The organism is Brevibacillus parabrevis, assembly GCF_003710905.1.
Taxonomy (GTDB): Bacteria; Bacillota; Bacilli; order Brevibacillales; family Brevibacillaceae; genus Brevibacillus; species Brevibacillus parabrevis.
In genome coordinates, this window is the sequence record NZ_RHHV01000006.1 from 173,015 (window position 1) to 230,685 (window position 57,671).

General features: G+C 54.5%; 49 protein-coding genes (2 of these 49 running past the window's edge). 10 read left to right on the forward strand and 39 right to left on the reverse strand.

What is annotated here, in order from left to right:
* Nucleotides 1–512: the 3' portion of a phosphotransferase gene (locus EDM60_RS07265; protein ID WP_122963365.1), read on the forward strand. Its footprint begins 493 nt before the window's first position; only the last 512 of its 1,005 coding nucleotides appear in the window; the start codon falls outside the window, past its left edge; its stop codon occupies nucleotides 510–512.
* A 196-nt stretch (nucleotides 513–708) separates the two neighbouring features.
* On the opposite strand, the gene EDM60_RS07270 is transcribed toward EDM60_RS07265, so the two are convergent.
* The 25 genes from EDM60_RS07270 to EDM60_RS07390 all read right to left on the reverse strand — a co-directional run bounded on the left by EDM60_RS07270 (nucleotide 709) and on the right by EDM60_RS07390 (nucleotide 31,511).
* Complete coding sequence (locus tag EDM60_RS07270) at nucleotides 709–900, reverse strand: hypothetical protein (protein WP_122963366.1); 192 nt, start codon at nucleotides 898–900, stop codon at nucleotides 709–711.
* 144 nt (nucleotides 901–1,044) lie between these two features.
* Nucleotides 1,045–1,656, reverse strand: a complete 612-nt coding sequence (locus EDM60_RS07275) for a DUF4304 domain-containing protein (RefSeq protein WP_122963367.1) — start codon at nucleotides 1,654–1,656, stop codon at nucleotides 1,045–1,047.
* 555 nt (nucleotides 1,657–2,211) lie between these two features.
* Nucleotides 2,212–2,556, reverse strand: coding sequence for a hypothetical protein (locus tag EDM60_RS07280; RefSeq protein ID WP_122963368.1), 345 nt, complete (start codon nucleotides 2,554–2,556; stop codon nucleotides 2,212–2,214).
* Nucleotides 2,557–2,589: 33 nt separating this feature from the next.
* Nucleotides 2,590–3,165, reverse strand: coding sequence for a hypothetical protein (locus tag EDM60_RS07285; protein WP_122963369.1), 576 nt, complete (start codon nucleotides 3,163–3,165; stop codon nucleotides 2,590–2,592).
* Nucleotides 3,166–3,281: 116 nt separating this feature from the next.
* Nucleotides 3,282–4,760, reverse strand: coding sequence for an Lsa family ABC-F type ribosomal protection protein (locus EDM60_RS07290; protein ID WP_122963370.1), 1,479 nt, complete (start codon nucleotides 4,758–4,760; stop codon nucleotides 3,282–3,284).
* Between the two features lie 339 nt (nucleotides 4,761–5,099).
* Nucleotides 5,100–6,473, reverse strand: coding sequence for an acetyl-CoA carboxylase biotin carboxylase subunit (gene accC / locus EDM60_RS07295; protein WP_122963371.1), 1,374 nt, complete (start codon nucleotides 6,471–6,473; stop codon nucleotides 5,100–5,102).
* A 14-nt stretch (nucleotides 6,474–6,487) separates the two neighbouring features.
* The gene (locus EDM60_RS07300; RefSeq protein ID WP_122963372.1) at nucleotides 6,488–6,955 is read right to left on the reverse strand and encodes an acetyl-CoA carboxylase biotin carboxyl carrier protein; all 468 of its coding nucleotides are present in this window, start codon (nucleotides 6,953–6,955) and stop codon (nucleotides 6,488–6,490) included.
* A 16-nt stretch (nucleotides 6,956–6,971) separates the two neighbouring features.
* Nucleotides 6,972–8,522: an acyl-CoA carboxylase subunit beta gene (locus EDM60_RS07305; RefSeq protein ID WP_122963373.1), complete on the reverse strand. Its 1,551-nt coding sequence runs from the start codon at nucleotides 8,520–8,522 to the stop codon at nucleotides 6,972–6,974.
* Nucleotides 8,523–8,543: 21 nt separating this feature from the next.
* On the reverse strand, nucleotides 8,544–9,590 hold the full coding sequence (gene meaB / locus EDM60_RS07310; RefSeq protein WP_122963374.1) for a methylmalonyl Co-A mutase-associated GTPase MeaB: 1,047 nt from the start codon (nucleotides 9,588–9,590) through the stop codon (nucleotides 8,544–8,546).
* On the reverse strand, nucleotides 9,587–11,773 hold the full coding sequence (gene scpA / locus EDM60_RS07315; protein WP_122963375.1) for a methylmalonyl-CoA mutase: 2,187 nt from the start codon (nucleotides 11,771–11,773) through the stop codon (nucleotides 9,587–9,589). The genes meaB and scpA overlap by 4 nt, the downstream gene beginning before the upstream one ends.
* Nucleotides 11,770–13,893 carry a methylmalonyl-CoA mutase family protein gene (locus tag EDM60_RS07320; RefSeq protein ID WP_122963376.1) on the reverse strand — a complete coding sequence of 708 codons (2,124 nt, stop codon included), beginning with the start codon at nucleotides 13,891–13,893 and terminating at the stop codon, nucleotides 11,770–11,772. The genes scpA and EDM60_RS07320 overlap by 4 nt, the downstream gene beginning before the upstream one ends.
* A 28-nt stretch (nucleotides 13,894–13,921) precedes the next feature.
* Nucleotides 13,922–14,455, reverse strand: a complete 534-nt coding sequence (gene accB / locus EDM60_RS07325; RefSeq protein ID WP_122963377.1) for an acetyl-CoA carboxylase biotin carboxyl carrier protein — start codon at nucleotides 14,453–14,455, stop codon at nucleotides 13,922–13,924.
* A gap of 237 nt (nucleotides 14,456–14,692) precedes the next feature.
* On the reverse strand, nucleotides 14,693–15,340 hold the full coding sequence (locus EDM60_RS07330; protein ID WP_167470249.1) for a TetR/AcrR family transcriptional regulator: 648 nt from the start codon (nucleotides 15,338–15,340) through the stop codon (nucleotides 14,693–14,695).
* A gap of 142 nt (nucleotides 15,341–15,482) precedes the next feature.
* The gene (locus tag EDM60_RS07335) at nucleotides 15,483–16,406 is read right to left on the reverse strand and encodes a M15 family metallopeptidase (RefSeq protein ID WP_122963379.1); all 924 of its coding nucleotides are present in this window, start codon (nucleotides 16,404–16,406) and stop codon (nucleotides 15,483–15,485) included.
* Nucleotides 16,407–16,579: 173 nt separating this feature from the next.
* Nucleotides 16,580–17,506 carry a bile acid:sodium symporter family protein gene (locus EDM60_RS07340; RefSeq protein WP_122963380.1) on the reverse strand — a complete coding sequence of 309 codons (927 nt, stop codon included), beginning with the start codon at nucleotides 17,504–17,506 and terminating at the stop codon, nucleotides 16,580–16,582.
* Nucleotides 17,507–17,745: 239 nt separating this feature from the next.
* Entirely contained in the window at nucleotides 17,746–19,317 is a 1,572-nt protein-coding gene (locus EDM60_RS07345) for a glutathione ABC transporter substrate-binding protein (RefSeq protein ID WP_233454087.1), read from the reverse strand.
* A 117-nt stretch (nucleotides 19,318–19,434) separates the two neighbouring features.
* The gene (gene msrA / locus EDM60_RS07350; protein ID WP_122963381.1) at nucleotides 19,435–20,412 is read right to left on the reverse strand and encodes a peptide-methionine (S)-S-oxide reductase MsrA; all 978 of its coding nucleotides are present in this window, start codon (nucleotides 20,410–20,412) and stop codon (nucleotides 19,435–19,437) included.
* 147 nt (nucleotides 20,413–20,559) lie between these two features.
* On the reverse strand, nucleotides 20,560–21,942 hold the full coding sequence (locus tag EDM60_RS07355; protein ID WP_122963382.1) for a M20/M25/M40 family metallo-hydrolase: 1,383 nt from the start codon (nucleotides 21,940–21,942) through the stop codon (nucleotides 20,560–20,562).
* Nucleotides 21,943–22,001: 59 nt separating this feature from the next.
* Nucleotides 22,002–24,026: a S9 family peptidase gene (locus EDM60_RS07360; RefSeq protein WP_122963383.1), complete on the reverse strand. Its 2,025-nt coding sequence runs from the start codon at nucleotides 24,024–24,026 to the stop codon at nucleotides 22,002–22,004.
* A 7-nt stretch (nucleotides 24,027–24,033) separates the two neighbouring features.
* Complete coding sequence (locus EDM60_RS07365; protein WP_174769205.1) at nucleotides 24,034–25,827, reverse strand: S9 family peptidase; 1,794 nt, start codon at nucleotides 25,825–25,827, stop codon at nucleotides 24,034–24,036.
* A gap of 133 nt (nucleotides 25,828–25,960) precedes the next feature.
* Nucleotides 25,961–27,598, reverse strand: coding sequence for a peptide ABC transporter substrate-binding protein (locus tag EDM60_RS07370; protein WP_122963384.1), 1,638 nt, complete (start codon nucleotides 27,596–27,598; stop codon nucleotides 25,961–25,963).
* Between the two features lie 36 nt (nucleotides 27,599–27,634).
* On the reverse strand, nucleotides 27,635–28,582 hold the full coding sequence (locus EDM60_RS07375; RefSeq protein ID WP_122963385.1) for an ABC transporter ATP-binding protein: 948 nt from the start codon (nucleotides 28,580–28,582) through the stop codon (nucleotides 27,635–27,637).
* Nucleotides 28,583–29,602: an ABC transporter ATP-binding protein gene (locus EDM60_RS07380; RefSeq protein ID WP_122963386.1), complete on the reverse strand. Its 1,020-nt coding sequence runs from the start codon at nucleotides 29,600–29,602 to the stop codon at nucleotides 28,583–28,585. It lies immediately after the preceding gene.
* Between the two features lie 28 nt (nucleotides 29,603–29,630).
* Nucleotides 29,631–30,575 (reverse strand): ABC transporter permease, encoded by a 945-nt coding sequence (locus tag EDM60_RS07385; RefSeq protein ID WP_063228298.1) that lies wholly within the window; start codon nucleotides 30,573–30,575, stop codon nucleotides 29,631–29,633.
* Nucleotides 30,576–30,578: 3 nt separating this feature from the next.
* Nucleotides 30,579–31,511: an ABC transporter permease gene (locus EDM60_RS07390; RefSeq protein WP_122963387.1), complete on the reverse strand. Its 933-nt coding sequence runs from the start codon at nucleotides 31,509–31,511 to the stop codon at nucleotides 30,579–30,581.
* A gap of 389 nt (nucleotides 31,512–31,900) precedes the next feature.
* Here EDM60_RS07390 and EDM60_RS07395 point away from each other — a divergent pair, with 389 nt between their 5' ends.
* The gene (locus tag EDM60_RS07395) at nucleotides 31,901–33,217 is read left to right on the forward strand and encodes a helix-turn-helix domain-containing protein (RefSeq protein ID WP_217364883.1); all 1,317 of its coding nucleotides are present in this window, start codon (nucleotides 31,901–31,903) and stop codon (nucleotides 33,215–33,217) included.
* 321 nt (nucleotides 33,218–33,538) lie between these two features.
* On the opposite strand, the gene EDM60_RS07400 is transcribed toward EDM60_RS07395, so the two are convergent.
* The 3 genes from EDM60_RS07400 to EDM60_RS07410 all read right to left on the reverse strand — a co-directional run bounded on the left by EDM60_RS07400 (nucleotide 33,539) and on the right by EDM60_RS07410 (nucleotide 37,839).
* Complete coding sequence (locus tag EDM60_RS07400; protein WP_122963388.1) at nucleotides 33,539–34,459, reverse strand: DMT family transporter; 921 nt, start codon at nucleotides 34,457–34,459, stop codon at nucleotides 33,539–33,541.
* Between the two features lie 103 nt (nucleotides 34,460–34,562).
* On the reverse strand, nucleotides 34,563–35,489 hold the full coding sequence (locus EDM60_RS07405) for an MsnO8 family LLM class oxidoreductase (RefSeq protein ID WP_122963389.1): 927 nt from the start codon (nucleotides 35,487–35,489) through the stop codon (nucleotides 34,563–34,565).
* A gap of 202 nt (nucleotides 35,490–35,691) precedes the next feature.
* Nucleotides 35,692–37,839 (reverse strand): acyltransferase family protein, encoded by a 2,148-nt coding sequence (locus EDM60_RS07410; RefSeq protein WP_122963390.1) that lies wholly within the window; start codon nucleotides 37,837–37,839, stop codon nucleotides 35,692–35,694.
* Nucleotides 37,840–38,429: 590 nt separating this feature from the next.
* Here EDM60_RS07410 and EDM60_RS28910 point away from each other — a divergent pair.
* The 3 genes from EDM60_RS28910 (at nucleotide 38,430) to EDM60_RS07430 (ending at nucleotide 42,151) form a co-directional block, all read left to right on the forward strand.
* Nucleotides 38,430–38,819: a hypothetical protein gene (locus EDM60_RS28910; protein WP_174769204.1), complete on the forward strand. Its 390-nt coding sequence runs from the start codon at nucleotides 38,430–38,432 to the stop codon at nucleotides 38,817–38,819.
* Nucleotides 38,820–39,142: 323 nt separating this feature from the next.
* Entirely contained in the window at nucleotides 39,143–40,330 is a 1,188-nt protein-coding gene (locus EDM60_RS07425) for a multidrug effflux MFS transporter (protein ID WP_122963392.1), read from the forward strand.
* A gap of 186 nt (nucleotides 40,331–40,516) precedes the next feature.
* Nucleotides 40,517–42,151: a multicopper oxidase family protein gene (locus EDM60_RS07430; protein ID WP_122963393.1), complete on the forward strand. Its 1,635-nt coding sequence runs from the start codon at nucleotides 40,517–40,519 to the stop codon at nucleotides 42,149–42,151.
* Between the two features lie 104 nt (nucleotides 42,152–42,255).
* Here EDM60_RS07430 and EDM60_RS07435 read toward each other — a convergent pair whose 3' ends face one another.
* Nucleotides 42,256–44,220: an ATP-dependent DNA helicase gene (locus EDM60_RS07435; protein ID WP_122963394.1), complete on the reverse strand. Its 1,965-nt coding sequence runs from the start codon at nucleotides 44,218–44,220 to the stop codon at nucleotides 42,256–42,258.
* A gap of 166 nt (nucleotides 44,221–44,386) precedes the next feature.
* On the opposite strand from EDM60_RS07435, the gene EDM60_RS07440 reads away from it, so the two are divergent.
* Nucleotides 44,387–44,746, forward strand: a complete 360-nt coding sequence (locus tag EDM60_RS07440) for a Lin0512 family protein (RefSeq protein ID WP_122963395.1) — start codon at nucleotides 44,387–44,389, stop codon at nucleotides 44,744–44,746.
* Here EDM60_RS07440 and EDM60_RS07445 read toward each other — a convergent pair.
* Together EDM60_RS07445 and pepF are read right to left on the reverse strand one after the other, a co-directional pair.
* On the reverse strand, nucleotides 44,743–45,075 hold the full coding sequence (locus EDM60_RS07445; RefSeq protein ID WP_122963396.1) for an MGMT family protein: 333 nt from the start codon (nucleotides 45,073–45,075) through the stop codon (nucleotides 44,743–44,745). The genes EDM60_RS07440 and EDM60_RS07445 overlap by 4 nt on opposite strands.
* A gap of 103 nt (nucleotides 45,076–45,178) precedes the next feature.
* Nucleotides 45,179–46,984 carry an oligoendopeptidase F gene (pepF, locus tag EDM60_RS07450; protein WP_122963397.1) on the reverse strand — a complete coding sequence of 602 codons (1,806 nt, stop codon included), beginning with the start codon at nucleotides 46,982–46,984 and terminating at the stop codon, nucleotides 45,179–45,181.
* Between the two features lie 238 nt (nucleotides 46,985–47,222).
* On the opposite strand from pepF, the gene EDM60_RS07455 reads away from it, so the two are divergent.
* On the forward strand, nucleotides 47,223–48,449 hold the full coding sequence (locus EDM60_RS07455; protein WP_122963398.1) for an aminopeptidase: 1,227 nt from the start codon (nucleotides 47,223–47,225) through the stop codon (nucleotides 48,447–48,449).
* 115 nt (nucleotides 48,450–48,564) lie between these two features.
* Here EDM60_RS07455 and cdaS read toward each other — a convergent pair whose 3' ends face one another.
* The 8 genes from cdaS to EDM60_RS07490 form a co-directional block, all read right to left on the reverse strand.
* Nucleotides 48,565–49,224 carry a sporulation-specific diadenylate cyclase CdaS gene (gene cdaS, locus EDM60_RS07460; protein WP_122963399.1) on the reverse strand — a complete coding sequence of 220 codons (660 nt, stop codon included), beginning with the start codon at nucleotides 49,222–49,224 and terminating at the stop codon, nucleotides 48,565–48,567.
* 75 nt (nucleotides 49,225–49,299) lie between these two features.
* Complete coding sequence (locus tag EDM60_RS07465) at nucleotides 49,300–50,061, reverse strand: LamB/YcsF family protein (protein WP_122963400.1); 762 nt, start codon at nucleotides 50,059–50,061, stop codon at nucleotides 49,300–49,302.
* Nucleotides 50,058–51,086, reverse strand: a complete 1,029-nt coding sequence (locus tag EDM60_RS07470) for a 5-oxoprolinase subunit C family protein (protein WP_122963401.1) — start codon at nucleotides 51,084–51,086, stop codon at nucleotides 50,058–50,060. The genes EDM60_RS07465 and EDM60_RS07470 overlap by 4 nt, the downstream gene beginning before the upstream one ends.
* A complete protein-coding gene (gene pxpB, locus EDM60_RS07475; RefSeq protein ID WP_122963402.1) occupies nucleotides 51,083–51,796 on the reverse strand; it encodes a 5-oxoprolinase subunit PxpB in 714 nt (237 codons plus the stop codon). Before pxpB ends, EDM60_RS07470 begins: the two co-directional genes overlap by 4 nt.
* Nucleotides 51,797–51,853: 57 nt before the next feature.
* Nucleotides 51,854–52,501, reverse strand: coding sequence for a pyroglutamyl-peptidase I (pcp, locus tag EDM60_RS07480; protein ID WP_122963403.1), 648 nt, complete (start codon nucleotides 52,499–52,501; stop codon nucleotides 51,854–51,856).
* Nucleotides 52,502–52,532: 31 nt separating this feature from the next.
* Nucleotides 52,533–53,306 (reverse strand): IclR family transcriptional regulator, encoded by a 774-nt coding sequence (locus EDM60_RS07485; protein ID WP_122963404.1) that lies wholly within the window; start codon nucleotides 53,304–53,306, stop codon nucleotides 52,533–52,535.
* Nucleotides 53,303–53,569: a hypothetical protein gene (locus tag EDM60_RS28375; RefSeq protein ID WP_141254143.1), complete on the reverse strand. Its 267-nt coding sequence runs from the start codon at nucleotides 53,567–53,569 to the stop codon at nucleotides 53,303–53,305. Before EDM60_RS28375 ends, EDM60_RS07485 begins: the two co-directional genes overlap by 4 nt.
* Before the next feature lie 9 nt (nucleotides 53,570–53,578).
* Nucleotides 53,579–54,463 carry a YitT family protein gene (locus EDM60_RS07490; RefSeq protein WP_122963648.1) on the reverse strand — a complete coding sequence of 295 codons (885 nt, stop codon included), beginning with the start codon at nucleotides 54,461–54,463 and terminating at the stop codon, nucleotides 53,579–53,581.
* Nucleotides 54,464–54,754: 291 nt separating this feature from the next.
* On the opposite strand from EDM60_RS07490, the gene EDM60_RS07495 reads away from it, so the two are divergent.
* The 3 genes from EDM60_RS07495 to EDM60_RS07505 all read left to right on the forward strand — a co-directional run.
* Nucleotides 54,755–55,798, forward strand: coding sequence for a DUF4855 domain-containing protein (locus tag EDM60_RS07495; protein WP_122963405.1), 1,044 nt, complete (start codon nucleotides 54,755–54,757; stop codon nucleotides 55,796–55,798).
* A 77-nt stretch (nucleotides 55,799–55,875) separates the two neighbouring features.
* Complete coding sequence (locus EDM60_RS07500) at nucleotides 55,876–57,480, forward strand: SWIM zinc finger family protein (RefSeq protein WP_122963406.1); 1,605 nt, start codon at nucleotides 55,876–55,878, stop codon at nucleotides 57,478–57,480.
* Nucleotides 57,477–57,671, forward strand: the beginning of a protein-coding gene (locus EDM60_RS07505; RefSeq protein ID WP_122963407.1) for a DEAD/DEAH box helicase. 2,673 nt of this gene lie beyond the right edge of the window; 195 of the gene's 2,868 nt are visible here — the first part of the coding sequence; the start codon lies at nucleotides 57,477–57,479; the stop codon falls past the right edge of the window. The genes EDM60_RS07500 and EDM60_RS07505 overlap by 4 nt, the downstream gene beginning before the upstream one ends.

The window sequence follows — 57,671 nt, forward strand, 5'->3', positions numbered from 1 at the left end:
CACAGCGACTGGCCCATTGGCACTCTGTTTGGCAAAATGTGCAGCATGCGGGGAAAACCGAGCTGCAAGGATTCGTAGAACAGCAAATCATCGCGACGGAAAAGCTTGAGTTGTCGCCTTTCGAAGCTTTGCACAGCGGATGGGCTCACCGCGATTTATGGGTGGACAACTTGCTGTTCGCTGCGGATCGCGTCACCGCCGTGCTCGACTTTGACCGGATGAAATACGACTACCCACAGCTCGATGTGGCGAGAGCGATCCTGTCTTGCGCGCTGGACGAGCAGCTTGACCCGGCGCTTGCGCGGGCATTCCTATCCGGCTACAAGGAAGTGCGCCCAGTGGAACATGGCTATTTGACGACTAGAATCCAGCTGTTGTGGTACTTGGAAAGCGTTTGGTGGATTACGGCAGACATGGATCGGCACAGTGCCCCGCCCGCCCGTTTTGCCAAAGAAATGATCTGGCTCGCTAAGCATCTCGACAGCTTGCCTGATTTGCTGGGCGATTTGTAGTTTACAGAATAAAATTACGGTTAACTAAATGCTGAAAGGAGCTAATTCTAGCAAGATTTTCCGGCGCTTTCAGTTCTTGTGATAAACAAAGAACCTCCATTTGGCGTGGAGGTTTCTTCGTCTTTTTGATGATGGTGTTTTGCCGGGCTTGTCTTAACAAGGACTGGTTTCCTACGGCGTTTTGCTGGCAGTGCCCTCAAGAGGAAGTAACAAACATTGTTGCAAATACCACTGTAATTAATGTTATCCCAAGGGAAATAAGACCCGTCGTTACTTGTTTTTTCTTCTCAGCAACACTTCCTTTCTTATACTGGCTTACTGCTCTGACAATACATATGGCCGTGAAAGATAAAGAAAAGATTAGAATGATGTTGGCCAACTGTTGCATATCTCTATCCTCCTTGTACACCCATAAGGGACAGATGCAAATGGCAAAGCTACCGGATAGTTCTCCCGGCAGCCCATGTTTTTGCTATCCTCTTCCCTTCATTCAGCTATCGTTCCCCGACAGGATCGTGCCTAGAGGTTCCCCCTACAGCTTCGTAAACTCCACTCCATACTGCTTAAATATCGCCTCATATTGCTTTTCAAATATCGTCCATCGCTGTTCTGCCCCATGCTTTTCCTGCAACGCCTGCAAATACTGTTTGGCCGCTGCTACATCATTCGTTTGCAACAGCAAATGAAAGCTCTCTTCGCCCAAATGCAAAAACGGGCCTGACGTGTAATAATCCACGATGGACCTGGCACTGGTCATCGTACGATAGAATTGAACAACTTGTTGCAATCCACTTAACAGCGTTTTGCGTACGTCATCCATTTTCGTATCAGCAGTGATGGCAAAGCGATCTGGAGCCACCTCGGCAATTTCCCTGATTCTTGCCCTGAAATGACAATCTGCTTCTTTCGGCTCAGTCAAAACGTCCTTCGCTTGGATCTGCGCCAGCTCCGCCGAATAAATGCCGCAGTTCACATAAAACATGAGATGATCAGCTGAATTGCCAGCGGATTTTTGGAAGTTGAGCATGTAAATGAGATTGTCTGTTATTTTGTAGAAATTCAAACTTTTCTTGACAAAGCCATGCTGCGCAAGGAACGGCTTCACGTCCTGCTTGATCATCTCGTTAAAAAGCTGTTGCAACATACTCCCCCCTGGAAGATACAATTTGTCCATATTATAGCATTTATTTGGCAGCTATCTCACGAAAGGTGCAGCGTATGCCCCTTTCGCCATTGCTTCGATTGGGGAAAGGTGGAAAAATCGGAATCTGAATCAGGAGAAAAACCGTTTAGTAACGGTGCTCCGCCTGTCCGTTCGGCAAAAAATGATCTGGCTGTGCTGATGCCGCAACATCTCGACAGCTTGGCCGACAAATGAGCAGATCGTTGTCTACAGAATGTTATTATGGTAAACAAAAATGATTTGCAGCTGCCCGCAATCCGTAAAGCGACGCCTGCACTCTTCAACGTATACAATCACTGCTCCATAAAAAAACAGCGGTCAACCTGGAGTATGCTGCTGTCATTCCTCCTTGTTGACCGCTGTTCGTTTCTATCACCTTATGGCTCGCCAATATTGTGTGTGCAAGAAGCTGTCTACGTGCACAAGAGGCTGCCTTCGTGTACAAGAAGCTATTTCCGTGCACAAGAAGCTGTCTCCGTGCACAAGAAGCTATCTCCACTTCCAAGACGCTACTACCTACTTGCCTTTTGAAAAAAGCACATCCCCCCGCCACTCAAAACTGAGCGGCGTCCCTTTCTTCTCCGGCTCCCACCCTTGCTGCACGGCTTCGGCGATGATCGCCTCCACATCGGAAGGCTTGATCGCTCGCCGCTCCTGTGCAAGCGGCGAATCGCCTGCCTGCTCCGTCGCCGCAGACATTACGGGCACGTCCGCCTTCATGTACACCCGGATCAACTGCCCGGCCTCCCCGGCGCTCTGAATCGTCACGACAAGCATTCCTTGCCCCGCTGAGCTGACGACCCAGCGGTACGTTTTTTGCTGAACCGTTATGCTCCGCGTTCCTTTTTTCGGTAAAGCCATCTACTCCTCCTGACTTTTCTCGCCCGTTACAGACTACGGGCTGTTTTCATGATGCATCTGCTCCTGCGACCGCTCGCCTGCAACCGGCAGCGCAAATGTCAGCGACTGAAACCAGGCGAAAACGATAATGAGCAGGAGCGCGCTGACCACCGGATGCCTTAGTTTGCCAAAGACGCTTGCCTCATTCGCTTGCTCCACTCCATGCCATCGCTCCATCAGCAACAGACACGCCGTATACAGCATCGCCAAGAAAAACAACAGCGGCTCTGCCTGCTCCAGCGTCATCATCTCGCCGAGCATCGCGCCCATCATGCCAGCCATCAACCCGGATAGCGTCCCTTCCACAATCGTCAGCACGGACAAGCGCAAGCCGAAGACGAATCCGGCAAAAGCGCCGCAAGTCATCCCCCACAGCGTGGAGCGGGACAGATTCCCCTGGAACAGCAGACCGAAAAGCAGACCTGTCAACAAGCCCACCAGCATGGCGACAGCCATCGCGCTCACCATTCCGTGCATCGGCTGGATGTGCGCCCTCCTTCGCCAGACCAAGCCGGTAAACCAGACGTACCCGATCAGTACGAACGCAAATATTTGCCAAACGGCGCTCATGATACCACCTCTACGTATATGTCCCTCCCTACACCGTATGTCCACGAGTGGCAAAACAGGACAAGAACGCGCGGCGAATCAAAGAGATAGCCGACAAACCGGGCACGCCTGACACGTCACAGCTCAACCACTTTCGTCGCGATGTTTTGGCAAAACTCCCGGTCATGCTCGACAAACAAAATCGTCGGCGCATGCTCCAAAAGCAGCTCCTCCAACTGCATGCGCGACAGCACATCGATAAAGTTCAACGGCTCATCCCAAACGTACAAATGCGCCCGCTCGGAAAGACTTTTCGCGATCAGCACCTTTTTCTTTTGCCCGCCGCTGAACGAAGCCATGTCTTTTTCGAATTGCGTCCGGGAAAAATCCAGCTTGCGCAAAATGGCTTTGAACAAGCTTTCGTCTATGTCGTTGCTTTTCGCATAGGCCGTCAAGCTGCCCTGCAAATGCGACGTATCCTGGGAGACGTAGGAGATTTTCAGCTGGCTTCCTTGGCGAAACGTTCCCGTGTAGCTCACGTCCTCGCCGCAAATCAGCTTGAGAATGCTCGATTTCCCCGAACCATTTTTCCCGGACAGAGCAATTCGCTCGCCTTGTGAAATAGAAAAGCGAACGCTGCCCGTCACCTGCTTATCTCCGTAGAAAATCGCCACATCTTCCAGTTCGATCAGGCGATCTTTATGATACGTCAGCGGAGAGATTTTCAGTGCTTCGCTCTGCTCCACATTTTTCAGCAGCTTCGCCTTGTCTTCGATAGCCGAATGCTGCCTTTGCTCGATCGATTTGGAGCGCTTCATCATTTTCGCTGCCTTGTGACCAATATAGCCTTTGTCGACCTTGGAGCCGGAATTGGTCGTACCGTTTTTCGTTTTTTCCACCTCATGCGACCAGCCGCTGGTGCGCTTCGCGGACTCGGACAGGCGTTTGATGTCTTTTTTCAGCCGCTCGTTTTCAGCCAGCTCAAAGTGATCCTGGCGCTGCTTGTTTTCCCACCAGGTCGAGAAGTTGCCTTTTTGAATCTCGATGTTGGTTTTGTTGATCGACAAAATATGGTCGACGCAATTGTCGAGGAAGGCGCGGTCATGAGACACGAGAATAAAGCCGTGCTTGGTCTGCAAATAGTCGCTGACCAGCTTCCTGCCTTCCATGTCCAGATGGTTCGTCGGCTCGTCAATGAGCAGGAAGCTGTTTTCCTTCAAAAACAAGGCGGCGAGAAGCACCTTGGTCTGTTCGCCGTTGGACAGCGTAGCAAACGGCCGATACAAAACTTCCTCGTCGATTTGCAAATAAGAGAACTCGCGCAAAAGCTCCCACTCCATATAGTCAGGGATTACTTCGCTAATGACATCCGCTGTGTTTTGCTGCTTGTTTTCAATCAGGTACGGAAAATATTCAAACGTCACCTGGGAAGAGATCGTTCCGCTGTACTCATGGCGACCGAGCAAAAGCTGGAGAAACGTCGTCTTTCCCCTTCCGTTTCGTCCGGTAAAGCCGAGCTTCCAGTCCGTATCAATCTGGAAGCTGACATTTTCAAAAATGTGATCAAAACTGCCGTCGTAGGCAAAAGTCAAATTCGTCACTTTGATGGTCGACATACAATCGTCCTCCTTGGAAAAAAATCAAAAAGAGCTGCAAGAAAGTTACTCTCTCGCAGCTCAAATACATATAACAAACCAAACCCCAGCAAGGAGTCAGATTGCATATACCGTTTGAGTGAACAGATGTCGTAACTTTCTTGCGTATAAGGAAATAAACATGCGAAATCCATCGCAATCGTTTTCCTTTACTAGCAAGAAAGCTTCCTACATCGGCTTCAACTCCAGTCATCAAAGTAACCTCATCTTACCATATCTGCTAACACCATTCAACCGCAAGCAGGGTTGACCACCACTAGAGTACGTTTCCCATTGCCAGCAAGCAACCATCCTCAGGCTTTACTTGCCGGAAACAGGCTCGCTTTCTTTCAGATCGAGCGGGTTTTTCTCCAAAAAGTTGGTAGCGAATTGGCCGGAGACAAAATCCGGATGCTCCAGCAATTTTTCGTGAAACGGCACAGTCGTGTGCACGCCTTCGATCACAAATTCGCGCAAGGCGCGCTTCATGCGGGCCAGCGCTTCCTCGCGGCTGCCACCCCACACAATCAGCTTGGCGACCATCGAATCGTAAAAAGGCGAGATGTCATAGCCCGGATAAACAGCGCTGTCCACGCGCACGCCGTAGCCGCCTGGAGGCAAGTAATTGGTCACTTTTCCCGGCGATGGCATGAAGTTTTTCGCAGGATTTTCCGCGTTGATCCGGCATTCGATGGCCCAGCCGTTGATCTTCACCTCATCCTGGGAAAAAGACAGCGGATTGCCCGCGGCAACCGAGATTTGCTCTTTGATCAGGTCGATCCCTGTAATCATTTCGGTGACCGGATGCTCTACCTGAATGCGCGTGTTCATTTCCATGAAGTAAAACTGCCCGTGACGATCGAGCAAAAATTCCACCGTACCTGCTCCGTGGTAAGAAACAGCTTTTGCCGCTGCCACGGCAGCTTGCCCCATCCGCTCGCGCAATTCCTGATCCAGCGCTGGCGATGGCGCTTCCTCCACCAGCTTTTGATGGCGGCGCTGAATCGAGCAATCCCGTTCGCCGAGGTGGACGACATTCCCGTGCTTGTCGCCCATGACCTGAATCTCTACGTGGCGCGGCTCCTCGACGTACTTTTCCAAATACACGCCCGCGTTGCCAAAAGCGGTTTCCGCTTCTTTTTGCGCCTGGCGAATCGCTTTTTCCAGTTCCTCGGCGTCATAAGCGACGCGCATGCCGCGACCGCCTCCCCCCGCCGTAGCTTTGACGATCACAGGGTAGCCGATTTCCCCGGCCACTTGCACTGCTTCCTCGATGTCGTCGATCAATCCGTCTGTTCCCGGAACGAGCGGGACATTGGCAGCACTCATCGTTGCTTTCGCGACGGCTTTGTCGCCCATTTTCGTAATCGCTTCGGGATCTGGCCCGATGAACGTGATGGAGCAATCTTGGCAAAGCTGGGCAAACGAAGCGTTTTCCGCCAAAAAGCCGTAGCCGGGATGAATCGCATCCACCCCTGTGAGCAAAGCGACCGTCATGATGCGGGGCATGTTCAAATAGCTCTCCCTGGACTCTTTCGGCCCGATGCAGTAAGCTTCATCCGCCAGCTCGACATGCAGCGCTTCGCGGTCAGCTTCCGAGTAGATCGCTACCGTAGCGATTCCCAACTCCTGGCACGCTCGAATAATGCGCACGGCGATTTCGCCGCGATTGGCAACCAATACTTTCCTGAACATAGGAACGCTCCTTCTTACTGTGGCTTGACAACAAGCAACGGTTTTCCGTAATCGACCAATTGACCATCCTGCACCAACATTTCGGCCACAACCCCATTCGCCGTGGAAACGATGTCCGAGGACAGTTGCAAAGCGTCGACCGTGCAGCGGCCGATCACATCATCTGCCTTGATCGTCTGCCCGACCTTCACCTGGGCGTAAAACAGTCCGACTGACGTGGACAGGACGAGCTGAGGTGTTTTTTCCGGCGCGGGAGTTTCCTGCTCCTTCTCGACGGCAAGTGTCGCTGTTTCAGTTGTGGCGGCGGCTTGCTGGTATCCTTGATCCACCTCGTCTGTCTGAACCGGAAGCGGCGTCGCGCTCACTGCCGCAGGCTCGCTTTTTTTGATGACGATTCGCTCTTTGCCCTTTTCCCATTCCAGCTCCTCGATGGACGACTGGTTGACCAGCTTGATCAATTCACGCAGTTCATGCAGCTTCATGCAAGATGCTCCCCTCTTACAATGGGATGTTCCCATGCTTTTTGTACGGACGGTCTTCCTGCTTGTTTCTGAGCATCTCCAACGCCTGGGCGACCTTCATCCGGGTTTCCCGCGGGTCGATGACGTCGTCGACCATGCCGAGGCTTGCCGCCACGTACGGATTAGCGAATTTCTCGCGGTAGAGCGCGATTTTTTCCGCGCGGGTTGCCGCCGGATTTTCGCTGCTCTCGATTTCTTTTGCGAAAATGACGTTCGCAGCACCTTCTGGGCCCATGACGGCAATTTCCGCATTTGGCCAGGCGTAGACGATATCTGCGCCAATCGACTTGGAATTGAGCGCCACGTATGCGCCGCCGTACGCTTTGCGCAAAATGACGGTAATTTTCGGCACGGTCGCTTCCGAGTACGCATACAAAATCTTCGCCCCGTGGCGGATGATTCCTCCGTGCTCCTGGTTGATCCCCGGGAAAAAGCCGGAGACATCCTCAAAGGTCAACAGCGGGATGTTGAAGCAATCGCAGAAGCGGATGAACCTGGCCAGCTTGTCGGAAGAATGAATGTCGAGTCCGCCCGCCATTACTTTCGGCTGGTTGGCGATGATCCCGACACTGTGGCCGTCGATCCGCGCCAGTCCGATGACGATGTTGCGGGCAAAATTCGGCTGCACTTCCATGAAGTCGCCGTGATCCACGATTTTCTCGATCACTTTGCGAACGTCATACACTTTCGTGCTCTCGGCCGGAACCAGCTCCAGCAGCTCTTCCTGCCATTCTGCGCCGCCCGCAGCTTCGAGGACAGGAGCGCGGTCGCGGTTGTTTTGCGGCAGGAAGCTGAGCAGCCTGCGCACTGATTCCAGCACCTCTTGCTCGGATTCGGCCGTAAAGTGGGCATTGCCGCTGACCGTGGAGTGGACGCGCGCGCCGCCCAAGTCTTCCGCGGAAATTTTCTCGCCGGTTACTGTCTCGATCACTTTTGGTCCGGTGATGAACATTTGGCTCGTCTTTTCGACCATAAACACGAAGTCGGTAATGGCCGGAGAGTAGACCGCTCCGCCCGCGCAAGGCCCCAAAATGACCGAGATTTGCGGGATCACCCCGGAGTAGATCGCATTGCGGTAAAAAATCGTGCCGTATCCGTCCAGCGAGCTGACGCCTTCCTGAATGCGTGCGCCGCCGGAGTCGTTCAATCCGATGAACGGAGCGCCGTTTTTCGCGGCCAAATCCATGACTTTGGCGATCTTCATGGCGTGCATCTCGCCGAGCGCACCGCCAAATACAGTGAAGTCCTGCGCGAACAAATAAACAGGGCGACCGTTGATTTTGCCGTATCCGGTTACGACGCCTTCGCCCGGCGCTTCCATCTGATCCAGTCCGAAATGCGTCGCTCTGTGCTCGACGAACGGATTCAGCTCCATGAACGTATCCGGGTCGAGCAACAGCTCGATCCGCTCGCGGGCAGTCAGCTTGCCGCGGTTATGCTGGGCATCAATCCGGGCGTCACCGCCGCCCAGCTCGATTTTGAATTTTCGCTCCATCAAGTCATCGATTTTTTTGTGCATGTCGCTCATTGTCCGACCTTCTTCCTCTCTCTATTTCATGATCGCTTTTTCGAAAATGGCTACAAGCTGTTGTACCGCGCTCGTCGGCGACAATTGTCCGCTCGTCACGGATTGCTCGATGGCCGGGAGCATCTTGGCTACTTGCGGATTGCCAAAAAACGTAGTGCGCAAGTAGTCTTGGGCCATGCTGTGCATCCAATCGAGCAGCTGCGCCTTGCGCCGGGCCTCGAAGCTGCCCGATAGTCCCGTCACATGGCGAAATGCGCCAACGACCTCCCATATGTCCGCGATGCCTTCTCCGGTCACCGCCGAGCACATGTACGCTTTCGTCTCCCAGCCGGATGTTGCTGGCTGCAAATAGTGCAGCACCCGGTTGTACTCGCCTTTGGCAATCAAAGCCCGCGTGCGGTTCTCCCCGTCCGCTTTGTTGATCAACAGCGCGTCGGCAATTTCCATGATCCCCTTTTTGATCCCTTGCAGCTCGTCGCCAGCTCCGGTCAGCATCAACAGCAGGAAGAAATCGACCATCGATCGGACGGTCGTCTCGCTCTGTCCGACGCCAACCGTCTCGACCAAAATGACATCGTAGCCAGCCGCTTCGCAAATCAGCATCGTTTCCCGCGTCTTCCGGTTGACCCCGCCCAGCGTCCCTCCGGTAGCGGACGGGCGGATGAACGCGTTCGGGTTGCGCGAGAGCAGCTCCATCCGCGTCTTGTCGCCGAGAATGCTCCCGCGCGTGACCGTACTGCTCGGATCGACCGCAAGCACAGCCACCCGATGGCCTTTTTCGCACAGCATCGTGCCAAATGCCTCGATAAACGTGCTTTTGCCTGCTCCCGGCACTCCCGACACCCCGATGCGAATCGATTGCCCGGTGTGGGGCAAAAGCTGGCGGATCACTTCCTGCGCCATGTCCATATGGGCGGCGGAATTGCTCTCGACCAGCGTGATGGCCTGGGCGAGCACGGTCCGGTTGTTTGCCCGCACGCCCTCGACGTACTGCTCGACAGAAAGGCGCGGGAGGCGGACTTTGGAAGAAAAGTTCAGGGATGTTTTGCCGTCTCCACCGCCGCTCATAGGCCGGCAGCCTCCAGTCGATGTACGATTTCCTGCAAAACGTGCTGGGCTGCTACCGGAATGACGGTTCCCGGACCGAAGATGGCGGCAGCGCCATGCTCGCGCAAAAAGGCGTAATCCTGCGGCGGAATGACCCCGCCGATGACGACGACGATATCTTCGCGGCCCAGCTTTTTCAGCTCCTCCACGAGTTGCGGCAGCAATGTCTTGTGTCCGGCAGCGAGCGAGCTGAAGCCGATCACATGCACGTCGTTTTCCACCGCTTGTTTTGCCGTTTCCTCCGGTGTCTGGAACAACGGCCCGATATCGACATCAAAGCCCAGGTCGGCAAAAGCGGTTGCGATGACTTTTGCTCCCCTGTCGTGCCCGTCCTGGCCCATCTTGGCGATCATGATGCGCGGACGCCGCCCTTCCCACTGCTCAAATTCATCCGCCATTTTGCGCACCGCTGCCACTTCATCCGCATCGGCGTACTCCGCACTGTAGACGCCGCTGATCGAGCGGATCACCGCTTTGTGCCGTCCGACCACTTTTTCATACGCATCCGAGATTTCGCCGAGCGACGCCCTTGCCCGCGCTGCTTCAATCGCCAGCGCCAGCAAATTGCCTTCACCCGTGCGCGCACATTCGGTGATAGCAGACAGGGCCGCCTGCACCCGCGCCTCGTCCCGATTTTCGCGAAGCTCTTGCAATCGGCGGATTTGCGCTTCGCGTACCGCTGTGTTGTCGACTTCGAGAATTTCCAGCGGGTCTTCCTTGTCCAGACGGTACTTGTTCACACCGATGATAGCTTCTTTCGCCGAATCGATATGCGCCTGGCGTCTGGCTGCCGCTTCCTCGATTTTCATTTTGGGCAATCCCGTCTCAATCGCTTTCGCCATGCCGCCCAAAGCTTCGATCTCCTCGATGTGCGCCCACGCTTTTTCCACGAGCTGCGCTGTCAGCGACTCGACGTAGTACGAGCCTGCCCACGGGTCCACGACCTTCGTAATCTGGGTTTCGTCCTGCAAAAACAACTGTGTGTTGCGGGCGATTCGCGCGGAAAAGTCGGTCGGAAGCGCAATCGCCTCATCGAGCGCATTCGTATGCAGCGACTGCGTATGTCCGAGCGCCGCCGCCATCGCTTCCACGCACGTCCGCACGACGTTGTTGTACGGGTCTTGCTCGGTCAGGCTCCAGCCGGATGTTTGCGAGTGCGTGCGCAACGCCATCGACTTTTCGTTTTTCGGGTTGAACTGCTTGATCAGGCTCGCCCAAATCAGGCGTGCCGCCCGCATTTTCGCTACCTCCATGAAGTAGTTCATGCCAATCGCCCAGAAAAACGACAGGCGCGGTGCGAAAGCGTCAATGTCAATGCCAGCCGCAAGCCCCGTTCGCACGTATTCCAAACCGTCCGCGAGCGTATACGCCAGCTCGATGTCCGCTGTCGCGCCTGCTTCTTGCAAATGGTAGCCGGAAATACTGATGCTGTTGAACTTGGGCATGTGCTTCGAGGTGTAGGCGAAGATGTCGGAAATAATTTTCATCGACGCCTCTGGCGGGTAAATGTACGTATTGCGCACCATGTATTCTTTCAAAATGTCGTTTTGAATCGTCCCGGTCAGCTCAGCCTGCGATACGCCCTGCTCCTCCGCCGCCACGATGTAAAAGGCCATGATCGGCAATACCGCTCCGTTCATCGTCATGGACACAGACATTTTATCCAGCGGAATCCCGTCGAACAAAATTTTCATGTCGAGAATCGAGTCTACAGCCACTCCCGCCTTGCCGACATCCCCGACTACGCGCGGGTGGTCGGAATCGTATCCGCGGTGCGTGGCGAGGTCAAAGGCAATCGACAGCCCTTTTTGTCCGGCAGCCAGGTTGCGGCGATAAAAGGCGTTGCTCTCCTCTGCCGTGGAAAATCCGGCATACTGGCGCACGGTCCACGGCTGGGTGACGTACATCGTCGGATACGGGCCGCGGAAATAAGGAGGCAGGCCCGGCATGTAGCCCAGATGCGTCATGTCTTGCACATCTTCTTTTGTATAAACAGGCTTGACGGGGATTTGCTCCATCGTCTGCCACAACTGCTGCTCCGCAAACTCAAACGCCTTTGCCCCGGCAGAAGCCTCCGCCGGAAACAGGTCGGAGATGTCCCGCCTGGACGAATACGGCATTTTGGAAAAATCAGGTCTCTTCATCGTGAGCTCACTCCTGTCCGCTCCTGAAGTTCTCGCAGCATCTGATAGCAATTGGAGCGCAGATGAATGCAATCATCCACTCCAGCCGCTTTGTACTGCGCCAGCTGCTCGGCATCCGGCAATCCAGCCAAAAGCACGGTCATATCCGGAGCCGCCTGCTTGATCGCCTGGGCGAGTGGCGGCACCAGCTCGGGATAGCTTGCATCGTCGGAGCAAATGACGGTAATCCGCGCTCCCGATGCGATTGCCGCTTGTGCCGCCTCTGCTGCCGAGCTGTACGCTGCTGTTCGCAGCGCTGCAAAACCGCCGACGGCAAAAAACTCTGCGGCAAAGTCCGCTCGCGCCTTATGCTTGGCGACAGGGCCAAGCGCCGCCAGAAACACGGATGGCCGCTGCCCTGTTTTCTTTGCATACGCTTCCGCTTGCTTGCGCAATGTTTCGAAAGCTTCAGCCGCCCGGTGAACGCGAAGCGGAGCAATCACAGTCGCTGCTTGCTTGCCTGCGGTCAGCGCCTTGGCAATATCGCCTACGGTCGCGCCGTCAAGCGCTGCTTTTGCCGCCGCTTCCACCCAATCAGCCGTATGTTGCGCCAGCTTTTCCAAAGCTTCTGCGGCATCAGCCGGATTTTTTTGGCTGCGGTATGTGCGCAATTCCGCGACTCGCTGCTTGTGAAGCGCTGGGTTGGCTGGACGCGTGAGCAGCTGCTCCGCAGGATTCGGATACATGTTGGTGCCGACGATGCGGCTTTTGCGCTCTTGGATGTCTTTTTGCTTGCGGGCCGCTGTCTGGGCAATCGTTTCTTGCACGAAGCCGGACTCCAAAGCACGAAGCAAGCCGCCCTGCTCCTCTACTTGCACGAACAGCTCCCACGCCTTTTTCGCCAATTCGTCCGTGAGCCACTCGACATACCAGGAGCCGCCAGCAGGGTCAGCGACTTTTGCCAGGTGCGCCTCCTGTTCCAAAATGATTTGCGTATTGCGTGCGATCCGGCGGGAAAACTCGTTGGCTGGACGAATCGCTTCGTCAAAAGCAGATACATGCAAGCTGTCGACGCCGCCAACAATCGCAGAAAACGCTTCCGTAGTTGCGCGCAGCATGTTGACGTACGGGTCGCAGACCGTTTTCGTCCAGGCTGCTGTGCGGGCGTGAATCGCTATTTTTTGCGCCTCGGCAGAACCGCCGTACGCGTCCACAATATTCGCCCACAGCATTTTCACGGCCCGAAGCTTGGCAATTTCCATGAACACATCGAAACTGACCGCGAAAGAAAACTGCATCCGGCCCGCCACTTCTTCAATCGTAAGGCCGCGGTCAAGCATCGCCTGAATATACTCGACGCCTGTTGCCAGCGAAAAAGCCAGCTCGGCCACAGCATGACCGCCGCTCTCGCAATACGGATTGCCCTGAACGAGAATCGTTTTGAGCTTGGGCGCATGCTGACTGGCCCAACTCGTCATTTTCGCCATCGCGGCAAAAGCAGTGTCAAGCGAGTGCGGAAGCTGTCCTTCCACGAGCAGCGGCGTCACCGGGTCTTGCCCGATGCATCCCCGCAAGTTTGCCGGACTGTGGCCGCTCGCCTTCATATGAGCGAACAGCAGGGAAAAGACTGGCAAACCCAATGCTCCCGACTGCACGAACAAAGGCAGCTCTTCCAAATTCAGTCCGCGCAAAGCTTCCCCCAGTTCTTCCAGCGCAAAAATGGACAAGCCGTCTTTACCGATGTCTTCCGGCAGTGCTTCATCTGGATCAAGCCCTGCGCGCACAGCGCGATCAAATACGATGTGCAGCGCCGTTTGCCCGCGAGCCAAATCTGTCAATGCCGCTTCATGAAACGATTTCGCGTCCGGGGCCGCCATTTCCTGGCAGACCTCCCAGCGCCCAGCCTGCTGATCCAGCGGACTTCTCGTTCCCCTGACAAAAGGAGCCCCGCCCGGCCCCCCTCGTCGTGGCAATGTTGCGACATCTTCCGCCCGATAGATCGGCTGGCGGATAATTCCTTCCTGTGTTTTGGTCAACAGCTTGGCATCGAAGGCAGCTCCCTTCAACGATTTTTCGGCCGCCTCCCGCCATTGCTCGTACGTCGGCACAGGAAATTGCGTAAACAGTGTATCTTTATTCACGGTCCAGACCTCCCCTCATTCGCCGATTCTACTCGGCAAGCTTCACCAAAAACAGCGGCTGGCCGTGGTCAACCAGTTGGCCGTTTTGTACCAGTATCGAAACGATTTCCCCTTTTACCTCTGCTTCAATCTCGTTGAACAGCTTCATGGCTTCCACGATACAGACAATGCTGGACGGCTCCACGCGATCGTGTACCGCTACATACGGTGGCGCATCCTCGGCAGAAGCCGCGTAAAAGGTCCCGACCATCGGGGAGGTGATTTTATGCAAGTTTTCCGTCTTTTCTGCGGGATGAGCTGTTGCCTCCTGCCGCTTTGTTGCTACAGGTTCTGTTTGGAGCGGTTGAGTTCCTGCTTTTTGCGGCAGGTTGACGACGGATGAAGCTGGCTTGGCAGTGACCGCTGGCAACGTCGGCGCAGTCACGGCAGCAACGCTTGCTGTTTGCCCGGCAGTCCGGCGTTTGATGCGCAAACGGGATTCGTCATCGCTGACATCGATAGACTCTATGTCTGTCTGCTCCAGCAGCTTGACCAGTTCTCTCAGTTCATAGATCGAAAACATACGTATTCCTCCCATGTCCCGACTCATTGTGGCTGATTTGCCAACGAACCGACTGGTTGGTCTGTGATGAATGCGCAAGACCGACCAGTTGGTCTTTTAAACATTATAGCAAATGTCTGAATCGTCGTACAGACCAACCAGTCAGTCTGAATGGTACATCGCTGACCGGACCGTGAAGCGACTATGCCTCTGCTCCCATTTTTAGCAATGACGAGTAGTCGCCTGATCCATATTCGTTTACAACAATTTGAACGGCGCTTCGGGCGAAGCCAGGAAAAAGCGGTTGAAGTCCGGATTTTTCATCGCTTCTGGCTTCAGGACGGAATGCAGAACCATGTCGGCGTAAATGTCCGCAATCTGCTCGATCGAATACGTCCCTGTTTTTTGATACCATTTGTAAATCCAGTTGACCATGCCGAAAATCGCCATGGAGACGATTGGCACAGGCAGCTCCGGCCGGAACTCGCCCGATTTGATCCCGTCGGAAATGACGGTAAACATGATTTGCTTGTAGCGGTCCCGCTTCGTTTCAATATCAGTGAAATACTCCGGGGTCAAAAACAGGCTTTCCTGATAAAAGATCGTGACCTGCGAGCGGTACAGATCGATCATCATCACAAACGATTTGACGATTGCTTGCAGGCGCTCGGTTGGCGTATCCCACTTCTCGTACGCTTCTTCCGCTTTTTCCAGCACGTACGTAATGAACTGGTCGTGAATGATGTAGAGCAGTTCATCCTTGGACTTGAAGTTGTGGTAAAAACCTCCCTTGGAGGTACCGCTTTCTTTGACGATCTGGTCGACGGTGACCCGGTGGTAGCCATGTGCTTCAAACAGGCGCATGGCCGTATCAATAATTCGTTCCCTGATTGATTTTTCGCTCATTATCTTCACCCGTGATCATTATAGCATAGAAATTCTTTTGCCGAAGGACGTTTGCATGCGCATATGTATTCGCGCTACAAGAAAAACGCCGACTCTTCCGTAGCGAAAAATCGGCGTCTCCTTTTTTCCGAAAAGCTTAGGTTTAGTTTGACTCAGTCTCATTGGCCGAGGCGGGAACCACACCTGAATACTCCTCCAGCGTGATGCCTTGCTCGCTGATTTGTTTGGCGATCTCCACGCCGACGTAGCGCAAGTGCCACGGCTCGTACATATAGCCTGTGATCGCTTCTTTTCCATCCGGATAGCGGATGATAAAGCCGTGTTCTGCCGCGTGCTCGGCAAGCCACAATGCTTCCTTCGTGCCGCCAAAGCAGCTCGTCGCCGCGCATTTGCCGTCTACGCCGGATACGTCGATCGCAAGCCCGGTTTCGTGTTCACTCGTACCTGGCACGGCGCTGTAAGTGCGCGCTTTTTCCACGCCGTCTTTTTGCACGTAGCGGTTGAACAGCGCTTTCTGGTAAGCGTGAGAGCGGTAGGCCGATACTCCTGCAAGCGCTACTCCGTCCGCTTTTGCCGCTGCAAACAATTCCTCCAGCGCAGCCGCCGCTTCCTTGCGCATTTTCCGCTTCTCGCTCTTTTCCGGGAGCAGGTACGGGACTTTCGGGAATACCAGGTCGTTTGGCGTATAGTTTTCGGGAAGCTTGCGCTGTTTGTTGACCAGGACCGCTACACTTTGCGGTTCAGCGACTACCTCGATATCCGCAAGCAGCTCTTCGTACTTGCCTGCCCCTTCGGCAGACGACTTTTTCGGCGGTTGGGCCTCTGGCTGCTTGGTTTCTTCCGGTTTCGTTTCTTCCGGCTTCACCGTCTCGGCTGGCTTGGTTTCCGGTTGTTTGGCTTCCTCGGCAGGTTTGGGCACTTCTGCTGGAGCAGGCTGGGTCGTCTCCTGCGACGGCTTTGCCTGTTCTTCGTTTGGCGCAGCCATGCTGCTGCATCCAGACAGCGCGAGAATCGCGGCTGTTACCAGTATGATGGAATGATTCGTACGATTGGCAAAACGTTTCATCATGACGTCCTTTCGAATCGGGCCCGGCTGTACAGTCAGCCCGCATGGGTGTTAGGTACTTATCCAGCATGGAAGTACGTAACCATTATGACATAAATCGGGCCTTTTTCGTTACAGGAACGTGCCATTTTGGCAAAAAATCAGCGCGCCTTTGCCGGGAGGATGCCAGTCGCCTACTCTTCTTTTTTGGCAAAATAGGTGGCGAGCACAGAGCCGGAAAGGTTGTGCCACACGCTGAAGATGGCGCTCGGCACCGCTGCGAGCGGATTGAAGTGAGCCGCCGCCAAAGCCGCGCCCAAACCGGAGTTTTGCATGCCTGTCTCCAACGTCACCGCTTTGCGCTTCGCCAGATTCAAGCCGAACAGCTTGGCGAAAAAATAGCCGAGCACGTAGCCGAGAATATTGTGCAAAATGACGACAGCAAAAATGATCATGCCTGTCTCGACGATTTTGCCTTTGTTCAGAGCAACGACAATCGCCACGATCAAAACGATAGCAATGGTAGACACGAGCGGCAATGCCTTGGCGCTCGCTTCCGCCTGCTTGCCGAAAAACGCTTTGACGATCACACCGAGTACGATCGGGACAATGACGACCATCACAATATCGAGAAACAGCGACTTCGTATCAATCGCCATCCATTTTCCAGCCAAAAGCGAGATGAGTGCAGGGGTAGCGATCGGGGCGATCAAGGTGGACACAGCCGCGATGGAAACCCCGAGAGCGACATCGCCTTTTGACAAGTACGTCATGACATTGGACGCCGTCCCGCTCGGACAGCAGCCGACCAAAATGACACCAACCGCAATATCCGGCGGAAGCTGCAACGTGATCGCGAGCACAAACGCAAGCGAAGGCATGATCAGGTAGTGACCGACTACGCCGATCAACACATCGACCGGCCTGCGAAACACTTCGCGGAAATCTTCCGAAGACAAAGTCAGCCCCATTCCGAACATGATGACGCCGAGCAGGAACGAAATGTAGCCTTTTCCGCCGACGAACGCTTCCGGCACAAAAAAGCCGAGAATGGCAAACAAAATTACCCACAACGAGAACGTGCTGCCAACAAACTTGCTGATTCTCTCCACAGTATTCATGTTTCTCTCTCCTGTTTTTCGTTTTATGTCTATTTAAAATATTTTTGATTATACTGCACGTTTTTGCATTGTTCTATGCTTTTCGACAATTCCGTCTATACCAAAAACCTATACAGCTATAGTCTGAGCCAAACAAGTAAAAAAGACGCGCCGTATACACCAGCGCGTCTGTCCCTTATGATCTTGTTCGTCACCCAAGCACCAGCGAGTGCAGCGCCCGTCCGGCAGCAGTTGTCCGCTTATTTTTGAATGCTGACCTGGTCGAGCATGAGATAGCCAGCCGGACTGATGGAAAAGCCTTGAACGTCGATGCTGATGACGGCGAGATTTTCCAGATTGCGAATCGGCACCAGCAGCGCATCCTGCATCTCCAGCTCCTGCGCCTTCGCGTAGATGGCGAGACGCTTGGCCGGGTCTGACTCGACTCGTCCGGCTTCGAGCAGCCTGTCCAGTTCCTGGTTGCTGTACTGAAAGCTGTTTCCAGCCCCGCCGCCCATCGTGTGAAACAGGTTGTACTGATTGTAGTCCGCGTCACCCGTCGCGTTCCCCCAGCCGCTGACGAAAATCTGGTGCGTCCGCGTCTTTTCGATCGTCGTGACGAAATCGGCGTAGCTGACCACATCTATTTTGGCGTCGATCCCGATTCCTTTGAGCTGGGAACGGATGACTTGCGCAACCATGACCCGATCGTTGCGGTCGTATGTCAGCATATGGATGGAAAAGCCGTTGGGGTATCCTGCTTTGGCGAGCAGCTCGCGCGCCTTGTTCAGGTCGTACGGATAGCTTTGGACGGACGAACTGTAGCCGAATACTTTTGGCCCGAGCGGCGAGTTGGCCTGCGTGCCTACATTGTTGTAGACGCCTTTGATGATGGCTCCTGTTTCGATGGCTGAACTGATAGCCTGTCTGACGCGAATGTCGTTAAGCGGCTCTTGCGCCACATTGAACCCGATAAACTCGGTTCCCAACGCTTCGCTGCGATACACATGCAAGCGATTCGATGCGGACAGCCGATCGATCTCCTGCACCGGAATCGATTCGGCTACGTGAGCCTCGCCGTTTTCGACCATGGCAATGCGCTTCTGATCGTCAGCCACGACGCGAAAAATCACATGATCGATTTTCGGCTTGTCGCCCCAATACTGCTGGTTTTTGTCCAGCACGATCTGATTTCCCGGCTCCCAGGAGCGAAACACAAACGGCCCGGTTCCAACCGGATGCTCCGCCAGCTTGCGCCCGTACTGCTCGATCGCTTTCGGGCTAATCATGCTGCCTTCGTGACTGGCTAATATGGAGAGCAGCGGCGTAAACGGCCGCTCCAAAATAAACTGTACGGTGTACGGATCGACGATTTTGATTTGCTTGATCTTGTCAAACATCGCAGCTCGCGGCGAAGCGATCTTCGGGTCCATGACCCGGTCCAAGGTTCGCTTCACTGCGGTGGCGTCAAACGGTGTGCCATCGTGAAAGAAAACGCCCTGTCGCAGCTTGAACTCCCAGACAAGATCGCTGACTTGCCGCCAGGAGAGGGCGAGCTGCGGCACGATCACCATGTTGGCATCCCGTCTGACCAGCCCTTCGTACACTTTTTGATGGACGACACTCGCGGCATTGATCGTGGAGATGAAGTGCGGATCGAGATTGCCAGCATCGGACATTCTGACAATCGTCAGCGTCCCTCCTTCCACCGCTTTCGCGGGAAGGTCTTCCTTTTCGGCAGGCGGTTCCGTTGCCATGGAACAGGCCGCAAGCATCGTCACGGCGAGCAGCAGTCCAATCAAGCTGAAAAACCATCTCTTTCGTATCATCATGGACTCTGTCGCACCCTTTCTTTCGCGAGATATACGCCTATTTTGTACAAAAAGACCGCCTTCCCGAATGATTCACAGAGAACGGCGGCCCGATGCTGGCAACGCGCTAAGGACAGGTCAGTCTTTTTGTTTATCAAACAACGACTTGTACTCGCCGAAGCCCTCTTCTTCCAGCTTGTCTTTCGGAATAAAGCGCAGCGCCGCAGAGTTGATGCAGTAGCGCAAGCCGTTTTCTCCCGGTCCGTCTTCGAACACATGCCCCAGATGCGAGTCTGCGTGCTTGCTGCGCACTTCTGTCCGAATCATGTTGTGGGTCAAATCGAGCTGCTCGGTGACATTCTCGCTGGCCAGCGGTTGGGTAAACGACGGCCAGCCGCAGCCGGAATCGAATTTGTCCAAGGAAGAAAACAACGGCTCGTTCGACACGATATCCACGTAGATGCCTTCCTCTTTGTGATTCCAGAACTCATTGGCAAACGGGCGCTCCGTGCCGCTGTTTTGCGTCACTTCGTACTGAATCGGCGTCAGTACCTGTTTCAGTTCTTCCTGCTTCTTTTTGTCGCGCCATGCTTCCTTCACGAACTTCGCTCTGCCCGACGCCGTCCGGTAATACTGGTAGCGCACAGGGTTTTTCTTGTAATAGTCCTGGTGGTAATCCTCTGCCGGGTAAAACGGCTTGGCAGGCAAAATCAAGGTCGCTATCGGCTTTTGAAAAATGCCGCTTTGCTCCAGTTCCTCACGCGAGCGAATCGCCAGGCGTTCCTGCTCTGGCGTGTGAAAGAAAATCGCCGGGGCGTACGATTGCCCCCGATCGCCGAATTGGCCGCCTGCATCTGTCGGATCGATCTGTCTCCAAAACATCTGCAACAGCTCCTCGTACGAGATGAGCGCCGGATCGTAGGTGATTTGCACGGCTTCATAGTGTCCGGTTGTATCCGAGCACACTTGTTCATAGGTCGGATTTTCGACGTGGCCGCCTGTGTAGCCCGAGACGACCTTGATGATTCCTGGCAGCTTGTCAAACGGACTGACCATGCACCAGAAGCAGCCGCCGGCAAAGGTTGCGGTTTCCCATCGTGAAATTTCGCTGTTCATGCAGTTCGCCTCCTGATCTATACGAAAGCTTCGATACCCTCGATTGTACATGTTTTGCAAAATGAAAGTCCACTCCGTAGCTGCCGCAAAAACAGTTAACCGAAAAAAAGACCCCGCATCGTGTCGAGGTCTTTGTTGGCAGAGCATTTATTTGGCCAGGGAAAGCGCCTGGGCAAATCCGGAAAGCATCACAACCATGTGGGCGATTCCTTCCTCGAAATCTTTCAGGCGAATCGACTCGTTCGGCGCGTGCACCTTGCAACCGACCCAGCCTACTCCCGTACTGACAACCGGAAGCTTAAGCTGCTCGCCGAAAATGTACATCGGGCCTGTCCCTGCCGAGTTCGGTGCGAGAACAGGCTCGTTCTCGTAGATGACGCGGGCGGTATCCAGCACATGGGCAACGAACGGATGGTGGAAATCGGAGCGGTACGCTTTTTGCCCGTTGATCATCGTCACCGTAATGTCGTCGTAGCCATGCTTCTTCAGATGCGCCTCGATGCAACGCAAGATGTGCTGCGGGTCTTGTCCCGGCACGAGACGGCAATCCACTTTGGCTCTGGCGTTTTTCGGCAGAACCGTCTTCGCGCCTTCTCCGGTATACCCGCTGTCCAGTCCGCAAATCGTCATCGTCGGGTGGAACACCATCGCCTCGCGCGGGTCCACGCCTTTTGCCTTCGTGATCAGCGGGCGTTTCAGGCCGTACAGTTCTGCCGTCGCTTCCTCGCTGAACGGCAGCTCGGACACGAATTTCTTTTCATCTGCTGTCGGTTCTTCGATGCCGTCGAAAAAGCCTTCGACCAAAATTTCGTTTTGCTCATTTTTCATCGTCGCCAGCGCTTGTACTAGACGCCATGCTGCGTTGTCTACATAAGCGCCGACAGAAGAGTGCATGTCGATGTCCGCACCTGTGCAGGTCAGCTCCAAATACGCCATGCCTTTGATTCCGGCAACCATGCTGATGCGCTCGGATTCGTCTTTTCCGCCAAATTCCCAAATGCACGCATCCGCTGCGAACAGGTCTTTATATTGGCGCAAATACGGTTCCAGGTTCGGACTGCCGATCTCCTCTTCCCCTTCGATCAGGAACTTGATGTTGCACGGCAAGCCGCCCTGCTTTTGCAAAATTTTGATCGCGCTCAGCCGCGCTACCAGGTCGCCTTTGTTGTCGGCTGCGCCGCGTGCGAACAGCTTGCCGTCGATCACAGTCGGCGTGAACGGCTCGGTATGCCACTCGTTGAACGGTTCTGGCGGCTGAACATCGTAATGGTTGTAGTAGAGCAGCGTCTTGCTGGCATCGCCATTGCTGCCTGCTGCAAAAAAAGCATAGACGACGGGGTTGCCGCCAAGATCGTCGAGCACCTTCGTCTCGCCGCCAGCCTCGTGGATCATCTGCACGACGTAGTCGACTGTTTCCGGAATCGCTTTGTGCTGGGCAGAAACGGTGGGGTAACTCAAGTATTGCTTCAGGCGGTCAATCGCCTCCGGGAGTATCTCCTGTACGCAGCCCAATACTTGTTCCTTGTTCATGTTTCGTTCCTCCTCGTGAGCGCTCTTTGGCGGATTTGGATTTGGCATCGATACGACTACTACTGCTGCAAGCTTGGCACTTTTGGCTCCATATACGTCGCGAACCAGTCCTCTGTATACTGCAATCTCAGCACGCGCTGCTCGGGATCTCCGCTGCGGGACAGCTCATGTCCGGCTCCGGGGAAGCGAATGAAGGACACGGGTGCCTTGCCTTGGTGTTTGAGCGTGATGTACAGCTGTTCAGCCTGTTCGATCGGGCAGCGGTGATCCTGTTCCCCGTGCATGATCAGAAGCGGCGTCTCGATGTTTGCGACCAGACGAATCGGCGAATGCTGCCACATTTTCTCCGGATTGGTGAACGGATTGGCCTGAATTTCTTCGGCGCTGAAGTAGTAGCCGATGTCGCTCACGCCGTAAAAGCTCACCCAGTTGCAAATGCTGCGATCCGTCACACCTGCGCGGAATCTGTTCGTCTGCCCTACAATCCAGTTGGTCATCAGGCCGCCGTAGCTTCCGCCTGCCACTCCCAGGCGGGACTCGTCCACGAAATCAAACTGCTGGCACGCGTAGTCGACTGCGCTCATCAGGTCGAGGTAGTCCTTGCCGCCGTAATCTCCGCAGCACGCCTGCATGAAGCGCTCGCCGTACCCGTAGCTGCCGCGCGGATTGGTGTAAAGCACCGCGTAGCCTTTTGCCGCCAAAATCTGAAACTCGTGGAAAAACGTATTGCCGTACATGGAGTGCGGTCCGCCGTGGATTTGCAAGACGAGCGGGTATTTTTCACCTGGCTTGTAACCGACTGGTTTCAGCATCCAGCCGTGCACCTTCCAGCCGTCTTGCGCTGCAAATTCGATTTCTTCCGGCACAGCCAGCTCTACTTCCGCAAAAAAGTCGCGGTTCAGTTCGGTCAAACGTTGCTCTGCCTTCGTTCCTAGGTCGAATTGATACAAGTCTCCCGGAATGAGCGGATCACTGATCGCTGCGATCAGCGTCTGCTTTTGCTCGTCAATCGTGAATCCGTACACGTTGCGGTTGCCGCTGACGATGTGCTCTTTTTGTCCGTCCAGAGCTACGCGGTAAATGCCGGAATTGCCGCGCTCGCTTACAATCACGTACAACGCGGTTCCGTCCTCCGTCCAGACCGCTCCTGGAGTCGGGTGGCCCGGCGAGCGCACATCGCCAATCGTCGAATCGCCGATTTGCACGTCCCAATCAGCGGTCACGCAAGTCAGCTCGCCGCTGTCGAGATCGCATGTCCATACTCGCTTTTGCGTTGCGTTCAAGTAAATTCCGTCCGCCAAGCTGCCGATGAACGCGAGCTTTTGGCTGTCAGCAGACCAGGTCGGGTGGGAAAATGTCCCGTTACTGCTCGTCAGCTTCTTCCATTCCCCTCCCGCTGTCGGCAGCAAATACACGTCGACCGTGTGCAGCATGTCAGGATTTTCGTTGCGGTTGGCTGTGATCGCCAGCCATTTTCCGTCCGGCGACCAGGAGCCGATCGTATGATGGTAAGGCCCGTCTGTCAGCGCTTTTACTTCTCCCGTTTCCACATGCACGAGGGCGAGTTGCCGTGTTTTTTCGTACAAATAGCCGTAATCGTCCGATTTGTATTTCATCCGCTCGACATGGATTACTTTCGGCACGACTGCTTCTTTTGCTTCGCCTTCCTGATCGTCAAACGTCTCGCCGCGATCCATCAAGGAAGAAAAGACGATAAGCTGTCCATCCGGCGACCAGAGCGGAGTGCTCACCCCTGTTTTGCAGTGCGTCAACTGGCGCGGCTCGCCACCTTTGGCGTCAATCAGCCAAACTTGTGCTGTCCCGGAACGCTTGGAGACGAAAGAGATGCGCGTACCATCCGGCGACCAGCGCGGATACGTGTCACGCACAGCACCGCTCGTCAGTTGCACCGTTTCTCCTGTCTGCAAGTCGCGGACGAACAAGTGGTTGCGATACGCCCGCTCTTCGTCGATCATCGTCTTCACGTAAACAACCGCATCTCCCTGCGGGGAAAGCTGCGGGTCGCTTGCGTACGTCAGTTGATACAAATCTTCTGCTGCGACTTTTCTTTTTTGGCTGTTCATTTGTCACTCACTCCTTTTCACTGTGGACCGTTTTCAAATGCTCCAGGAAAAAGCGGGTAATGCCCTGATTCAGCGTGATGTGGTTGTCCAGTTTTTCGGTAAAGTGGCCTTCGTCTTCGAAAACGTGCAAAGCCACCTGTTGCCCCCGGTCTTGCATGTCTGCCACAAGCTGCTCCGCCTCGCTGACAGGGACCCGGGTATCGTTACGCCCGTGAAAGACGAGCAACGGTGCCTTGATTTTGGCAGAGTGATTCAGCGGCGCGATTTGTTCGAAGAAATCGTCGTCCTCGCCCAAGTAGCCGTATTCGACTTCGCGCAGCTTTCTCCGCCACTCTCCCGTGTTTTTCAGGAAGGTGCCAAAATGCGAGATGCCGACGATATCGACTCCGGCTGCCCACAAATCCGGGTAATGGGTGAGGGCGGCAAGCACCATGAAACCGCCGTAGCTGCGGCCCATAATCCCGATTGCCTGCGGGTCGACCGTTTCCTTTTGCGACAAGTCTTTGACCAGCCAGGCGAGGTCGGCGACAGAGTCCATCCGCTTGCGGCGATCGTCGAGTTGCACGTACGTACGGCCATAGCCCATGCTGCCGCGCACGTTCGGTGCCACTACCGTGAAGCCCTGGTTGACCAAATATTGAAAGACCGGGTGGTACTCTGCGCGAATCTGGCTCTCCGGCCCGCCGTGGACGTAGACGACAACCGGACTTTTGCCGGAATGGTTTTTGCTGTAGAGAAAATACGGCACCTCCAGCCCGTCAAAAGAACGGAAGCTGCACAGCTCTGGCTCCACGAGGCTGTCTTGAATTTCTTTTGCCACGCCAACATAAGTCACGCGCTCACTCGATTTTTCCGCAAGCGAATACGTCCAGATGTCGCCGGGCAATGTCGGGCTTTTCAGGGCAAAGGCAAGCTGTTCATCCGAGCGGAACGCGAGTCCGCTGATGACGCCACCCGGGATGTTCTCTGCCATTACTTGACGCTGCTCGGTCAAAGAGTAAAAGCCGAGAGCCGAACGCCCGCCTTCATTGATGGCGAAAGCAAGCACTTCCTCGCTGTGCGAAAGTTTCGCTTCCTCCACGTCCCACTTGTCGATCTGGACGAGCTTTTCCAGTTCGGCGCCATCCAGCGCAAAGCGGCAAAGCGCCATCGTGTTGTCATCGCGATCGGTCACGATGTAGCCGTGTTGTCCGTCACGGGTCAACTGCAACGAGTGAAAGCGCGCTTGCTTGCTGCAAATCGGCAGCTTCCGGGCTTGTCTGGTCTGCAAATCCAACAGGTACAGGGCATTGTCGATATTCGTTTCCTGTACGCTGAAAATCAGCCCTGTGCCGTTCGGCAGCCAGGCAATCGGATCGCAGCGCCCGTCATGACGGTACACTTCCTCGTACTGGCCGCTCTCTACGTCCTGCACAAAAATATCGAAGCAGCGTGGCTCGCGACGGTTGCTCGACCAGGCAATTTTCTCGCTGCAAGGCGACCAGCCGCCGAAGTAATGGAAAAATTCGGGCGCATCCGTCAATGGCTTGACGACTGCTCCACCCTCTTTCAACAAAAAAAACTGCTGGCGCTCGTCTCCTTTGTTGTCCATGCCGACAACGGTCTTCGTCCCGCATGGAGAATGGGCGAACTCGACAACCCGGTCAGGCAAAGAAGTCACCTGACGTACGCTCGCGGTTTGCTCATCCCAACTCCACACCTGGGCAATGCCTGTGAGCTTCGTCAAAAAAGTCAGCCCGTTCGTTTTCGGCACCACTTTCAGCTGATAGGCCGACTTGACTTGCAAATAGTCCATAATCATGTGCCATCACCCTTTCCTCGTCATCAAGAAGTGTATGTATAGTAATTCATGGTTGACGAATCGCCAAGAACAGCCAAAAGCAGCTGACTGTTCCGTGTGAAAAGGGAAAAAAGAGGAGAGACTCCTCTTTTTTCTATTTTTTCGTTGCCCAGCGTGCGCTTGGGAATGCATTGACCGGATACGTCAATCCTTCCAAACCTGGTTTTACTAGATAGTTTTGTTGATAGTGGTAGATCGGGATGAACGGCATTTCTTCCATCAAAACAGCCTCTGCTTTGTGCAACAGTTCCATGCGCTTGTTCGGATCTTGCTCCACTTTTGCTGCCATGTTCAGGTCGTCGTACTCTTTGTTTACCCAGCCTGTACGGTTGTTCGGGCTGTCACCCAAGTAGTAATCGAGGTTGAACGCCGGATCGCTGATTTGACCTACCCAGCCCATGCGGCCCATTTGGTAGTTCTTTTGTCTCGTTGTATCGAGGTATACTTTCCACTCTTGGTTGGTCAGCTTCACATCTACACCCAAGTTTTTCTTCAGCATTTCCTGGAGGGCTTGGGCTATTTTTTTGTGGCTTTCATCGGTGTTGTACATAAGTGTTACTTCAGGCAGCGTAGACCAGCCTGCTTCCTGCATGCCTTCTGCCAGCAGTTTTTTCGCTTCTGCCGGATCTTCCTTGAAGTAGTCGCCGCCTTCTTCGCGGAAGTCTTTGCCTGTTGGCGTAATCGCTCCGCGCGGCACCATGGAGTAAGCCGGAGTTTCGCCGCCTTGGCTCACCATTTCGGTCAGTGCTTTGCGATCGATCGCCATAGCGAATGCACGGCGCACTTTTTTGTTGGTGAACGGCTCTTTCGTCACGTTGAACATGTACATGTACGTGCCGTAGTAAGGAACGGATTTGTAGTCAGGGCTTGATTTTTCCTGAGCGAGAATGTCAGATGGCATCTCTTTGTTGAAATCAAGCTCTCCGCTCTTGTACATCTGGTAGGACGTTGTGGCATCGTTCACCATTTTCCAGGTGATCTTCTCCATTTTTACGTCGTCCTTGTTCCAATAATTCTCGTTCTTTTCAATCACCAGTTCGGAGTCATGCTTCCAGGAAACGAGCTTGTAAGCACCGTTGGAAATATACGTCTCGGCGTTGGCTGCCCATTTCGGATCGGCTTCCGCCTGCTTTTTGTTGATCGGGTGCCAGTAGCGGGTAGCAAGCATCTTGTCAAAGTAAGAAGTTGGGGCTACCAGTTCGATTTCCAATGTTTTCGCATCGAGAGCCTTGATTCCGACGTCTTCTGCTTTGCCTGTTCCTTTGTTGTACGCCTCTGCTCCCTTAATATAATAGAGGAGATACGCTGTCGTAGAGGCTGTCGCCGGATCGATATGCTTCATGAACGTATAGGCGAAATCTTCTGCGGTTACAGGCTCGCCGTTTGTCCATTTGGCATCGTCGCGCAAAATAAAGGTGTACTTGAGCTTGTCGTCAGACAGCTTCACTTCTTTGGCTACCCCGAGAACCGGATTGCCTTCTTTGTCTTTCGTGTACAAGCCTTCGCCCAAGTGATCCATGATCCAGAACGATGTCGTATCCGTCGAAGTGAGCGGGTTCAAATCGGGTGGTTCGGACTTGGCGTTGAATACGACTTCTTGTTTGACGGCAGCAGCAGGAGTGCTGGACGCCGTACCCGGGTTGTTCGTTGCTGTCCCTGAGCTTCCGCCGCAGCCAGCAAGCGCTGGTACTACGAGCGAGACGGACAGGGCAAATGCAGCTAATTTCTTCACAATGGTTCCCCCTGTATATAAAGATATAAAATCGTACTACCTGTAGAGATGGCAGGCGACCCAGTGATTGGGCGCTGCTTCCATCCATTCCGGCACCTGCTCGGCGCACTGCGCCGTTGCTTTCGGGCAACGCGTCCGGAAGACGCAGCCGCTCGGAGCGTTGGCCGGGCTGGGCAAATCGCCTTGCAAAATGATCCGCTCCCGCTTGATCGTAGGATCGGGAATCGGGATGGAAGACAACAATGCTTGTGTATAAGGATGCAGCGGTTTGGCGTACAGCTCGAAGCTGTCGGCCATTTCCACCATTTTTCCTAAATACATGACGCCAATTTTCGTGGAGATATGCTTGACCATGGACAGGTCGTGGGCGATGAACAAATACGTCAGCCCTTTGTCCTGTTGCAAATCTTCAAGCAAATTGACGACCTGCGCCTGAATCGAGACGTCGAGCGCAGAGATCGGCTCATCGGCGATAATAAATTCCGGTTCGACGGCAAGAGCGCGTGCGATGCCGATCCGCTGCCGCTGCCCGCCGGAAAATTCGTGCGGGAACCGGCTCGCATGCTGCTTGGAGAGGCCCACCAGCTCCAACAGCTCCTTGACGCGGTCTGCGCGATCTTTGCGAGGAAAGCCGTGAATGTCCAGCCCTTCGGCGATAATGTCCAACACCGTCATGCGCGGGTTGAGACTGGCCTGCGGGTCCTGGAAGATCATCTGCACGTCGCGGTTGAACTGCGCAGAGTCTTTGCCTTTCAACTGATGCACATTTTTGCCCTTGAACAACACTTCTCCATCTGTACGGTCGTACAGGCGAATCATCGTCCTGCCGAGCGTAGATTTGCCACAGCCGCTTTCACCCACCAGCCCGAGCGTTTCCCCCCGATTGATCGTAAACGTGACTCCATCCACCGCCTTGAGCTGGATGCCGTTACCGATCTCGAAGTGTTTTTTTAACCCTGTTACTTCTATTAAAGTGTCTCTCATCTACGTCTGCCTCCCTGCCGCCACGAGTTCATCCAGCTTCGGCGCCCGCGGATCATGCAGCCAGCATGCCGCCTGGTGCGCATTTTCGAACACGGTTACCTCTGGCATTTGCTGCTCGCAAATATCCATGGCAAACTGGCAACGCGCTGCAAACGGACAGCCTTTTGGCGGGTGGAACAAATCTGGCGGCGATCCGTCAATCGGCACCAGCCGCTCTTTTTCTTCGCCGTCAATTCGCGGCATCGAGCGCATCAGGCCCCATGTGTACGGATGCTTGGGACTCTTGAAAATATCTTCGACTTTTCCCGTCTCTACGACGATTCCTGCGTACATCACGACAGCGCGGTGAGCGATTTCAGCTACGACCCCCAGATCGTGCGTGATCATGACGATGGAAAGCTGTTGCTTTTCTTGCAGTTCTTTCAGCAAGTCCAAAATTTGCGCCTGAATCGTCACATCGAGGGCGGTTGTCGGTTCGTCGGCAATCACCAGCTTCGGATTGTTCGCCAGCGCAATCGCGATGACCACGCGCTGCCGCATTCCGCCGGAAAATTCATGCGGGTATTGATCCACCCGTTTTTCCGGATCGGGAATGCCGACCAGCCGCAGCATTTCCATCGCTTTTTTGCGCGCTTCCTCCTTCGAGACGTGGTGAGTCCGCACAAAGCCTTCGACGATCTGCGTTCCGACCTTCATCGTCGGATTCAGCGCTGTCATCGGGTCTTGAAACACCATCCCGATCTCGGTTCCCCGCAGCGAAAGCAGTTCTTTTTTGCTCAGTCGGGTAATGTCTTGTCCGTCAAAACGAATCTGTCCGTCGACGATCCGGCCCGGCGGATTCGGGATCAGCCCCATGATCGCCTGGGCGGTTACGCTCTTGCCACAGCCGCTCTCTCCGACCACAGCCAGCGTCTCGCCACGATCGACGTGAAACGTGACGCCCCTGACCGCCTGTACTTCTCCCCCGTACGTTTTGAAATGAACGCGGAGGTTTTCTACTTGCAGCAAATGCTCTGTCATGTCTGGTTCCTCCTATCCTTGGGCGCGGTTACTCACGAATCCGCGGGTCGAGTGCGTCCTGCAAGCCATCGCCAAAAACGTTGAAGGCGAACATGGTCAGCGAGATCATCAGGGCCGGGAAGAACAGTCTCCACCAGTCGCCTGTCAAAATCACGCCTAACGCATCGTTGGTCATCGTCCCCCAGCTTGCGATGGGAGCCTGGACGCCCAAGCCGAGGAAGCTCAGAAACGACTCGGCAAAAATCGCAGACGGTATCGTGAAAGTCAGGTTGACAATAATGACGCCAATCGTGTTCGGAATCAGGTGGCGCAGCAGAATGCGCGGAAATTTTGCCCCGAGCACCTGTGCAGCCATGATGAACTCCTGGTTTTTCAGCTGCAAAATCTGCCCGCGTACGAGACGGGCCATCCCTGTCCAGCCTGTGGCCGACAAGGCGATAATAATCGTCACGATCCCCGGCTCCATGACAACCATCAGCATGATCACGACGAGCAAGTACGGCAGTCCGTACAACACTTCAATCAGACGCATGATGATCGTATCGATCCGATCGCCGCGTTTTCCCCGGCCTGCCATATATCCGGCAATTCCTCCGACGGTAACGCCGATCACCAGGTCGATCAGTGCCGCCGTAATTCCGATGATGAGCGAGATGCGCGCTCCGTACCACGTACGGGAAAACATGTCGCGTCCCAGCTCGTCCGTCCCAAACCAGTGCTCGGCGGAAAGTTCCTGATTGGCTGTCAAAAGGCTCTGATCCGAATAGCTGTACGGCACCAGATGCGGCCCGATGAGCGCCATGAGCACCATCAGTACGATGAGGGTAAAGCCAACCATGGCGAGCTTGTTGCGGACCAGCTTGCGGGTCACTTGCTGAAAATGAGTCAGGCTCGGCCGCATCGCGACGACTTGTCCGTCTGTTTTTTGTGATCTTGGTCGAAACAGCTCATTCGCTGATTGTTCTGCCGCCATTGGCTACCTCCCCCTTCCCGACAATTTGATGCGTGGATCAATGAACATATAAGCCAGGTCAATCAAGAAAATGATCAGTACGAGAATCGCGCTGTAAAAGACGGTCGTTCCCAAAATAACCGGATAGTCGCGGTTGAAAATGCCATCGACGAAATATTTGCCAACGCCAGGGACGGCGAAAATTTTCTCGACGACAAACGTTCCTGTCAGCAATCCCGCAACCAGCGGCCCGAGAAAAGTAACGACTGGAAGAATCGCATTGCGAATGCCGTGTCTGACCACGATCAGAAAAGTCGGAATCCCTTTTGCCTCGGCAGTCCGTATGTAGTTCTGATTCATGACCTCGATCATGCTCGTCCGCATGTAGCGAGTGATGATCGCGAGCGGCCCGAAAGCGAGCGCAAGCGACGGCAACACGGAGTGCTTCCAACTGGCGAGCGTCGCAACCGGAAACAGCGGCAGCTTGATCGCCAAATAGTTGATGAGCAGCGGCGCCATAATGAAGCTTGGTACAGCAATTCCCAACACCGCCATGACCATTGCCATGTAATCAATCCAGGTATTTCGGTTTAATGCCGCAATTATTCCGAATATAAGTCCAAAAAAAAGTGCGACAGCGATTGCCTGCATCCCGATCAGCGCTGATGAGCCAAAACCGTCCTTGATCATATCGTTGACGCCGCGCGTCTCAGACTTGATCGAAGGCCCCAGGTCGAGCATCGCCAAACTTTTCAGATAAGACAAATACTGCATCGGCAGTGGCTCATCCAAATGGTACTTGGCGCGCAAATTCAGCAAAATTTGCTCCGGCAGTTGATCGGATTCGGATGCAAACGGATCGCCCGGGATCATATGCATCAGCGAAAAGGTCAGCGTCACGATAATCCACAAGGTCACGATCATCATCAAAATTCTTTTTAGCAGATAACGCGCCATGTTTTACTTATCCCCCCTATCCAGGCTCGCAAAAACGACGTATGCTTCGCCCGCTGTTTTTCTTTAACGGAAATTAACCTAAAACATTCCTTAAATCAACAATATAGACCTGTCTGTATTTAATGTCAATTCTGATTTTTTATTTTACTGACTATTTTTGCAACAATTGAAATGATGCCGGTTCCATAGTAAACTACCCTAATACGGAATTTTTCCCTAAAACATCCCTTAAACACTTTTTCGTTGCCTGTTGGATTTCCTTTTCTCTCACCGGCGATATATGGCATTTGCATAAGAAATCAAAACATACTATGATGCCGAAAAGAGGATCGATCCGCTTCGCGACGAATAGAGTAAACCCGTACTTTACCGTTTAGTTGGAGGACATAATGATCATACGAGTCGGCATAGTTGGTCCAAAAGATTCCGTGGAATTAATGAAAAGGGTCGGACGAGAGTTCGCAGACCGCATCGTGCTCATTCCGTTTATATACCAGCGTGCGGAGGAAGCCGCCACCATTGTCGCAGAAAACGAAATGGATGTAGACATCTGGTTTTTCTCCGGGATTGGCCCTTATTCCATGGCTAGACAGCATTTGCAAAAGCAGAAAGCTTTTTATCCGCAGATCAACGCCAGCGTGCTTACGAAAGTTCTTTTGGAATTGGTATACCGCGATGGCCTGTCACTTGATCGTGTCAGCTTCGATACGGTGTCCGAAATGCATTTCCGCGAGACGCTGGAAGAGCTTGGCCTGCAATGCGACCAGCCTTTTCTCAATCCGTACCAGGAATTTCGCCTGACCAACCATTTGGTGGCTTACCATACCGCGCTCGTGCGGGAAGGAAAAGTAGACGCTTGCGTCACCGGGATGCTCTCTGTCACCGAAGAATTGCAACGCCAAGGCATCCAGGTGTATCGGATGGGGTTCACCCGCTTGACGTTCCGCGAGATTTTCAAGCAAATTTTGCAGGAAGGCGAGACTTTGCACTTCAAGCGCTCGCAAATCGCCGTTCAGCTGCTCGAAGTATCAGAAGTGGAGAAGCTCGCCAGCGAGCCTGCAAACGCTTACGATTTGCGTCGCCTCGACCTCAAGCTGCAAGAGCTTGTGCTCGATTATGCCGAGTCGATTTCCGGCAGCTTTGTCTCCTTGGGCAATTACAAGTTCATTTTGTTTTCGACTCGCGGCTCTTTTGAAGACAATCCGGCGTTTCACCCCACTACCCTGCTGGAAAAAATCATGCTGCTCACCAGCTCTTCGGCCAATATGGGCATCGGGTTCGGCGTCTCTGCTCTGGCGGCAGAACGCAACGCGCAACTGGCTCTCGTGCACGCGAAAAAACACGGGAACGCCGCTGTCCTCGTCGACCACGACGGCTCGATCGAAGGCCCGCTGCGCCAGGCGAAAAGCATCAGCTACGAATATTGGACAGAAGACAAGGAGATCAGCGAGGGGCTGAAAAAGGCGGGCGTCAGCATCACGACGCTGAACAAAATTATCTCGGTGCAAAAAGCTTTGGGCCAAAACTATATTAGCGCAGCGGAGATGGCGGAATGGATGGGCATGACACCGCGCAATGCCCGGCGAATTTTAAGCGATTTGGCGGAGCACAACGTCATCGAGCAAATTGGCGAGGAGACGCCGACCAACCGCGGGCGGCCACGCAAAATATACCGCGTGCTCCCCGCTTTGTCCGAAAGTCCGTAATGCCTGCCATCTGACATGTCCACCTTGCGCCAGCAAACCATACGGGCAACGCCATGGTGGCCTGCGCCATCATACCAAGCAGGCACGATCACGTCGCCCTGCGCAAGCGGCCACCTCCCTTTTCAGGAAAAGCATCAAGCCATTTCGTTTTTCACGCAAAAAACCAGTCGCAGACACGACCATGGCGCCCTGCGCAGGCAGCCACATCCCTTTTCAGAAAAAACAGCAAGCCGTTTCGTTTTTTACGCAAAAACCAGTCGCAGGCACGACGCACTCGGGAGTGCCGTGTCGGACTGGTTTTTTTGTGTGGCGCACAACATTCTAAACGTTGCAGCGATTCGGGCCATCTGCCATCCGCTGTGCTGCCGCCGTCTGAACCGATTGCTTTTTCCGCATGCTGGCGACGACCACCCCTGCGACAATCAGCAGGGAACCGCCCGCCTGAATCGCGGTGACTTGCGAGCCGAGCAGCAAAAAGCCGACCAGCATGGCGACGAACGGCTGCAAATTGAGGAAAATCGCCGCTTTGCCCGTCCCGACGATTTGCAGTTGCGAGTTCCAGACGATCCCGCAAACCCCTTGCATGAGGATAGCCGTGACGATCAGCATGCCCCACGCCCACGCTTCATGGCTGATGTGCGCCGAGGAGTCGAGCGTCAGCAAGGCCGCAGGCGTCAAAAACAGCGTCCCTACTGTCGTCGAATACACCGTCGTAATAAACGGCTGCATCGTCTGCGTCAGCTTGCGAATGATGATCATCGACGCCGAGAAAGTCACCATCGCAATGACAATCAGCAGCACTCCTTTGGAGATCGAGAGGCCCGCTCCGATCCCGACGACGAAAAAGGTGCCGAGCAGCGCGATCCCCGAACCGATTTTCATGCGCAGCGTAAACTGCTCCTTTAAAAACATCGAGGCCAAAACCGCTGTCACAATCGGAGCCAGCGACAAAATCAGCGAGGCGGTCGTGGCGTCAGTCGTCAACAGGCCGTTGAAATAAGCGGTTTGGTTTGCCAATGTACCGACAAGCCCGAGCAAAACGAGCAGTCCCAGCTCACGCAGCTTGATTTTTACGAACTTTTTCGTCACCCACGCGTACAGGACGAGAAACAGCGACGTGAACAGCAACCGGACATCAGCCAGAAAAAGCGGTGGAAATTCTTTGACGAGCATGCTCCCGAACACAAAGTTACTCCCCCACAGCGTCACACAAAAAAGCAACAACAAGTACGACCGAATCATTGTTTTTCCTTCTTTCACCCGTTACATGATAGAATCACGTATGCAATCGTACATGAGAAGCCCGAAAAAGTCCATGTGAAGATGCGCTATACTCTGAACTAATTTATGTCTTTCCACATCCTGACGAACCACGGTCAAACACGGAATTGGCGATTAGCTCGTACGAACGCAGTCTCCTGGCGTAATCGGGGAAGTCGGTAATGACCATGATTTCCTCTGCCTGATAGCGCCACGCAATTTCTTCCAGCTTTTCGCGAACATGCGACGGATCGCCCACAATTGGCGGCCTGCGGAAAGCTTTTTGGCTCAACCGGACACAGGCGGTTGCTTCTTCCAACGTTTCCGCGCAAATAACCCCTACGGCGACGATTACCTCCGGATTTGGCTGATGAACGGACGGCTTGTAGTCTCGCCTGTAGGCAGCAACGACTTCCTCCCCCTCCGCTTCGCTCATGAACAGGCCGTAGACGTATCCGGCCCCGTTTTCTGCGGCGTAGCCCGCGCTTTTTTGATTCGTGCCCAAAAGCCACAGCTTGGGCGGCAGCGGCGGGATCGGGCGAGCCACCACAGACTCGCCCTCTACGGTAAACTCCTGACGCAGCAAGGCAGCCAACTGTTGCACCAGCTCCGGCATGCGGCCAACGTCCTGCAAAAAACGGTCGTTCAACGCAAGCGTCGCATGAGCAGAGCCTCCCGGAGCGCGGCCCACGCCCAGATCGATTCGCCCCGGATACAAGGTAGCCAGCAAGTGAAACGCCTCGGCAACTTTATACGGCTTGTAATGAGGCAGCAGCACCGCTCCCGACCCGATTCGGATACGATGCGTCTGCGCCCCGATATGGGCGAGCAAAACTTCCGGTGTGGACGAAGCCAGTCCGGGCATGTCGTGATGCTCGGCAACCCAATAACGGCAATACCCGAGCTGCTCGGCAGTTTGCGCGAGCAAGACTGCTTGCTTCAAGGCGCAAGCAGGATCAACGCCCTCATAAATCGGCGCCAGGTCCAGCACACTCCATTTTTGTATCGGCATAAAAGCATTCCACCTGTTTGTTAGTCGCAACCGTTTCTTTCGTTCCCTCTAGCATAGCGCGATCCGCCGCGCGTGCACAACCGCTCCGGTGCCCCGAAGCTTTTCCCTTTTCCTTGTCCATGCTCCCCTGATCGGTGACGTAACGACAAAAAAACAGGCCCGCTCCCCTTTCGGATGACGGACCTGCCTACAGGCTCCTGCTTTATTCCTGTGTATCTTGTGCTTCTTTTGGAGCGGCAGTCTCCTGTTTGTTTTCGTCCGAAGCTGGCTTTTGGCTCTCCTCCGCCTTCGGTGCTGGCGCTGGCGCTGGTGTTGCCTCGTTGGCTGGCTTTTCGGCTTTTACCGGAGCAAAAGTTTTCGCGACGAGCAAAGCATACGCCCGCGCGCCTTCCGAGTTGAGATGCACGCCGTCCTTGTAAAAATACGTATTTTTTCCGGCACTCGCGGAATGCCAATCGATCAGCGTCATGTTCGGATGGGCAGCTGCCACCTCTGCCAACGTCTCGTTGACGACGCTCTCCCACGGTCGCGGCACACGCGTATTGATCAAAATGACCTGGTCAACGCCATCCAGCGCCTTCAACAGCTTGTCGAGCTGCCCCTTGCTGAACGAGCCATTCGTTCCCAGTTCGATAATGACCCGGCTGCCAAGCTGTCCCTTCGCTCGCAGCGCCTTGATGACATCGGGCGCTTGCGCCATTTGTCTGCCTACCTTGCCGTCAATGACGATGCCTGGCAACAGCTTCGCCAAGTACGGCTCGATATCGAGCATGACCGAATCGCCGATGGCGGTAATTCCTTTTCCGGAAGTAGCGGCAACATCAGGCTCCTCTGATGCTTTTGGCTGTTTGGAAGCAGCGGAATTGTCCTGATTTTTTGCGGGAGCCGTTCCGCCTTGGGCAGGCTTTCCAGCGTTCGGTTTTGACTCGGTTTTCGGTTTCGTCGCGGTTTGCGTGCTCGGCTTTTGTGTTGGTTCCGGCTTTTTCTGTGTCACCGGTACTTGCGGGCCGTGCGGCTTGGCATCCACGTCTTGCTCTTGTGAATGGTCTTTTTGTCCCGAATTTTCGGCCGCTGCTGACGCTTCCGCAAGTTTTTGCATGGCAGACGTGTCTCCCGCTGTCGCTCCGGAGGTCAGCGATGCCACCCCGAAGTAGAGCACAGCCAGTGCGAAGGCGCAGCCTGAGGCGAGAATCTTTTTGGAACGCTTGGGAGCGCCCTGCTGCTTGCTTGTGCCGAGCTTCGCCCACAGTTTTCCCAAAGCGCCGTGACGAATCGGCTCCTCCATGTACTTCCACGACAGGGCTGCGAGCACGATGCACGCCAACACTTGCAGACACGCCCGCAACACGGCGAACGCCCCGCTTTCCTCAGCCGCAGCAGTCGGGCTGGTGAGCACAATCACCGGGTAGTGCCACAAATAAATGCCGTACGAGCGCACGCCGAGCCACTTGAGCGGCTTGCAGCCCATCCATTTTGCCAACGAGCTTGCCGGGTGAGCCAGCACAGCTACCAGTATCGCACTGACAATCGACAACAGGACAAGTCCGCCCTGATACAGAAAATCGTCGTACTGGTTTGTCTTCCAGATCGCCAAGAGCAAAATCGCCAGGCTCACGCATCCGATCACATCCAGCGTGGCCCGCGCTTTGCCGGAGATAGTTGTGGACAGCTTGCGACTCGGCCACATCATCGCCAGGGCGGCCCCGATCAACAGAGCGAATACCCGCGTATCCGTCCCGTAGTAAATCCGGCTCGGGTCCTCTCCCGGTTCATACATGACAGCCATCAACACGGCGGAAACGGCTGCCAGGCCGAGCGTCAAAATCACGAGCGGGCCGCGGCGCTTGATCAAGGAAAGTCCGAGCGCGACCAAGAGCGGCCAAATCAGGTAAAACTGCTCTTCTACCGCCAAAGACCACAGATGTCCAAGCGGCGAAGGCGGACCGAACTTCTCGAAGTACGATACTTCGGAAAAGACCAGCCACCAGTTGCTGACGTAGAAAAGAGCGGCCCAGACGTCTCCGCGCAAGCGCCCCATCTGCTCGGGCGAAAACAGCGCGACACTGGCGACAACCACCACCAGAAGCAACAGCAATGCCGGTAAAAGCCGTCTGGCCCTGCGCAGCCAGAAGTCTTTCATATCCAATCGCCCGTTTCTGCTCCACTGGGCAATCAGCAAATCGGTAATCAGGTAACCAGAGAGGACGAAAAAGATGCCGACTCCAAGGAGTCCTCCTGGCGCCCAATTGTAATTCAGGTGATAAATAATGACTGCGAGTACCGCCAGAGCCCTAAGCCCGTCGATCCCGGGCATGTAGCGGCTGTGGGCAGCCTTGATCGGTTCAGGCATGCTGGCGGCCTCCTCTGCTTGTTGTTTGGCGAGTCCGTACTTCCTTGCGTGTGTTCGTCAGATCCTTGCCATTCGTAACATTCCTTGCTTGCTTCTTGCTTACCGTGCTCGCCATGCAGTTCATCTGCATTCTCCCCTTTAATTTCCGTTCTGTTTTGTTCATGAGTTGACGGGGGCAGTCATTACACATCGGGAATTGCGTGCTTTATGAATGCAAAAACCCCTGGTTTCTTTGGTCCGCTGAAGAAAACGGGGGTTGGTCTCGTTCATTATCTTTATGGAAAATGAATTGTTCCAATCATCATTGCCCGTATTCAGGATGTGGTGCCCAACGTTTTTCCTGTGAAATGTGCTCCTTCTTCTTATGTATGGCTGTTTCCCCTCTTTCCTTCCTTGGATTTTTTCGGCACACTCGGCTTTCCTTTTTGCATGAAAGGAGCCTGGCCTGCCTTTTGGCCGACTGGAAATGGGCTTCCTTCTGATCGACCTAAAAAAATTGCCCGGTCATGTTTTTCTGTCGTCTTGCGTCGTGTCCGGCAACTTCTTGTAACCTGATTATAAGACGCAAAACAGTAAAAACGCGTTACAAATTGTTTACATTCCTTCCCGATTTTTTCCGGGCAGAAAAACGCGGCAAAAGACAGGCGGAAAGCTTCCTCTTCCCGTTTGCAGACAAAAAAAGCCGACGGGGAATTTCCACCGTCAGCTCTACTTTTGTCCTGGATATCAAAAAAGGATGTCCGCTACATATCAGGCCCGCATGGGATCGTCTATTAAATGTGATGAGTAAACAAATAGTTCAGGAAAAATCCCCCACTAATGACGGCAATAGCCATACAGACGATGCCGCTGCGCACCCGTTGGGAGAGCAAACGCATAAAGCCTACACAGAAAAACACACCCGTTACCAAAAAATAGGAAATCCCGACCCAAAACACATTCCAAGGCAGGCTCGCAAAATCCACGTTACCCAAAAGTGAACACCATCCCTGTACCAATCTACTTTTCTTTCATTTTTGCATAAAGGATACTCCATTATAACATTGATCGCCCCTTGATTTGCCAATTTCACTCAGATCGTAACAGAAGTGTCATATGTTTTTGGCCAGAACGCTTCCTGATCGCATTCTGCTAGTTCCGCCAGGATGTTTTTTGCTATAATCAGCGCTAACAAAACTCCCCCTATGAAAAAAGATTGGTGAAATGAAATGATGGCATTCTCACAACTGACGAAGTGCAAACCTCCGATCCCGTAATTTCCCTCTGACCGTTTGAGATTTTTCAACGAATAGGGGGAAGTATTTTGCATACCAAAATCTCAACACCGTCACTGTTTTTGCTCATTTTGCTCGTCGGTTTTCCGCAAATCAGCGAGACGATCTACACGCCGTCGCTGCCGGATCTCGCCAGACAGCTTCACGTTGGCAACAGCACGGTTCAACTGACGCTCAGTATATATTTCCTCGGTTTCGCCTTCGGGGTGTTTTGCTGGGGCAGGCTCTCTGACGCCATCGGACGCCGCCCGGCCATGCTCTGGGGAATCGTGGTCTATGGATTGGGCAGCCTTGGCTGCTATTTGTCCGCTTCGGTCGAGTGGCTGCTCGTTAGCCGTTTTGTGCAAGCTTTTGGCGCAAGTACAGGTTCTGTGGTCACACAGACGATCTTGCGGGAGTGCATGGACGGTCCCAGACGGCATGCCGCTTTTGCGCAAATTTCCGCCGCGCTCGCTTTTACCCCTGCTATCGGACCGTTGATCGGGGGCTGGGTCGACCAATGGTTCGGGTTTTCGGCGGTATTTTTTACGCTCGTCTTGATGAGTGTCGGGCTGTTCTTCGCGACCTTTTTCTCGCTGCCTGAAACAAGGGTGGCGTCCCCGGCCAAGACAACTGTTCGTACCGTTTTCAAGCAGATGCTTGCGGACCGGAGAATTTGGGCCTTTGCCTTTTTGATCGGGGCGACGAACGGCATTTTGTTCAGCTATTATGCTGAAGCCCCGTTCATCTTCATTGAATTTTTTCAGATGACACCAGGCTGGTTCGGGTTTTTGGGCGTGCTTGTCGCCCTGTCCTCGATCTGCGGAGCCATGTTAGCGAAAAAATGGCTGCCCCGGTTTGCTGCGGAAAAGATCATTTTGATCGGTTCTTTGGTGGCGACAGGCGGTGCAGCATGCTTGACTGTTTTGACTTTGGCTGGCGTGGAGCCGAATCCGCTCTCGCTGTGCCTCATGCTCGCGGCGATTTTTATGCTGCTGCTTGGAATCGGCATCGCCATTCCCAATTGCCTGAGTCTCGCGCTCGTCGACTACGGCGCGGTGCTCGGAACGGCTGGCGCGATTTTGGGGCTAGGCTACTACGTGCTGGTCAGCCTGATTACGACTGGCATGAGCTACTTGCACAACGGCTCGCTCGTCACGATGCCGCTGTACTTTTTCGCGTTGGCACTGCTCATGTCGCTGGTCAGCCAAAAACTTGCCGCTCCCAAAAATCGCTAGGCCACGCAGACAGATGTAGCAACTAGCCGCTGTACCTTTCAAGCCGATTTTCCTGTTGCGGGAAGATCGGCTTTTTGCGTGTTTGACGCCTGCTCTGCTGCTTCCTGTTGCCGTGCCTTCATGGTTTCTCCACATTCCTTTGCTACGCTTTTTTCGAAAAACATTATGAGGAGGATGCAGAAATCCATGAATCAATCCATGTTGCGAAGCAGCGTTTTTCCCGTGTTGCTTGGCGGTCTGGTACTTCTCGCCGCTTGCTCGCCGGACCAAGCTTCCACTACAGAGCATGCCGGACACAATATGGCGGCTACCCAGGACAACACGCAGGCAACCGCCCCTGTGACCCAGCCGATGGCAGCGGCAAGCGACAGCTCCATGCAGGTGCTGACTGGCAATGCGTTCACTTTGACGGCAAAAGAAAGCATGCTGCATCTCGATGACCAGACGATGAAAACGGCTTGGACGTACAACGGAACTGTTCCAGGCCCGCAGCTGCGCGTCAAGCAAGGCGAAACCGTTTCCGTCACCCTGAAAAATGAACTGCCGGAGCCTGTGACGATTCACTGGCACGGACTGCCTGTGCCCAACAACATGGATGGCATCCCCGGCGTTACGCAAAATGCGGTAAAGCCAAACGAAAGCTTTACGTACCGCTTCACAGCCGATGTCGCAGGCACGTACTGGTACCACTCGCACCAGAACAGCTCGAAGCAAGTAGACAAAGGACTGTACGGCTCGCTCGTCGTCGAACCGAAAACGTCCGCCCCAGTGGACAAAGACTTTACGCTCGTCCTGGACGAGTGGATGCAGGACGACAGCATGGCAGAGATGCACGGAGGATCAGGCGCGATGGCAGGCATGAATCACGGGACTACTCCCGCTTCGCCGGGCACCTCGGCCGGAAGCGGCCACGACATGCCGGATATGAATGGCATGAGTGATGCGAAAATGATGCCGCTCATGTACACGATCTTTTCCGTCAATGGCAAGACAGGTTCGGCGATTGCGCCCCTGCGGGTGAAGGAAGGGGAAAAGGTGCGCATCCGCCTGATCAATGCCGGGTATTTGTCCCACAAGCTGAATTTGCAAGGACATGCGTTCAAGATCGTCTCCACAGATGGGCAACCGCTGCACAATCCGCCGCTTGTCAAAGATCAGCTGCTCAACATCGCCCCTGGCGAACGATACGACCTCGAATTTGTCGCAAACCAGCCGGGAGCGTGGCTGCTGGAAGAAAAGAGCAGCAATCCCGGAGCCAAGTCGTTGGCCGTTCCCATCGTCTACGAAGGTCAGGAGCACGCGCAACACCAAGCCGAATCGGCGAACCCCCTGCCTGTCGTCGACATCACGACTTACGGCGAGGCAGCGAAAAGCAGCTTTTCACTCGATCAGGCCTATGACGTGACGTACCGGATGGATTTGAACACGGACACGCGCGATGGACAAATGGCGTTTACGATCAATGGGCAAACGTTTCCGAACGTCCCTCCCCTCGATGTGCAAAAAGGCGATCTGATCAAAGTCACATTCGTCAACAACTCGCCGGAGGATGTGCACCCGATGCATTTGCACGGACACTTTTTCCAGGTGTTGAGCAAAAACGGCAAGCCTATTTCCGGCTCGCCGCTACGGAAAGATACGTTGAACGTACAGCCCGGCGAGTCTTATGTCGTCGCTTTTGCAGCCGACAATCCGGGCGAGTGGATGTTCCACTGTCACGATCTGGGGCACGCGGCAAAAGGCATGGTGTCCGAAGTCAAGTACGCAGGCTTTCAGCGCGATTTCACCGTCGATCCGACTGTCGGCAACATGCCGGAATAAAAAAGAAGCAGGACGCCGCCTTGGCTCCTGCCTCTTTTTTGCTTTCCTTTTTTCCACAACAGAAGAACGGCGTGCAAGCTCCCGTTCCCGTCTCCTGCACACGTCTACACCAATTCGCTTGCCCAGGCATCACGCCACTCGACCCCGGCGGGAAAGACGCTCTGCACATGTTTTCGCAGCTGCTCGTCGTTCCACGGCTCCGGGCTTAAAATCGAGACGATGCCGCTGTCCTCGCGCGTCCGAATCAGACGGCCAATCCCTTGGCGCAGACGCAGCAGCATGTATGGCAAATCGACCTCGGCGAACGGCGACGCCGCGCTTTTCCGCTTGGCGGCAAACACCGGATCGTTCGGAGGAAACGGCAGCGACCAGATGATCACGTTGGACAGCGACGGCCCCGGCACATCCAGCCCTTCCCACAACGTCACGGCGCACAGGATGCTCTCCTCGTCGTTCTGAAAACAGGAGATCAGGTGGCTGATTTCCGCATCGCCTTCGTACCAGAAACGCATGGAGGCGCACTCCGGGTAAGCTCCCACAGCCGCTTTGAACTCCTGCATTTCCTCCATCGATGAAAACAGCAGCAGCGCGCGACCGCCCGTTTTTTGCAGCAGCGACACAGCCAAATCCATTTTTTCCGCAAACGGCTGCGTACAGGACAACGGCGGCACGAAAGCTTCCATCTGCTCCGCATATTCGTAAGGCGAAGCGACGGAGAACGACAAATAGTCTTCGATGCCGAGACTGTCCGCGATGTAGTCAAACGAGCCTTCTACCGACAAGGTCGCGGAAGAGAAAATGATCGGCATGTTTTGCGCGAAAACGCGTTCCCGCAAAACTTCCTGCACCATTTTCGGCATGACGACCAACGTAGGGCCTGTCCATTCTTCGCTCATCCAGGAAATGACGTGATCAGGCTTCTGGAACAAGCCGAGAGCCAGCTGCATCATTTCCAGATGCTCTTCCACAATCCGCAATTGGAACTCGTCCAAAGAATACAGGCCGCTCTCCAGCGCCAGCTCCTCTTCAATCGAAGCAATCAGGCTCGTAAAACGGTGGATCGAGGCAATCAGCTGCGGATGGAAGGAGATCTCCTTGCGCGTCGAACCGGCAACCGGCTTGCTTTCGGCGTTCAGTCGCAAAAACAAATCTTCGCTCTGGATAATCGCTTCTTCAATCGCTACCGCCAGCGACTCCCTGATTTCGCCTTGCAGCAGGCGCGTAATGATTTCTTCAAAAACGGAATGATTCAGCTTGTAGGTCAACGCCTTTTGCGCCGCAGGCTCCAGCAGATGCCCTTCGTCGAAGATGACAGAGCTGTGATTAGGCAAAAGCGGCAGTTGTCCTCCCCGCTTCCGCGCCTCATACGTCCAGACATGCTCCATGTAAAAATCGTGCGAGCAAATGATCAGATCGGCAGACTGACGGTAATGGTTGCGCGACAAAGTCTGTCCGCACCGATGCTGTCTGTCGCAGACAAAACAGTCCTGGAAAGCATCCCAGTTCATTTGCGACCACTGCTGGTCGTTCAGCGCGGAGTAGGCGCTGCGGTCGCCGTATGGAGTAAACGATTGAAGCGCTTCATGCTTGTGGACAAACGATGGCAGCTCCTCGTAAATGTGCATAAACACTTCGTCGCTGTCCAGCTTGTAACGCGCCTCGTCCAGCTTGCGCAAGCAAATGTACTGGTCTGGCGACTTACCGAGCCTCGCGTCAATGGTCAAGTCGAGATGCTTGGCCAGCTTGGCGATATCCCCCTCCGGCTTCACCAGCTGTTCGATCAACGACTCGTTGGCACAGGCGATGATCGCCGGCTTTCTCGTATAACGCGCATAGCAGATGGCGTACAGCAAATAAGCGAGCGTTTTTCCCGTGCCTACGCCTGCTTCGGCAAAAATCGTCTGTTTCTCCTGGAAGGCCCGCTCCAGCTGAAAAGCCATGTAAATCTGCTCGTCGCGCACTTCGAAGCCAGCCTCAGGCAAAATATCGTAAAACACGTCCGCTACCCAGTCACTTACTTGCGAGATAAACGGCTGGGCGGGATCGTAGGCAAAAGGATACCGTTCCACTTCAAACCTGCCTCCATTATGAACCAAGAATCGTCGAGCAATGATGCCAAAGTGTAATGATGACACGAGTCATGGATAAACACAATACGTCAGGCAGGAAAAAATCGCGATTCGTGGTAAGATGGGAGAGAAACGACGAAGGAAAATAGTAGGAGTGAATGCGACAATGGACAAAGTCATGTTTATCGAAATCGGCATGGGGATCGATCTCCATGGACAAAACGTCACCAAAGCAGCCGTTCGCGCTGTCCAAAACGCCATCCATCACAACTCGATGCCGGGTCTGCGCTCTGTGCTGCCCGGAAATGATATTCACAAAATGAAAGTCAACGTGCGTCTCGCTGTGCCTGCCGACCGCGACAAGCTCGATCTCGATACCGTGCGGGCGGAGCTGCCTTACGGAGAAGTGTCGTTTGAAGTCGTGGACGGCGGCATGCTGACGAGCAGTGGCGTCGTCATTGCGGAAAAGGAAGACAAAAACGATCTGGCGTACGTCGTGATCGCTTCGGTGGAAGTCGGCTACTAATCAGGAAATCGTGCCAGTCCAGGTTCAGGGTGGTGTTGAAACCGTTCCAGATCGATGTCGCCCGTCTTGGACACCGTTACGCCTTCGCCTTCCAGCAACATTTTTTGCAGCGTCATGGAATCGAAGTCTTGCAACCCGATTTTTCCTTTGGCATTGATGACCCGGTGCCACGGGAGCTTGTGCTTTTGTGACATGGAGTGGAGTATCCGCACGATTTGTCTGGCTCCCCGCGGACTCCCGGCCAATGCGGCGATCTGTCCGTACGTCATGACAGTGCCTGCTGGAATGCTGGCGATAATCTGAATGGCGCGCTTCGTAAATTCGGTCATTTCCCGTTCTCCTGTTCTCTTTCATCCAAAAGTCGAAAAAGGCTCGTGATGCTTTCGTCATCACAAGCCTTTTTTCCTGTTCAGCTAAGCTTTGGGCAACTGGTTATTTTTCAAACAGTCTTTCCAGCTCGTCTACGAGACTGCCGACATACGCCACGGCATCGCGGATCGGCTGCGGCTCTGACATATCTACGCCTGCTTTTTTCATCAGCTCCAGCGGCTTCAGCGTGCCCCCTGCTTTCAAAACAGAAAGCCAACGGTCGACAGCTGGTTGCCCTTCCGCTTTAATGCTTGCCGCCATCGCAGTGGAAGCGGTCAATCCCGCCGCATACGTGTACGGATACAATCCCATGTAGTAGTGCGGCTGGCGCATCCAGGTCAGGCTGGCTGCCTCGTCAAGCTCCACGGCGTCTCCCCAGAACTCTGCCAGCACTTGCCCTTTCCACTCCGACAGCTTTTTCGCTGTCAACGGCACGTCGTTTTGCGCGGCTTCGTACACTTTGCGCTGCATGCGGCCTTCCAGCAAATGCGTCACGAAGTTGTGGTAGTACGTGTTCATCAGCTGCAAAATGACCCAGCGCTTGAGGCGCGGATCGTCAGACTGCTCCATGATGTGCTGGGCGAGCAGCAGCTCGTTGATCGTGGACGGTGCCTCGATAAAGTACAAGGACGGACGCGAGTTGGTATAGCTTTGCTCACGGGTAGCCAACGTGAAGTGACCGCAATGTCCCAGCTCATGAGCCAGTGTGAAGGCGCTGCGCATGTTGCCCGACCAGGTGATCAGAATATAGGAGTGATTGCTGTACGGCGTCGAGCAGAAAGCCCCTGTCGATTTGCCCACGTTGTCGACGTAATCGATCCAGCGCTCGGACAGCGCTTTGTCCATGATCTCTGCGTATTCCGGTCCCATCACCTGCAAAGCGGACTTGATCAGGCGCCCCGCTTCCTCAATCGTAATCGGCGGGCTAAATTCAGGATCGAGCGGCGCTTTCAAATCGCAAAACGTCAGCTTTTCCAGTCCCAGCTCTCGCGCTTTGAGCTTGGCGTAACGGCGCATGTGCGGAGCCAGCTCTGTTCCGATAATATCGAGAATGTTGTGGTACAGTTCGAGCGATACTTGTTGAGGATGCAGCAGCATGTCGGTGACGCTGTCGAAGCCGCGCAATCTGGACAGGACGGTCTGCTTCTTCACCTCTGTGGCATAGACGGCAGCAAACGAGTTTTGATAAGCCGCCAACGTTTTCGAAAAAGATTCGTAGGCAGCGCGGCGCAATGTCGTATCGGAAGACATTTCATAGTCCGCTTCAAACAAAGCAAACGAAACCGGACGTTCTGCCCCCGCCCCATCTTTGACAGGCGCGAAGGACATGTCGGACAGCTTCCCGCGTTGATAAATCGTGTAAGGCGCTGCAAACACTTCACCGAGTGCGGCAATGGCAGACTCCGTATCCGCGGACAGTCGATACGGCTTCGTTTCCAGCAAATCGGAAAGACTTCTGGCAAAAGGCGCAAGTCCCGGCTCTTCTTGCAGGTATTTCTCAATCGTGCCGTCTGGCAGCGCCAAAATTTCGGAAGGCACAAACGAAAGCGCTGCGTTCAGCGTCGACACGACATCGCCCACCCGCGCAGAATTTGCCTGATTGAGCGGATTGGTGCCATCTTCGGAGGAACGCAGGCGGGCGTATGTCGCCACCAGATTCGCCCGCACCTCCATTGCTTCTTTTGCTTCCAGACATGCGAGCAATGTCTCTGCTCCTGTATGTAGCTGTCCTTGGAATGCGGTGACAACCGGCAGCTGATTGACAATCTCGTCAAGCTCCTGCTCCCATGCTTCTTGGCTGGCAAATAAATCGTCCAGGTTCCACGTATGTTCTACGGCCACCTGGTCACGCATGAGTCTCGTTTTCACTCTGTCTGCCTCCTTGTCATTCCCTCAGTAAAATGTTTTTAATTATTCAAGTTTGATTCTATTTGAATTTTCCTCCAATTCGCGAAAATATACAAGTCCGCTTTGCACGCGAAATCCGCCGTAATCTGTCTTTTCCTGCGCTTTCCGAGGAAATTCTTTCGAAAATAACTAGCAAGCCATTCCAAATTCCCAGGTATAATAGAAAAGAATTTATCGCCAAGGAAAGGGAGGTTTTCTTATGTCTTTTGAAGTGATGTTTGATCGCTATGCCGATCTCGCTGTAAAAGTCGGCGTCAACGTACAGCCGATGCAGACACTTGTTGTTAGCGCACCGCTCTCCTCCGCTCCGTTTGTGCGCAAAGTAGCGCGCAAAGCGTACGAAGCGGGAGCAAAACACGTACATATCGAATGGACCGACGACGAATTGACCCGCATGAAATACGATCTGGCACCCGATGAAGCTTTTGCCGAGTATCCGCAGTGGAAAGCGCAAGGCATGGAGGAGCTGGCGCAAAACGGCGCTGCCTTCTTGTACGTTTCCTCCACCAACCCTGACTTGCTCAAAGGCGTGAAGCTTGAGCGAATCTCCAGCGCGAACAAGGCAGCCGGACAAGCCTTGCAGACGTTCCGCAGCTACACGATGTCAGACAAAGTAAGCTGGTGCGTGCTCGCCGTTCCATCCGAGGCATGGGCCGCTACCGTGTTTCCTGACTTGCCAGCGGACGAGCAGGTCCCCGCTCTGTGGGACGCGATCTTCAAAGCGACTCGCACAGACGCGGCTGATCCGGTTCAGGCTTGGCACGACCATCATGCCACGCTCAACAGCAAAGTCGCGTATTTGAACGCGAAGCAGTATCGTTACCTCCACTACGAAGCGCCAGGGACCCAATTGACGATCGAGCTTCCTGACCGCCACGTCTGGATCGGAGGGGGCAGCGTGAACGAAAAAGGCGTTTCCTTCATGGCGAACATGCCTACCGAAGAAGTGTTCACCGCTCCGAAAAGAGACGGCGTGAACGGAACCGTCCGCAGCACGAAGCCGCTCAGTTATCAAGGAAACATCATCGAGAATTTCAGCTTGACGTTTGAGCAGGGAAAAATCGTTTCGGTCACTGCCGAAAAAGGCGAAGAAGCGCTGAAGCAGCTCGTCGCAACGGACGAAGGCTCGCACTATCTCGGAGAAGTCGCGCTGGTTCCCCACCAGTCTCCGATCTCTTTGTCCAACATCATTTTTTACAACACGCTGTTTGACGAAAATGCCTCGAATCACCTGGCGATTGGCAGCGCTTACTCGGTCAATATCGAGGGCGGTGCAGACATGAGCCAGGAACAATTGGCGGCACACGGCATCAATACGAGCCTGGTGCACGTCGATTTCATGGTTGGCTCCGAGCAGATGAACATCGATGGCGAAACAGCTGACGGTGTCCGCGAGCCTGTATTCCGCAACGGAAACTGGGCATAAGCAAGCGGCAAGCAAAACGGCAAAGCGGTTCGCCGGATTCACGGAACCGTTCCAGCGCATGCGCAAGAGGACCGCGCGCCCTTTTCAGGTGCCCCGGTCCTCTTTTTCGTTCCTGCTACATATGGGTAATGATCGGGTAAAGCCTGCCTTGCAAGGCAAACGATGCTTTGCCTGTCTCCTCGGAGACGACGATGATCAGCGCGTCGCATTGCTCGCTGAGTCCCAATGCCGCGCGGTGCCTCGTTCCCAGCTTCTTTTCCCCGACGGTAATCTGCGACAGCGGCAGGACGTTGGCAGCCGAGACAATCTGATCTCCGCGAATGTACACCGCCCCATCGTGCAGCGGACTGCCCGGAAAAAAGATCGATTCGAGCAAGGAATGGCTCAACACGGCCCCAATCGGGATGCCCGCCTGCAAAAAGGGAGCTACGGAATCTTCCCGCTCCATGACGACCAGGGCACCTTGACGCTTTTGCGCCAAATGCGAAACAGCCAAAGACAAGTCGGTATATGTAGACGAATACGGAGCGAGATAGCATTGCAAATAAAAGGAAGCCGCTGTCGTCTCCAGTCGGCTGAATCTGCTGCGAATCTCGTCAAAAGTGCCCAGCAAGCAGCCTTCCGCTTGATCGAGAGCGAGCAAGCTTTGCTGCATAACCGCGAGGATGCTGGTCAATTCCTGCTTCAGCTCCGCTTTCAAGGAGGATGTATCGCAGTTCATCTGTACGATGGTCGTCCTCTCCCTCCACCAGCTTTTCCTCTGATTGTTCCCCATTCACTCCGGTTTCATCCTGCCAGTTGCCTGTGCGCCTTTTCCGGAGGCTGACCCGTTTTGATCTAGCTCATCTGCTTACGAGCGCACGGGACGGATGGAAATATGCGCGGCGGCAAGCGCCTGACGAATGCACTGGGCAAACTCCAGAGCGTGGGCACCGTCTCCATGAATGCAAATCGTATCAGCCCGTATCGACACATCTGCGCCTTGCACAGATTGCACGACTCCTTCTGTCACCATCCGCACGACCTGCCGCACGGCTGCCTGATCGTCCGTGATCAGGGCGTTTGGCTCTGTGCGGGGCGTCAATGTCCCGTCTGCCTGATACGTCCGGTCGGCAAACACCTCATGGGCGGCGCGTAGCCCGATTTTTTCCGCTGCCCGTGTCAATTCGCTCCCGGCCAGCCCAAACAGCACCAGCTCCGGGTTAACCTTGAACACTGCTTCCGCTATCGCTTCCGCCAGGGCCGGGCGCGTTGCTGCCATGTTGTACAAGGCTCCGTGCGGCTTGACGTGCTGCATCGTGCCGCCTTCTGCCTGGACAAAAGCTTGCAGCGCACCGATCTGGTAGACCGTCAGCTCGTAGGCGTCCTGCGCGGAGATATCCAGATTGCGACGACCGAACCCAACCAGATCGGCCAGGCCAGGATGGGCGCCGATTGCCACTTCGTTTTCCAGAGCCAGCTTCACTGTTTTTCGCATCGTCGCCGGATCGCCCGCATGCAGGCCGCAAGCGATATTCGCTGAACTGATATACGGCAAAATCGCCTGATCATTGCCCAGGCGATACACGCCGAAGCTTTCCCCCATGTCGCAGTTCAAATCGACAGTCTTCATCGTTTGCTCCTCCCTCCCAAGTAAAGCTCAATTCCCGTTTCGAGTTCTGCGAGCGCCTTTTCCTGCTCGTACCATGCCTGCTGGGCAGCGCGCAAGGTCACTTGTTGAAACTGTACCCGATCATGTGGACGCAGCTGGGCCAGGATGGGCAAATCGACAGTCGCCACATGGCCGATTTTCGGATAGCCGCCTACCGTTTGCCGATCTGCCAGCAATACGATCGGCATTCCACTCGGCGGAACTTGGATCGTTCCGGCAGACACAGCGGAAGAGATCAGCTCGACAGGTTCGTTCAGCGCAAGCTCTGGCCCGTGCAGCCGATATCCCATCCGGTCTGACTGCACGCTGATTTGATAGGGCGTTGTCCAAAAATCGCGGCGGCTTTGCGCGGTGAACAGCTCGCTCTCGGCCCCGGGCATGACCCGTACGACCGCGTCTTTTTGCTGTGGATAAGGGAAAAATGATTGTGGGACAAACCAGTCGGCCTCGCAAAAGGAATCGGCTCTGTTCACGCTCCGGTCTTGCAGTTGCCGGGCAAGCCGTACATTCTTTTTTCCCGGCTTTCCCAGGGACAGCCTGTCTGTTTCCGCAAGCGCTCTGCCCCATGCCCCGCCAAATTTGGCCCGCACGTTCGTGCTTCGGCTGTTCATCACGAGCGGCACGTCAAAGCCGCCTGCGATGGCGAGATAGGCGCGGCAGCCTTCTCTCGCATGCCCGAAGCGGAGGACACTGCCGCTTTGGACCAAGACTGGGCGATTGCGGCGAAGACGGCGCTCATCTAAAACAGGCTGCATGTCCGCCCCGCATACCGCCACGAGCACATCCTGGTGAAAGCGCAGCGCTGGCCCTTTCATGGTCAGCTCCAAAACAGCTGCGTCAGGCTCGTTGCCGACGAGCAGGTTCGCCACTCGCAGCGCCAGCGCGTCCATCGCTCCGTTGACATGGACGCCATGCCGCTGATACCCGTATCTGCCCAAATCTTGTACGGTCGTGAACAAGCCTGGCGAGATGACTTCGACACTCATCGCCCCACCTGCTTTCTCTGTTCATACTCAGCCGCAGAAATCGGAACGAAGCGCACCCGATCACCTGCGCGCAGCAAGCTGGGCGGATGCTCTTCCGGGCGAAACAGACGCTCTGGCGTGCGACCGATAATTTGCCAACCGCCGGGACTTTCCAGCGGGTATACGCCTGTCTGTGCCCCGCCGATCCCGACGCTGCCCGGCGCAATCGCCGTACGTGGCGTCGACCTGCGCGGAGTGGCGATCCGCTTGTCCAGCCCGCCCAAATACGGGAAACCGGGGGCGAAGCCGATCATGTGCACGATGTACGCTTGACCGCTGTGAATCTGGATGACTTCTTCCTGCGTCAAACCGTGGTATTCGGACACTTCTTGCAAATCCGGGCCGTACTGTCCGCCGTAGCAGACCGGGATGTCCACCACCCGTTGCTCCGATGCGGCGGAAAAAGACAATTGGCGCAACTGATTTTCGAGCGCTGCCTGGAAACGATCGTACGCCAACTCTTGTCCAAGCGGATCGCGCCATGCGAGCGGGTCGTAATAAATCGTCACAGTCGTGTAGCCAGGCACGTATTCGGTCATTCCCGACAGCGGCTGCTGCTCCAAATACGCGGAGATCGCCATGATCTTTTGCCGCGTCTGTTCGTCGATCACATCCCCCAGCTTGAGAACAATTCCTGCATCTCCGAGCGGAAAAAACTCCAGTCGCTCCACTCTGCACTCCTCCTGCCCATCTGTGTCGCTACGCTGCTGTGCCACGCGATCTTGGTGTCAGCTGATTTGTCCGCCGCCCTCCACGATGTCGCGTTCGTGATTCACAGCCGTTTCGATGGCAATCTGCAAACCGTTGACAATCGTCTCTACCGACATGCTCGGCTGCCCCGAATGCTTGGCCGCTTGTTCAGGCAAATACGGAATATGGACAAAGCCTCCGCGAACAGCCGGATATTCTTTGTCCAAGGCGTGCATCAGCCCATAAAACAGATGGTTGCAGACAAACGTGCCCGCTGTTTGCGACACGGAGGCAGGTATCCCTTTTGCCCGCATTTCTTTGACGATAGCTTTGATCGGCAAACTCGACCAATAGGCGACAGGGCCGTCTTCCACGATTGGCGTGTCGATCGGCTGCTTGCCCTCGTTGTCCGGGATTCGCGCATCGTCTACGTTGATCGCTACCCGCTCGATGCTAATATCCGCACGTCCGCCAGCCTGTCCGATGCAAAAAACGAGATCGGGCGAAATCTCGCGGATCGCTTGCAAAAGCAGTTCGACCGATTTGCCGAACACCGTCGGGAGCTGCCTTGCCACGATGCGGTACTCCCCAGCTTCCACCTCAGCCAGCCGTTTCACCGACTCCCAGGCCGGATTGATCGCCTCCCCGCCAAACGGGTCAAATCCTGTGACCAAAATCGTTTTCATTTCGCTTCTCTCCCTTTTTTCTAAAAGTAGATTACTCATTCCGGTTTGCCCGCCGATAGCCAAGCGCCGTCGAGATCCGCTCCGCCGCATTCGTCAGGTGAGCAACCAGTTCAGGTAGCCGAGCCTGCGAGAACCGCTCCTGTGGCCCGGCAATACTGATGCCCGCACAAATCCGGCCGAGATGGTCAAAAATCGGTGCAGCAATCGCTACCGTATCGTTTTCCAGCTCGGAATGGCTGATCGTAAACCCTTTGGCCCGAGACTCAGCCAGCAGACGGCGCAGCTCGTCCTTGTCCGTAATCGTCCCGCGACCGATTGGCTGCAAATCCACCTCTTGCAAATAGCGTTCGCGCTCCTGCTCCGCCAAAAAAGCAAGAATGATTCGCGAACACGCCCCCGCGTACAAAGGCGCCCGTCTCCCGATCTTCGTATACAGGCGTACCGGATGCGGAGTATCGAGCTTTTCCACATAGATCGCCTCGTCGCCGTCCCGGATGATCAGGTGGACCGCTTCCTCTACCTCGTCGCGCAGGACACTCATCACGGGCAAAGCGAGCTGCCGGATATCCAGCCGCTCCGCCACCAGTTGTCCGAACTGCAAAAACAGCAGCCCCAACGCATACTTGCCATCTTCTCCCCGCTGCAAAAAACCCATCGCTTCCAGTGACCCTGCCATGCGGTGAACAGACGTTTTTGGCATTTGCGCGTACGCGATCATTTCATTCAGGCTAAGTCGCTCGTGCTCGATGAACAATTGGAGCAGCTCCATCGACTTCACAACCGTCTTGTTTTGGTGTTGGTTCATAAAAAGCTCCCGTTTGTCGCGAATTTTGTTCCGAATTTCGGAACATCAGTTTCATTTTTGTCATCTCCATCATAATTTTCTGTCTGCCAAAAATCAATTGCTGCTTTTCGAGTTTTCAGAAAATGAGCACTTCCTTTTGCCACATTAGAAAACGTGGCTGCGTCAAGCCTTTGGCGCAGCCTTAGTTGCACTTGTACTGGATAAGAATCTTGTAAATTCTTATCTGCACGCAAAAAAAGCAAGCTGTTCGCTTGCCGTAACACTTCCCGCTGTTAGTGAATGTTCTTTTTCTTGAACCGTCCGCCTGATACATCGTGAATATGTCCAATTGCGAGAAAGGCAGAAGTGTCGATCTCCTCGACGATCGACTTCAGCTTCGCTTCCTCCAGTCGCGTGATCACACAGAAAATGACTTTTTTATCGTCGCCGGAATAGCCGCCCTCGCCGCGCAAATACGTAATGCCTCTTCCCAGCCTGGCTGACAAGGCATCGCCGATCTCGTCAGGAAAGTCGCTGATGATCCAGACCGACCTCGATTGCTCCAGCCCGACCATCGTCAAGTCAATCATTTTATAAGCGATGTAGTAGGCAATCAGCGAGTACATCGCCCGATCCCAGCCAAAAATGAAGCCTGCGCTGCCGAGAATAAAAATATTGAAAAACATCACGACCTCGCCGACCGAAAAAGGACTTTTCCGCGTCAGCAAAATGGCGACAATTTCAGTGCCATCCAGCGAACCGCCTGCACGAATCACCAGTCCGACGCCAATCCCGATGATGATGCCGCCGAACACCGCAGACAACAGCAAGTCGTCGGTCAGGCTTGGGACATGGTGCAAAAAATTCGTGCCCAACGACATGACCGCGACGCCAAACAGCGTGGAGATCGCGAACGTTTTTCCGATCTGCTTGTAGCCGATCAACAAAAACGGCAAGTTGAGCAGAAAGAGGAAAACCCCGAGCTTGATCCCGGTCAGGTGCGACATCATGATCGACAGACCCGTCACGCCGCCGTCGATAATATTGTTCGGCACGAGAAAAATTTCCAGTCCGACTGCAACCATCAGCGCCCCGATCACAATGGCGAGCGCCCGGGTGACAATCCTTCGTTTTTTCGCCCGCCTGTGGGTAATCGGACTCGTTTTTGCCGCTTCCATGAAAATCATCCTTACCCGTTTTTTTCTTTCTGCATCAGCTTTCCCCGCTTGGCAAAAAAATAGCCAGCCGTTTTTCCTGGCTGGCTGGCGAATCCGCCCTTGTTTTCCTGCTAAAATACGGGCTATCCCCAAAACACGGTCAAAATAATGCCGACGGTAATCACAGACGACATCGTCAGTCGCCACACCCATCCCGCCAAAAAATGAAGCTTCTTTTCGCAAATGGAGGTACATACGTGTTAGCGAAGGTTTCTTTTCGCCATGAATCCGAGGAAAAAGAGGTGTTGCATCATGGCCCCCTACCCTTCGCTGCGAAACAGCCCGATCGATCAACTTTTCCTCACGTATACTGGCTACAGCATCGGCACGGACGGAACGCCGCACTATCAGTTTTGGGAGTGTACCGACTTTCTTCCTCTGCTGTTTCACACGGACCCGGCAACCGGGCTGACAGATGGTGTCATGTTCACCGATTTTCTCTTTTTGGCTCTCGGCATTTTGAACCAGTCGGGAGAAGGACGCTTTTTGGCGCGACATGACAAGGCACCCGCCAACTGGAACGAATGGCTGCGCTATATGGATGAGCTGTTTTTGTGCGACCGGAACCTGGATGCCTTGTGCCAGGCGGTGCGCTGTTCGCCGTTGTCGCGCACGAATGTGTGGATTGCGCTGCCTTACCCGAATCCGCAAGTTTTCGGTGACGACGAGTGCCGCATCCAGGCTGTCGTCGACTGGATGTGCCTGTTTCTTGAGCGCTGGGCGACAAAGCCGTGGCAAGATTGCCTATGCCTGAGAGGTTTTTACTGGCTTCAGGAAAGCTTGTACTTCCAAGGGCCAGAGTACGACGATCGGCGGGTGATTCAGGCTGTCAACGCGGCGATCCACAGCTGCAAAATGGCTGGGCAACCGCTCCGCAGCATCTGGATTCCGTACCAGCAGGCGGCTGGCTGGAACGAATGGTCACAGCTCGGCTTCGACCTCGCCTTTTTGCAGCCCAATGCTTACTTCAATCCGAAAAAAAGTCTGGATGCGGCGGCGGTTGCCAGCTACGACCGGCAAATGGGCGTCGAAATCGAATTTGACCTCGGCGTGACTTATGATCAGGACAAACGGGCGCGACTGCTGGAATATTTGCGGGCCGGAGCTGCTGGCGGAACAGATCGGCAAGGCCAAAGCTACGGGCCGTTCCAATACGATTCGCCGCTCGCCTGGTACACGGGCGGCTGGTTTTTTGGCAAAAACGGGCGCAAACAGGCAATGGTCAGCCTGTACCAATCGGGCGATCCGCTTTATGAGCAGCTGTTCTACTTTTTAAATGGAATGACGCCACCGTAAATACGCTTGTTTTTTCCATTCACCCGACTTTTGCGTTATAATGGAGGGATGACACTTCGTTCGGAGGATCAAAGCAGATGTTGCAAAGAGAGTTGACACGGGAACAGGCGATAGCTGTTGCAGAGCAAGTCCTGCAACATGTGGAAGGCACGATTATCGAGCGTGGGTATTCGTACTTTTCCGATGGGGTTGTTTTCAATACGCGCGTCGAGAATAACCGCACACTATGCAGCGATGTGCAAGGATCACAAGTGTACCATGTGCGCCTCGATTTGGAGGAAGTGCAAGGCAGCTCCTGTACCTGCCCCTACACCCGTCTTTGCAAGCACATCGCGGCGACTTTTTTTCAAATGTATAGCGTCTTTGAAAACCCGCGCCATTTTTTGGGCAAAGCCCAGCAGCCACGCCGGGCGACATTTTCACCTGCCATGCTCATCCCGAACTATCGGCCAGCGGTCAGCCCGCCGCAAGGAAACGAGAGCGCTCCTGTGCAATCAGGGCTTACCGCAGCCAGTTCCGTTCACGACTGGTGGGCCTTTTTCGAGAGCTGGACGCGCAATTTGTTATCGGCGATGGAATCGTTCCGCGCTTCCTCCGAGATTTTTTCCAGCTATCAAAACGTGTTGTCCGTGACCGCTGGCTGGCCGACCGAACGCGCCCAACTGTTCCACATCCACGCCAATTTGTTTCACCTGCAAAAATTGCAGCAATACGTCCAAACGTATCGGCAGTCCCACTGGTACCCGGATCTCGCCCAAACCGCGGAACGATTGCTGGAGCAATTGGAGGGCGCGATCTATTTCTCCGATCGGCAGGCTTTGTGGAGCAAACATCGGCTTGCGCTGGAAGAGACGCTCACGATCATCCGCCGTTGGAAGGAAAACGACCTCTCCTCGCTTTATTGGGTGTACGCCTATCGCCTGGTCTGGTGGTCGCTGCTTGACGCCCCCGAGTGGATCGAGCAGGAGAAAGCGGAGCTTGACGAGACGATCGCTTCGCCTAATACGTCAGAGGCGGTGCTGGAAAAAGCCCGCTTGCTTCGCGCCCACTTTTCCGTGATGGATCGGCAGGACGATCTCGCCTTGGCTGTCTGGATGCCCATGCGTCGCCTGCCCCTGGCCTTTTATTTGCCGTACATGAAAGCTTTTGCCCGCGAAGCGCAGTGGCAACGTTTCCTGGACTGGACAACAGCCCTTACCGGACGGATCGGCCAGGCAGAAGCGCAGCAGTACCGCTTTGTGCTCACGGTCTGGCGGGAAGCGATGAAACAGGTCGGTCGAGAAGCCGAGTGCGGAGCGATGCTGAAAACGTTTTTGCCCAGCAGCTATCCCGAATACGCGCTCTATTTGTATGAGGAAAAGCAGTTCAAGTCATGGATCGACTTGCAGATGTCTTTTCGGGTCCCTTTTGCCGATCTCTCGGCTGTCCAGTTGAAAGAGATCGAGGAAGCCGATCCCGCTCTGTTGTATCCGTACTATGTGCGTGAAGTGAATCGGCTGATTCGCGAGCGCAATCGCACGGCTTACAAAGAAGCGATCAAACTGTTGAAAAGAGGGCGCGCCACTTACGCCAAGGCAGATCAGGAGGCCGACTGGGAACGCTTCGTGGACAGACTGTCTGCCAAGCACAACCGCCTGCGGGCTTTCCAGGAGGAGCTAAGGAGAGGAAATCTGAATCTATGAACACGGTTACAACCATGGTGCTAACAGCGGAGCTTTTGGCAGACGGCCGTTTTCTCATCGCCGGATGCGATCAAGAAGGTCAGGCAATCGATCCGGAGGAGGTTGCGGCAGCGCTTTTTGCCTGGGATGAATCATCCTACTACGGCACATTTGTGGAAAAAAACGAGCAAGGCTTGCTGCTCAGTCCGCTG

Coding starts and splice junctions, on each gene's coding strand:
- EDM60_RS07430 (WP_122963393.1), top strand. CDS start 40,517: ATGAATCAATCCATGTTGCGAAGCAGCGTTTTTCCCGTGTTGCTTGGC.
- EDM60_RS07340 (WP_122963380.1), bottom strand. CDS start 17,506: ATGAATACTGTGGAGAGAATCAGCAAGTTTGTTGGCAGCACGTTCTCG.
- scpA (WP_122963375.1), bottom strand. CDS start 11,773: ATGAAGAGACCTGATTTTTCCAAAATGCCGTATTCGTCCAGGCGGGAC.
- EDM60_RS07375 (WP_122963385.1), bottom strand. CDS start 28,582: ATGAGAGACACTTTAATAGAAGTAACAGGGTTAAAAAAACACTTCGAG.
- EDM60_RS07445 (WP_122963396.1), bottom strand. CDS start 45,075: ATGACCGAATTTACGAAGCGCGCCATTCAGATTATCGCCAGCATTCCA.
- EDM60_RS07280 (WP_122963368.1), bottom strand. CDS start 2,556: ATGGCTTTACCGAAAAAAGGAACGCGGAGCATAACGGTTCAGCAAAAA.
- EDM60_RS07465 (WP_122963400.1), bottom strand. CDS start 50,061: ATGAAGACTGTCGATTTGAACTGCGACATGGGGGAAAGCTTCGGCGTG.
- EDM60_RS07380 (WP_122963386.1), bottom strand. CDS start 29,602: ATGACAGAGCATTTGCTGCAAGTAGAAAACCTCCGCGTTCATTTCAAA.
- EDM60_RS07440 (WP_122963395.1), top strand. CDS start 44,387: ATGGACAAAGTCATGTTTATCGAAATCGGCATGGGGATCGATCTCCAT.
- cdaS (WP_122963399.1), bottom strand. CDS start 49,224: ATGGGGAACAATCAGAGGAAAAGCTGGTGGAGGGAGAGGACGACCATC.
- EDM60_RS07360 (WP_122963383.1), bottom strand. CDS start 24,026: ATGAACAGCCAAAAAAGAAAAGTCGCAGCAGAAGATTTGTATCAACTG.
- EDM60_RS07400 (WP_122963388.1), bottom strand. CDS start 34,459: ATGATTCGGTCGTACTTGTTGTTGCTTTTTTGTGTGACGCTGTGGGGG.
- EDM60_RS07355 (WP_122963382.1), bottom strand. CDS start 21,942: ATGAACAAGGAACAAGTATTGGGCTGCGTACAGGAGATACTCCCGGAG.
- EDM60_RS07470 (WP_122963401.1), bottom strand. CDS start 51,086: ATGAGTGTCGAAGTCATCTCGCCAGGCTTGTTCACGACCGTACAAGAT.
- EDM60_RS07285 (WP_122963369.1), bottom strand. CDS start 3,165: ATGAGCGCCGTTTGGCAAATATTTGCGTTCGTACTGATCGGGTACGTC.
- EDM60_RS07305 (WP_122963373.1), bottom strand. CDS start 8,522: ATGAGCGACATGCACAAAAAAATCGATGACTTGATGGAGCGAAAATTC.
- meaB (WP_122963374.1), bottom strand. CDS start 9,590: ATGAGCGGCGGTGGAGACGGCAAAACATCCCTGAACTTTTCTTCCAAA.
- EDM60_RS07395 (WP_217364883.1), top strand. CDS start 31,901: ATGATCATACGAGTCGGCATAGTTGGTCCAAAAGATTCCGTGGAATTA.
- EDM60_RS07365 (WP_174769205.1), bottom strand. CDS start 25,827: ATGATTATGGACTATTTGCAAGTCAAGTCGGCCTATCAGCTGAAAGTG.
- EDM60_RS07405 (WP_122963389.1), bottom strand. CDS start 35,489: ATGCCGATACAAAAATGGAGTGTGCTGGACCTGGCGCCGATTTATGAG.
- EDM60_RS07385 (WP_063228298.1), bottom strand. CDS start 30,575: ATGGCGGCAGAACAATCAGCGAATGAGCTGTTTCGACCAAGATCACAA.
- pcp (WP_122963403.1), bottom strand. CDS start 52,501: ATGAAAACGATTTTGGTCACAGGATTTGACCCGTTTGGCGGGGAGGCG.
- EDM60_RS07270 (WP_122963366.1), bottom strand. CDS start 900: ATGCAACAGTTGGCCAACATCATTCTAATCTTTTCTTTATCTTTCACG.
- EDM60_RS07290 (WP_122963370.1), bottom strand. CDS start 4,760: ATGTCGACCATCAAAGTGACGAATTTGACTTTTGCCTACGACGGCAGT.
- EDM60_RS07275 (WP_122963367.1), bottom strand. CDS start 1,656: ATGTTGCAACAGCTTTTTAACGAGATGATCAAGCAGGACGTGAAGCCG.
- accC (WP_122963371.1), bottom strand. CDS start 6,473: ATGTTCAGGAAAGTATTGGTTGCCAATCGCGGCGAAATCGCCGTGCGC.
- EDM60_RS07500 (WP_122963406.1), top strand. CDS start 55,876: ATGTTGCAAAGAGAGTTGACACGGGAACAGGCGATAGCTGTTGCAGAG.
- accB (WP_122963377.1), bottom strand. CDS start 14,455: ATGTTTTCGATCTATGAACTGAGAGAACTGGTCAAGCTGCTGGAGCAG.
- msrA (WP_122963381.1), bottom strand. CDS start 20,412: ATGAACAGCGAAATTTCACGATGGGAAACCGCAACCTTTGCCGGCGGC.
- EDM60_RS07490 (WP_122963648.1), bottom strand. CDS start 54,463: ATGGAAGCGGCAAAAACGAGTCCGATTACCCACAGGCGGGCGAAAAAA.
- EDM60_RS07330 (WP_167470249.1), bottom strand. CDS start 15,340: ATGAGCGAAAAATCAATCAGGGAACGAATTATTGATACGGCCATGCGC.
- EDM60_RS07335 (WP_122963379.1), bottom strand. CDS start 16,406: ATGAAACGTTTTGCCAATCGTACGAATCATTCCATCATACTGGTAACA.
- EDM60_RS07390 (WP_122963387.1), bottom strand. CDS start 31,511: ATGGCGCGTTATCTGCTAAAAAGAATTTTGATGATGATCGTGACCTTG.
- EDM60_RS07410 (WP_122963390.1), bottom strand. CDS start 37,839: ATGCCTGAACCGATCAAGGCTGCCCACAGCCGCTACATGCCCGGGATC.
- EDM60_RS07455 (WP_122963398.1), top strand. CDS start 47,223: ATGTCTTTTGAAGTGATGTTTGATCGCTATGCCGATCTCGCTGTAAAA.
- EDM60_RS07495 (WP_122963405.1), top strand. CDS start 54,755: ATGGCCCCCTACCCTTCGCTGCGAAACAGCCCGATCGATCAACTTTTC.
- EDM60_RS07300 (WP_122963372.1), bottom strand. CDS start 6,955: ATGAAGCTGCATGAACTGCGTGAATTGATCAAGCTGGTCAACCAGTCG.
- EDM60_RS07485 (WP_122963404.1), bottom strand. CDS start 53,306: ATGAACCAACACCAAAACAAGACGGTTGTGAAGTCGATGGAGCTGCTC.
- EDM60_RS07345 (WP_233454087.1), bottom strand. CDS start 19,317: ATGATGATACGAAAGAGATGGTTTTTCAGCTTGATTGGACTGCTGCTC.